At 44.4% G+C, this 57,671-nt stretch carries 50 protein-coding genes and 1 pseudogene (2 of these 51 running past the window's edge); 12 read left to right on the top strand and 39 right to left on the bottom strand.

Going from position 1 to position 57,671, the window contains the following annotated elements; all coding sequences use genetic code 11:
- From CW735_RS08635 to CW735_RS08585, 11 genes are all read right to left on the bottom strand, one after another.
- On the bottom strand, positions 1 to 1,015 hold the beginning of the coding sequence (locus CW735_RS08635; RefSeq protein WP_198520999.1) for a heavy metal translocating P-type ATPase. 1,334 nt of this gene lie to the left of the window's left edge; 1,015 of the gene's 2,349 nt are visible here — the first part of the coding sequence; it begins with the start codon at positions 1,013 to 1,015; the stop codon falls past the left edge of the window.
- A gap of 24 nt (positions 1,016 to 1,039) precedes the next feature.
- On the bottom strand, positions 1,040 to 1,450 hold the full coding sequence (locus CW735_RS08630; protein ID WP_100971716.1) for a MerR family transcriptional regulator: 411 nt from the start codon (positions 1,448 to 1,450) through the stop codon (positions 1,040 to 1,042).
- A 204-nt stretch (positions 1,451 to 1,654) separates the two neighbouring features.
- Positions 1,655 to 1,939, bottom strand: coding sequence for a Kae1-like domain-containing protein (locus CW735_RS08625; protein WP_044447453.1), 285 nt, complete (start codon positions 1,937 to 1,939; stop codon positions 1,655 to 1,657).
- Between the two features lie 16 nt (positions 1,940 to 1,955).
- Positions 1,956 to 3,179, bottom strand: a complete 1,224-nt coding sequence (locus CW735_RS08620) for a hypothetical protein (RefSeq protein WP_100971714.1) — start codon at positions 3,177 to 3,179, stop codon at positions 1,956 to 1,958.
- A gap of 12 nt (positions 3,180 to 3,191) precedes the next feature.
- Positions 3,192 to 3,986, bottom strand: coding sequence for a multiheme c-type cytochrome (locus tag CW735_RS08615; RefSeq protein ID WP_071978942.1), 795 nt, complete (start codon positions 3,984 to 3,986; stop codon positions 3,192 to 3,194).
- Positions 3,983 to 4,741, bottom strand: a complete 759-nt coding sequence (locus CW735_RS08610) for a hypothetical protein (protein ID WP_013755285.1) — start codon at positions 4,739 to 4,741, stop codon at positions 3,983 to 3,985. Before CW735_RS08610 ends, CW735_RS08615 begins: the two co-directional genes overlap by 4 nt.
- Complete coding sequence (locus CW735_RS08605) at positions 4,741 to 6,678, bottom strand: 2Fe-2S iron-sulfur cluster-binding protein (RefSeq protein WP_100971712.1); 1,938 nt, start codon at positions 6,676 to 6,678, stop codon at positions 4,741 to 4,743. Before CW735_RS08605 ends, CW735_RS08610 begins: the two co-directional genes overlap by 1 nt.
- Entirely contained in the window at positions 6,675 to 7,520 is an 846-nt protein-coding gene (locus CW735_RS08600; protein WP_071978940.1) for a hypothetical protein, read from the bottom strand. Before CW735_RS08600 ends, CW735_RS08605 begins: the two co-directional genes overlap by 4 nt.
- 29 nt (positions 7,521 to 7,549) lie before the next feature.
- Complete coding sequence (locus tag CW735_RS08595; protein WP_071978939.1) at positions 7,550 to 7,906, bottom strand: hypothetical protein; 357 nt, start codon at positions 7,904 to 7,906, stop codon at positions 7,550 to 7,552.
- Between the two features lie 64 nt (positions 7,907 to 7,970).
- Positions 7,971 to 8,426, bottom strand: coding sequence for a hypothetical protein (locus tag CW735_RS08590; RefSeq protein WP_071978938.1), 456 nt, complete (start codon positions 8,424 to 8,426; stop codon positions 7,971 to 7,973).
- A 93-nt stretch (positions 8,427 to 8,519) separates the two neighbouring features.
- The gene (locus tag CW735_RS08585) at positions 8,520 to 8,864 is read right to left on the bottom strand and encodes a c-type cytochrome (protein ID WP_232230577.1); all 345 of its coding nucleotides are present in this window, start codon (positions 8,862 to 8,864) and stop codon (positions 8,520 to 8,522) included.
- Between the two features lie 253 nt (positions 8,865 to 9,117).
- Between CW735_RS08585 and CW735_RS08580 the strand changes: the two genes are divergently transcribed.
- The 4 genes from CW735_RS08580 (at position 9,118) to CW735_RS19885 (ending at position 12,735) form a co-directional block, all read left to right on the top strand.
- Positions 9,118 to 11,238: an SDR family NAD(P)-dependent oxidoreductase gene (locus tag CW735_RS08580; protein ID WP_071978937.1), complete on the top strand. Its 2,121-nt coding sequence runs from the start codon at positions 9,118 to 9,120 to the stop codon at positions 11,236 to 11,238.
- Positions 11,239 to 11,313: 75 nt separating this feature from the next.
- The gene (locus CW735_RS19895) at positions 11,314 to 11,598 is read left to right on the top strand and encodes a hypothetical protein (RefSeq protein WP_232230576.1); all 285 of its coding nucleotides are present in this window, start codon (positions 11,314 to 11,316) and stop codon (positions 11,596 to 11,598) included.
- Complete coding sequence (locus CW735_RS19890) at positions 11,565 to 11,948, top strand: hypothetical protein (protein ID WP_232230575.1); 384 nt, start codon at positions 11,565 to 11,567, stop codon at positions 11,946 to 11,948. Before CW735_RS19895 ends, CW735_RS19890 begins: the two co-directional genes overlap by 34 nt.
- A gap of 115 nt (positions 11,949 to 12,063) precedes the next feature.
- A complete protein-coding gene (locus CW735_RS19885; protein WP_232368398.1) occupies positions 12,064 to 12,735 on the top strand; it encodes a hypothetical protein in 672 nt (223 codons plus the stop codon).
- Between the two features lie 187 nt (positions 12,736 to 12,922).
- Here the strand turns inward: CW735_RS19885 and CW735_RS08570 are convergent, their stop codons facing one another.
- From CW735_RS08570 to CW735_RS08515, 12 genes are all read right to left on the bottom strand, one after another.
- A complete protein-coding gene (locus CW735_RS08570; protein ID WP_044447438.1) occupies positions 12,923 to 13,627 on the bottom strand; it encodes a DUF1624 domain-containing protein in 705 nt (234 codons plus the stop codon).
- Positions 13,628 to 13,638: 11 nt separating this feature from the next.
- Complete coding sequence (locus CW735_RS08565; RefSeq protein WP_044447436.1) at positions 13,639 to 14,124, bottom strand: nuclear transport factor 2 family protein; 486 nt, start codon at positions 14,122 to 14,124, stop codon at positions 13,639 to 13,641.
- 26 nt (positions 14,125 to 14,150) lie between these two features.
- The gene (locus CW735_RS08560) at positions 14,151 to 14,630 is read right to left on the bottom strand and encodes a YybH family protein (protein ID WP_100971710.1); all 480 of its coding nucleotides are present in this window, start codon (positions 14,628 to 14,630) and stop codon (positions 14,151 to 14,153) included.
- Positions 14,631 to 14,642: 12 nt separating this feature from the next.
- On the bottom strand, positions 14,643 to 15,557 hold the full coding sequence (locus CW735_RS08555) for a copper resistance D family protein (protein ID WP_071978934.1): 915 nt from the start codon (positions 15,555 to 15,557) through the stop codon (positions 14,643 to 14,645).
- Positions 15,558 to 15,571: 14 nt separating this feature from the next.
- Positions 15,572 to 15,973 (bottom strand): copper resistance CopC family protein, encoded by a 402-nt coding sequence (locus CW735_RS08550; RefSeq protein WP_071978933.1) that lies wholly within the window; start codon positions 15,971 to 15,973, stop codon positions 15,572 to 15,574.
- A gap of 18 nt (positions 15,974 to 15,991) precedes the next feature.
- Positions 15,992 to 17,824 carry a 2Fe-2S iron-sulfur cluster-binding protein gene (locus CW735_RS08545; RefSeq protein WP_071978932.1) on the bottom strand — a complete coding sequence of 611 codons (1,833 nt, stop codon included), beginning with the start codon at positions 17,822 to 17,824 and terminating at the stop codon, positions 15,992 to 15,994.
- A gap of 1 nt (position 17,825) precedes the next feature.
- Positions 17,826 to 18,395 carry a peptidase gene (locus tag CW735_RS08540; protein ID WP_232230572.1) on the bottom strand — a complete coding sequence of 190 codons (570 nt, stop codon included), beginning with the start codon at positions 18,393 to 18,395 and terminating at the stop codon, positions 17,826 to 17,828.
- A 131-nt stretch (positions 18,396 to 18,526) separates the two neighbouring features.
- On the bottom strand, positions 18,527 to 21,661 hold the full coding sequence (locus tag CW735_RS08535) for an efflux RND transporter permease subunit (protein ID WP_071978930.1): 3,135 nt from the start codon (positions 21,659 to 21,661) through the stop codon (positions 18,527 to 18,529).
- Positions 21,658 to 23,658: an efflux RND transporter periplasmic adaptor subunit gene (locus CW735_RS08530; protein WP_071978929.1), complete on the bottom strand. Its 2,001-nt coding sequence runs from the start codon at positions 23,656 to 23,658 to the stop codon at positions 21,658 to 21,660. The genes CW735_RS08535 and CW735_RS08530 overlap by 4 nt, the downstream gene beginning before the upstream one ends.
- On the bottom strand, positions 23,658 to 25,019 hold the full coding sequence (locus tag CW735_RS08525) for a TolC family protein (RefSeq protein ID WP_071978928.1): 1,362 nt from the start codon (positions 25,017 to 25,019) through the stop codon (positions 23,658 to 23,660). Before CW735_RS08525 ends, CW735_RS08530 begins: the two co-directional genes overlap by 1 nt.
- Positions 25,019 to 25,534: a DUF411 domain-containing protein gene (locus CW735_RS08520; protein WP_071978927.1), complete on the bottom strand. Its 516-nt coding sequence runs from the start codon at positions 25,532 to 25,534 to the stop codon at positions 25,019 to 25,021. The genes CW735_RS08525 and CW735_RS08520 overlap by 1 nt, the downstream gene beginning before the upstream one ends.
- Before the next feature lie 99 nt (positions 25,535 to 25,633).
- Entirely contained in the window at positions 25,634 to 25,993 is a 360-nt protein-coding gene (locus tag CW735_RS08515; RefSeq protein WP_071978926.1) for a hypothetical protein, read from the bottom strand.
- Between the two features lie 334 nt (positions 25,994 to 26,327).
- Here CW735_RS08515 and CW735_RS08510 point away from each other — a divergent pair, with 334 nt between their 5' ends.
- Positions 26,328 to 27,005, top strand: coding sequence for a heavy metal response regulator transcription factor (locus CW735_RS08510; protein WP_071978925.1), 678 nt, complete (start codon positions 26,328 to 26,330; stop codon positions 27,003 to 27,005).
- Positions 26,995 to 28,407 (top strand): heavy metal sensor histidine kinase, encoded by a 1,413-nt coding sequence (locus CW735_RS08505; RefSeq protein ID WP_071978924.1) that lies wholly within the window; start codon positions 26,995 to 26,997, stop codon positions 28,405 to 28,407. The genes CW735_RS08510 and CW735_RS08505 overlap by 11 nt, the downstream gene beginning before the upstream one ends.
- Before the next feature lie 43 nt (positions 28,408 to 28,450).
- Here CW735_RS08505 and CW735_RS20115 read toward each other — a convergent pair.
- Positions 28,451 to 30,636 (bottom strand): annotated as a pseudogene (locus CW735_RS20115) (TonB-dependent receptor plug domain-containing protein).
- A 211-nt stretch (positions 30,637 to 30,847) separates the two neighbouring features.
- Between CW735_RS20115 and CW735_RS20010 the strand changes: the two are divergent.
- Positions 30,848 to 30,976: a hypothetical protein gene (locus CW735_RS20010; RefSeq protein ID WP_269748047.1), complete on the top strand. Its 129-nt coding sequence runs from the start codon at positions 30,848 to 30,850 to the stop codon at positions 30,974 to 30,976.
- A gap of 112 nt (positions 30,977 to 31,088) precedes the next feature.
- On the opposite strand, the gene CW735_RS08495 is transcribed toward CW735_RS20010, so the two are convergent.
- On the bottom strand, positions 31,089 to 32,045 hold the full coding sequence (locus tag CW735_RS08495; RefSeq protein WP_157812666.1) for a DNA-binding protein: 957 nt from the start codon (positions 32,043 to 32,045) through the stop codon (positions 31,089 to 31,091).
- A 258-nt stretch (positions 32,046 to 32,303) separates the two neighbouring features.
- On the opposite strand from CW735_RS08495, the gene CW735_RS08490 reads away from it, so the two are divergent.
- The gene (locus CW735_RS08490; protein ID WP_100971706.1) at positions 32,304 to 33,191 is read left to right on the top strand and encodes a hypothetical protein; all 888 of its coding nucleotides are present in this window, start codon (positions 32,304 to 32,306) and stop codon (positions 33,189 to 33,191) included.
- A complete protein-coding gene (locus CW735_RS20110) occupies positions 33,134 to 33,286 on the top strand; it encodes a tyrosine-type recombinase/integrase (protein ID WP_157812665.1) in 153 nt (50 codons plus the stop codon). The genes CW735_RS08490 and CW735_RS20110 overlap by 58 nt, the downstream gene beginning before the upstream one ends.
- 345 nt (positions 33,287 to 33,631) lie before the next feature.
- Here CW735_RS20110 and nhaC read toward each other — a convergent pair whose 3' ends face one another.
- The 5 genes from nhaC to CW735_RS08460 all read right to left on the bottom strand — a co-directional run bounded on the left by nhaC (position 33,632) and on the right by CW735_RS08460 (position 39,648).
- A complete protein-coding gene (gene nhaC / locus CW735_RS08480; protein WP_100971704.1) occupies positions 33,632 to 35,059 on the bottom strand; it encodes a Na+/H+ antiporter NhaC in 1,428 nt (475 codons plus the stop codon).
- 28 nt (positions 35,060 to 35,087) lie between these two features.
- A complete protein-coding gene (locus CW735_RS08475; protein WP_100971702.1) occupies positions 35,088 to 36,395 on the bottom strand; it encodes a DUF2254 domain-containing protein in 1,308 nt (435 codons plus the stop codon).
- Between the two features lie 162 nt (positions 36,396 to 36,557).
- Positions 36,558 to 36,695 carry a DUF2256 domain-containing protein gene (locus CW735_RS08470; protein WP_100971700.1) on the bottom strand — a complete coding sequence of 46 codons (138 nt, stop codon included), beginning with the start codon at positions 36,693 to 36,695 and terminating at the stop codon, positions 36,558 to 36,560.
- On the bottom strand, positions 36,682 to 38,220 hold the full coding sequence (locus CW735_RS08465; protein WP_100971698.1) for a cryptochrome/photolyase family protein: 1,539 nt from the start codon (positions 38,218 to 38,220) through the stop codon (positions 36,682 to 36,684). The genes CW735_RS08470 and CW735_RS08465 overlap by 14 nt, the downstream gene beginning before the upstream one ends.
- A gap of 3 nt (positions 38,221 to 38,223) precedes the next feature.
- Positions 38,224 to 39,648, bottom strand: a complete 1,425-nt coding sequence (locus tag CW735_RS08460) for a cryptochrome/photolyase family protein (protein WP_071978915.1) — start codon at positions 39,646 to 39,648, stop codon at positions 38,224 to 38,226.
- A gap of 113 nt (positions 39,649 to 39,761) precedes the next feature.
- Between CW735_RS08460 and CW735_RS08455 the strand changes: the two genes are divergently transcribed.
- Together CW735_RS08455 and CW735_RS08450 are read left to right on the top strand one after the other, a co-directional pair.
- Positions 39,762 to 41,072 carry a DASH family cryptochrome gene (locus CW735_RS08455; protein ID WP_100971695.1) on the top strand — a complete coding sequence of 437 codons (1,311 nt, stop codon included), beginning with the start codon at positions 39,762 to 39,764 and terminating at the stop codon, positions 41,070 to 41,072.
- 163 nt (positions 41,073 to 41,235) lie between these two features.
- Positions 41,236 to 42,786 (top strand): cryptochrome/deoxyribodipyrimidine photo-lyase family protein, encoded by a 1,551-nt coding sequence (locus CW735_RS08450; protein WP_198520998.1) that lies wholly within the window; start codon positions 41,236 to 41,238, stop codon positions 42,784 to 42,786.
- 45 nt (positions 42,787 to 42,831) lie between these two features.
- On the opposite strand, the gene CW735_RS08445 is transcribed toward CW735_RS08450, so the two are convergent.
- Positions 42,832 to 43,119 carry a hypothetical protein gene (locus CW735_RS08445; RefSeq protein ID WP_071978911.1) on the bottom strand — a complete coding sequence of 96 codons (288 nt, stop codon included), beginning with the start codon at positions 43,117 to 43,119 and terminating at the stop codon, positions 42,832 to 42,834.
- A 130-nt stretch (positions 43,120 to 43,249) separates the two neighbouring features.
- On the opposite strand from CW735_RS08445, the gene fabA reads away from it, so the two are divergent.
- Positions 43,250 to 43,768: a bifunctional 3-hydroxydecanoyl-ACP dehydratase/trans-2-decenoyl-ACP isomerase gene (gene fabA / locus CW735_RS08440; protein WP_100971691.1), complete on the top strand. Its 519-nt coding sequence runs from the start codon at positions 43,250 to 43,252 to the stop codon at positions 43,766 to 43,768.
- Between the two features lie 228 nt (positions 43,769 to 43,996).
- On the opposite strand, the gene CW735_RS08435 is transcribed toward fabA, so the two are convergent.
- The 8 genes from CW735_RS08435 to CW735_RS08400 all read right to left on the bottom strand — a co-directional run.
- Positions 43,997 to 45,031, bottom strand: a complete 1,035-nt coding sequence (locus CW735_RS08435; protein ID WP_100970746.1) for an IS110 family transposase — start codon at positions 45,029 to 45,031, stop codon at positions 43,997 to 43,999.
- Positions 45,032 to 45,154: 123 nt separating this feature from the next.
- Positions 45,155 to 45,331 carry a ribosome modulation factor gene (gene rmf, locus CW735_RS08430; protein WP_071978909.1) on the bottom strand — a complete coding sequence of 59 codons (177 nt, stop codon included), beginning with the start codon at positions 45,329 to 45,331 and terminating at the stop codon, positions 45,155 to 45,157.
- 325 nt (positions 45,332 to 45,656) lie between these two features.
- Positions 45,657 to 47,429, bottom strand: coding sequence for a DUF3466 family protein (locus CW735_RS08425; protein ID WP_071978908.1), 1,773 nt, complete (start codon positions 47,427 to 47,429; stop codon positions 45,657 to 45,659).
- Positions 47,430 to 47,441: 12 nt separating this feature from the next.
- Entirely contained in the window at positions 47,442 to 49,382 is a 1,941-nt protein-coding gene (uup, locus tag CW735_RS08420) for an ATP-binding cassette ATPase Uup (protein WP_071978907.1), read from the bottom strand.
- Positions 49,379 to 49,612, bottom strand: a complete 234-nt coding sequence (locus CW735_RS08415; protein WP_071978906.1) for a glutaredoxin family protein — start codon at positions 49,610 to 49,612, stop codon at positions 49,379 to 49,381. The genes uup and CW735_RS08415 overlap by 4 nt, the downstream gene beginning before the upstream one ends.
- Positions 49,609 to 51,705 carry a bifunctional 23S rRNA (guanine(2069)-N(7))-methyltransferase RlmK/23S rRNA (guanine(2445)-N(2))-methyltransferase RlmL gene (gene rlmKL, locus CW735_RS08410; protein ID WP_100971689.1) on the bottom strand — a complete coding sequence of 699 codons (2,097 nt, stop codon included), beginning with the start codon at positions 51,703 to 51,705 and terminating at the stop codon, positions 49,609 to 49,611. The genes CW735_RS08415 and rlmKL overlap by 4 nt, the downstream gene beginning before the upstream one ends.
- A gap of 60 nt (positions 51,706 to 51,765) precedes the next feature.
- Positions 51,766 to 52,773 carry a quinone-dependent dihydroorotate dehydrogenase gene (pyrD, locus tag CW735_RS08405; RefSeq protein ID WP_071978904.1) on the bottom strand — a complete coding sequence of 336 codons (1,008 nt, stop codon included), beginning with the start codon at positions 52,771 to 52,773 and terminating at the stop codon, positions 51,766 to 51,768.
- 71 nt (positions 52,774 to 52,844) lie between these two features.
- On the bottom strand, positions 52,845 to 57,671 hold the 3' portion of the coding sequence (locus CW735_RS08400; RefSeq protein WP_100971687.1) for an NAD-glutamate dehydrogenase. 12 nt of this gene lie beyond the right edge of the window; the window shows 4,827 of its 4,839 coding nt (coding positions 13-4,839); the start codon falls outside the window, past its right edge; it ends in the stop codon at positions 52,845 to 52,847.

The following is a 57,671-nucleotide window of genomic DNA, read 5'->3' as shown; positions in this document are numbered from 1 at the left end:
TGATGGTACCGGCCACAACCTCATCGTCTTTTCGCTTCTCAATTGGCATGGGCTCACCCGTTAGCATTGATTCATCAATACTGGTTTGGCCCTCGACGACTACACCATCCACAGAAATGCGTTCTCCGGGTCGAACCCGGATAAGATCATTGAGCAAAACATCTTCAATAGGAATATCAATATCATCGCCATCTCGGATGACACGTGCAGTCTTGGCTTGCAAGCCTATCAGCCTTTTAATGGCCTCTGAGGTTTTACCGCGTGCTTTGATCTCAAGGGCCAGGCCTAAATTAATTAGGCCGATGATCATAGCGGTTGCCTCAAAATAAACATGTCGTGCCATTTCAGGGACATAGCCCGGGAAGAACACAACTGTCATCGAGTACAACCAGGCGGTTCCTGTACCCAAGGCTATCAAAGTATCCATATTGGCCGAATGATTTTTAAACGAATTCCATGCACCCACATAAAAATGCCGACCAGAGAACACCATGACACCTAATGTCATGAGCCCAATAATCAACCATACAATTCGCTCCGTGGTCGTGTTGACGCTCATTTCCCCGGTTACCAAACCATAGATCATGAGCGGTACTCCAAGCGACAATGCGATGACCATATGTCGCATTAGCTTTTTATAATAAGCCCAATCCGCTTGCTCTTTTTCTTCAATGGCAGCCTCATCAGAATCGGCATTTGCCAGCGTTGCGTTATACCCAGCTTCTTCTACCGCACCAACCAGTTCGCTTGGTGAGGCATTACCATTGATAAGCACTGTACGCTGTGCAAAATTCATTTCTGCGCCGGTGACGCCTGCGACTTGTTTTAAGGCTGTTTCAATTTTAGTGACGCAACTGGCACAACTCGCCCCTTGAATATTAAGTTGTATCTCGCCTGCATCGGAAGACACCTGTCTGGTCTGCGTTTTAGTGTCAACCGCTTCGTTCGCAGTTGATGTTTTATCGCCGCCACTACAACACCCATGTGCTTTCGCACTGTCTGTTTTAGAATTCATAAACCACTCCCTATTTGAACCTTGTTATGACTTAAGCGCTGTGAAACCTTCAATTAAATGGCATATCGTATCGGCCGTTGGAGGTTGATCGGGTTTGTTTTGCCACTCTGAAGTGGCTAAGCGCATGCGCTCTCTAAGTTCATGCATGTCCTGATACCGCTGTTCAGTCTCTTTCAACCTCTTTTCAATAAGACCCCTTACCGTTGGACACGGCGCATTGGTTTGTGAAGATGTAACTAGGATCTCTTTAATATCATTGACCGAAAAACCTAGTGAGCGAGCACTTAAAATGAATCGTAGTCGCGTCACATCCGCCGGCCGATAATACTTGTATCCATTGTGGGATTTATTTGGGACCACAAGGCCAATGCGCGTATAATAGCGTACGGTATCAACGCTAATATCTAGTGCATCTGCTATTTGTTTTACCCGCATTTTAAACCCCCTTCTTTATCAACATAGTTGTGCTGCTACAACACGCCTTTAATCCTATGTTTTACTCTCACCTTCATACGATAAACCTGTGAGCCGCTCACAGGTCAACACCTAAACCTTCAACAGATCCGTGGAAGTGGCTCATCTTCAAGTTCACTCATGAAGCGTCTTCCTCCCATTGGCGTAATTTACGCTCTATGCCTTTCATGATGATCTCCTTGAGCAATATTCGTGAATTTGCCCGACACTTATTGCTGCATCGTTTAAAGGTAAACAGCTTGGGATAACAACAGGAATGTCTGATTGTGCAAAACGTTCAGCTAGGCCATCGCATAAAATGCGGTTTTGGAAGACGCCTCCGGCCAAACCAATATGTTTGAAATCATACTTTTTGCGACAACGCTGGGTTAACTCCCACGCAGTTTCAATGAGTGATGCGTGAAAATTTGTGACGCGAACTGCTGGCGAACATGTTTTTGCGGATTGCATTAGCCTCTGTCCTCTATTAACTGTGCTGTGCTGGTATCGACCAGCCAATCACAAAGGATAAGGAAACAACAATCGCGCAAAGACCAAGCAATTGAAGCGATTTGAAGCGTTGTTCTTTGGGGCGCAGTAGTACTAGCTTGAATGCGATGAGTGTTTGTATAAGGTAATACAGTGCAAATCCCTTTGACGCGAGATTAATGATTTCAAATACGTTGGATGACCAAACTAATATGCCTGCAATCGCGATGACAAGAACATAATAAAACTGAGGAGATATAGGTAAATGGAAGAGTTCTTTTAGCAAACCACCGCCACCGATAGTATCGGCTAATGCGGCACTTAACTGGCTTGCCGTCGCGGCCACAAGTAATAATATCGGCAATACCCAAATGGCTTGACCCAGGGTATAACTAATAGTTGTTTCATTCAGTTCGGTTATCGGAAAATCGAGAAAAATGGGACAGGTTAAACCAATAAAAACAACGTAAAGGAAAATGGCAATCCACTGGGCATATCGTCCCGCTTTAATACGCTGCTCTGCATTATAGCTATTGCCCATAAAACGCGTGGTTTCAAACCCTTGTGTCACCATAAGCATACCGGCAAGCATGCTAAGGGTTTCAAAATGGCTGAGGGATTGTATCGCCTCATGTTTAAACCACGCACTTTTTACTTGTATATCGTAAGTTGCTAGTGCTGTTAGTACACCAATAATAATCGCCAACTTAATTGTGACTGCGAATAACTCGATGGTTTCTAATCCTCTTGCACCGCGAAGCCAAGCGACCAACATAATGATGACAAGCAGCCCACTGGTAAACAATTTGATGAGCGTTGTATCGTCAATAGCAAAGCGGTCAAAGACAAACGCGGCAAACAAGCTAATGTAAAACGCCACAGAAATTGCGTATGCAGCACCGAGGGCCCATTGACTGGCTTTCTCAAGCGTTGCGATACTGCCGTGTGAATTGCGAGCAAGCTCAGGCTCTGCATGACGTATATTGAAGCGAATGACTGAACCCAACAAATATGCCAGAGTCGACAATAAAATAATGCCCAGTAGCGCCCATTTACCCATTACCGAATGCAGCAGTGGTGCAATGATCAAAAAGCCACTGCCAATAATTGAAGCCAGCGGTGTTACTGTCGCTCGCCATTGGACAGATTGTCGTAGGCGAGGCAGAAACAATACTATTGCTACCAACAGTAAGGTTGCCAGGGCAATGGAATTTGTGATCACAGTTTCTCCCCCTTAATGATGCTTGTACCAGCCGGCACGCTTAATATCGTTCCAGGAAGTCGATTGATGACAGGCATAACACGCCTCCACTTTGGCTTTTGGCTCGCCAGCGACTTTGGCGGAAATCATTTTAAAATGTTGCATGTAGTGACTGGGCGGCGCTTCATGACATTGATTGCAATCACGAGATTGACTCGAGGGGTGAATAAACGTCGGCAGTGACCACTTGTCTGTACTGTGGCATTGCACGCAATCCTCTCCGAACAACGTGAAGTGGCGATCATCGTTGCTGTGGCACTGTGAACAATTCAATAATGCTTCTTTATCACTGACGTCGGGATGCACAAATAGGGGATCAGCCGTTTGCTTATTCGCTAGAACATTTTCTAAAAAAGCCATCGTGGCTGCGCCTTCGTCAAATGGCACGTTTGGGTTGGGGAGCATATTGAACCCAATATCGACCAATGCAATATGGTTCATCAGTGAAATCTTAGCATCCTCACCTTGATGCTCAGTATGACAACTAGCACATTCTGTTATGTCGGCGTGAAACGCAGTAGGTTGACGCGCGACGATATGGGTATCATTTGCATGACAGGCGACACACTTGTCGCGCTCAACGCCTTCTACTGGCGTGTGACAACTCAAGCAGTCATCCGCCAAAAACGCATGCGCTTTGCTCAGTGAACCAGGCTCTACCATTTGTTCCCACGGAATTTTTGCAAGATCCTCTGGTGTGTGAAAAAAATGGCTAACACCAAAGCCCGCTGCAACTAAGCCCAGAATAACTATTATCCACTTGCTCATAACCAGCGTAGTCCAAAATAAACTTCACTAAAAATGTGAAAGAACAATACGCCATAGAGCGTTATCGAAATCACGATATGAAACTTCAACCAACGAGCAAACCAAGTTTTCGCAGTGTCGTGAATCAGAATGCTGTATTCAACATCAGAAATGGCATCGATAATGGATAGAACCTTACTCTCTTGTCGAAACAGCTTACTTTGCGCTGAAGTAGGTACACTTAAAGCAATGTATGGAATGTGTCTCGCTGATGTTTGGGCGAAAGTCGAATATCTTACGTCGCAGACCGCGTCTTTAAGCGATTGTTTGGCGCTTGAAAGTGCACCTTGGAGTTCTGTCACTTGACGCTTTTTCTCTTTTACATTTGAGGAAATAAGCCCTAGCACATACCGACCAACAAACCCACTGATCACAACGACCATCATAAAGATGATGATGGAGACTCCAGTAGCACTATCAAAACGATGAGCGCTATGGATGAGTGCAAGAATAGGTCCCAATACTCCAGCATAAATATGAATGCGCAGCAGCGTAGGCATGGCTATTTGCTTGGTCACGACTTTCTTTAGTGCTTTGTTGCGTTTAATGATCATGTAAAGCAACGGAATAAACATTAATACCAGCGCAGTCAAACCAACGACAAATCCAGCAAAGCTGCCAGGGAATGCTGGGTCACGGTGCCACACAAACCCTAGCCAAAGTAAGATCATTAAGACCACCAAGCTGCCTACAATGGTTCGCTCTTGACTATTCACTATGCTTCCACCTCCACATCAGTTTTAGGGATGGCTTGACAGGCTAAAATATAACCACTGACCCTATCTTCTGGCTCCAACCCATCATCAACCTCCATATCAACATCGCCGCGCAGTAATTTCACTTTGCAACTGCCGCAAGAGCCTGCCCGGCACGAATTCTCAATATCAACATCAAGTCCATCAGCAACGTCCAATACGGTTTCATCTGTGCCGGCTTGTGCCTGTGCATTTGATAAACTAAATCGCACTTGGCGCGTATTGTTTACAGGCGTGTTTGGGGCGACCTCCGTTTTAGTGGCCGTTTTCTTCGGACTCGCACCACCGAAAGCTTCTGTTTTAATATTCGCTTCAGGCATACCCAATTCAGATAAAATATCCTTGGTTGCATCCATCATTGCCGGCGGCCCACAAATGTGTGCTGTTTTTAATGCTATGTCCGGCACGAATTCATTTATCAATGCCGATGAAAAACGCCCCTGAGGTCCCATCCAAGATGTGCCATCCGCCTGTGTCATACTGACGAGTACTTTCAACCTTGGGTGACGTGCTTGTAGATATTTTAATTCCTGTTCAAAAATAAAATCGTTAGACGTTCGCGTACAAAACAGAAAATAAATGTCACCGTCCCAGCACGTCGTGGTTAAGTAACGTACCGCGCTCATCATGGGCGTGATCCCAACCCCCCCTGAAATCAATACAACGCTACTTGCATCTTGACCATTGAAGTAAAACTTGCCGCCAGGCGCTTTAATTGAAAGCGTATCTCCCACATTTACGACGTCATGCATATGACGAGAAACAACACCGAATTCCTCGCGTTTGATGGTGACTTCAAAGTAATACTGCTCAGTGGGTGATGATGCGATGGTGTAAGACCGCTTCACCGGTTTTTCAACACCATCAATCGTGAGCGTAAAAGTCACAAATTGTCCAGGTTCAAAACTAAATGGGATGACTTGACCATCGGCGCTGGCAAGTCGAAACGTTTTAACATCATGGGTCTCATGAAAAATACCGGTGACTTGCATACTGCCGCTATAGACACCTTTACGCGGTGACATAGTCGTAGAAGATAATGCCTGCGCTGTAGCGGGTATTAAAACAGCGTCAGTCCCTACAGGTGCGTTAGTAGGTATCTCGTTAGGTGATGTGTGCTTCGTGGGCGCAGAAGCGCTTGCGGTCTCAGTGGACCTAAGCTCTTCAAGCAATGCGGCAGCTCTGCGCATTTTAAATCCATAAACATACACCATGACGACAGTGAAGATCAGCAGAACAAGCATCACTGCAGTATGAAACGGCGTCATGCCAAACAGTGTTGAGGAATCATTCACTGGTGAACTGGGTAGCAAATTCATTTGCGATTTAAACCAGGTTAATGCCACTCTTCTGGGCTCTTGCCCATCTTGTATTGCCCGTTTTGCCGCCAGACCACTATCAAAATGCGCGATCCCTTCTTTAACGGTCTCAACAGCTACTTGCATTTGGGTATAGTCATCAACGGCTGCGGCACGGGCGAGCGATTCAAACCCGGTAGTCAGTTGTTCACTTCCTTGTTGCATACGCGCCGACGCTTTGCCTAAGATACTATCTCTTTGTTCCGTCGTGGTTGATTGCATCCGCATTAAAGTTGGATAGAGATCTTTAGGTTTAGGCGCTCCCATTTTCTCCATCATTTTATCCATTCCTTTTGCCATACCTGGCCCCATCATTGCGTTGGCATTGCCCGGCTGACCTTTAACTTGATTGGCCAAAGGTGGAGAATCTGTACTTACCGCAACACTCGGCCCATTCGCTGCCTCAGTATGATGGCTGGCATGCTCACTATCCTCAGTCTGTTGCTGTGCGTGCGCATTTATAATCACGAAAAAAAGAACGACGTTTAGAATGACACAATAGCGGTGAATCATTGATGCGCGTTTACTCCCCCTAGTCATGACGCATCCTTTTGTTCAGCCGCCCACAGCGCATTTATTTTCGCAATCTGCGGGGGTGTTAATACAGAGACGGCTTTCCCCACCGAAGCAATAAACTGTAGGCGTAGGGTGCTGTTTATGGCCTCTATTTTACTAATGGTGTCTTTAATATTGTCGTATTGAGGCAATCCTTGGGCTGTCAATTCCCACAATAATGCCTCTAATGCACTACGCTGCTGCGCAAGGCTTTTTTGGGAAGACTCCCACTCAGATTGAATCGATAACAACGTTTGATACTGCGTATCTGTTAGTTCTAATGTTGTTGTGTGGTTTAAGAAAAAGGCTTGTTCACCAAGGTGGTAAATATGAGGTGCACTACTCGCACCTGGCAAGCTTATCGTTGATGAAGGTTTGGATATCTCCGGTGTATTTTGTTCAGGAGGCATACCCATCATCGAACTATTTTTCATCATCATCTTACACATCATCCCCATGCAAGACTTTCCGTTCATTGTCATCTTCTTTTTCCCTTTTCCCATGCCCATCTTCATCTTGCTCGTCGCTTGGGGGGGCGTAGATGATTCATTGAGTTGAGGGCTGGTATCGCTCTGTTTAACGCCGGTATTGCTTTTTGATTGCGCTGCCAGTGAGTTGTCTAATGAGCGCAAAGCTGATTGGATCTTTGCAAAGTCAGCCGGCGCTAACTCGGGCGTAGTGTCTGAAGATTGTGTTTCTTTAGGTTTTTCTTTCGGACTAGTTTGTTGTGTTATCGCTGAACACGCGGTTGTGAATAAGACACTAGATAATACCAGACTCACAATAGCCGCTAAACGGTAGGTTTGGTGACACTCTCTAATCTTCACAACGGCATGCTCCTATTCAAAAATATCGACTAAAACCCACGATCAAACTCGACCATGTCATAACGTGCTAGTTCGCCATCAAGTACAATAGCCTCTGCAAAATGCTCATCCTTCGTTTTACCTAATCGTATTTTGCCAACAAATTTTCGTGAGTAGCCGTCATCAGCCTCTGAGGTCGAATAAGGATCGTACACGGTGCGATAGACATTGAAGACTTGATGTTCTTTGAGAGCATCGGTGTCAGAGACACACACCACTACTTGTTTATCATCGACGGTAACAACCTGCCCACTCATGATGTAGTCATGGTATATCTGGCTTGCACAGCCCCCTAGTAGCCCAACAGACAAGATTGCAATTGATAAAAGCTTGATTAATTTGTTCATGTAAAACTCCCGCGATTATTAAAAGAAAAGAGGCAGTCGCTTTTCCTGCCTCATAACGCATTGATTAGTTCTTTTTATGCTTGTGTATTGGCTTCGCTTTTTCAGCCGTATGTCCCATCATTTGCCCCATCATGTCTTCCATCATGGCCATACGCTGTTCCATCATTTTCATTTTGTCATCAGTCGACATATCACTGTGTTTATGCTTCATGCCCATGCCGCCTTTCATTCCTTTTCCATCTTTCATTCCCATCGAATCTTTGCCTTCCATCATGCCCATCATGTCTTGCATCTTTTGGGCATGCTCATGCAACATGGCTTCGCGCTTTTCAGGATCAGATTCACTTTTTACTGCATCTAAAACTGCTTGCATTTCTTCCATATGTGTTTGCATTTTCTTCATCATCTGACTGTCCATCATCGGCATGTCAGATTTATCAGTGTGTTGATGCGCGTAAGAAGTCGCAATTGGCGCAGCAACAAGGGCGCTGGCTAGTAATAATGACGTTAATGTTTTCATAATTTTTCCTTTAGTTGTGCTCACATGAGCGATTTAGGTTTGAAATAGACGACTTGTCACCTTAATCCTATGTCTTAGTCTCAGGTCAAGGTGCTATTTGGGCGATAAAAATTCGGCCAAAACCTCAAGCTCTTCATCTGTTATAGGCATTTGTGGCATTGCAGAAGAAGCGTTATTAAATTGAGGCTCTTTGACCTTTCGTAAAAAGAAGGCTTTGCCTCTATCGCTGATAACATTGTCTAACGATGGGCCAAGTGTTCCGCCCGCACCTTGCACCTGATGGCAGCCTTGGCAGCCATAGCGTGTGAGGACTTCTCGTGGATCCACCGCAATAACGTGCGTATGAATTCCGACATCTTCAAATGCATGCACACTGACTGATACAGAATTGATCAGTAATATGGCAATGCAGAATAGTGCTATCGTAATTTTTCGCACCCGATTTATCCTTTGCTTTTGATGAAATCCATCCTATAAATCACACGATAAATGTAATTGATTTAGATCAATCCTTCACGACAATCGGATTACAGAATCATTACATTTCCGTAATCAAATTATCGATTTATTTATCCTTGGTTCAAAATTATCTATGCTCAAGCTGCGTCAACAGGTCTCCTCATAGCTACTTTGCAGCGGCATATGCTGAATACCAGATGCAATTTTTAATTGGGTGAGCGGATAATAAGAAATGACGAAACACAAAATTGCGGTAATTACCGGTGCAGGATCAGGGATTGGATTAGCATTGACTAATGAATTCTTATCAAGGGATCCAAATATGCTTGTTGTTGCACTGTGTCGTGATAGCTCAGAACTAGGAGCGTTCAATGAAAAATTTGAACCCCGCCTCATCATAGAACACGTTGATTTTAATCACGAAGCGGCAACGATTGAAATTCAAGAAACGCTTAGCCAATACGAACAGATTGATTACTTAGTGCATTGTGCAGGTATTGTCACACCGCTTAAACCTATTCAATCAATAGGCTACAAAGAATGGCGCACGGCACAAAGAATCAACTGCGATATCCCCTTTTTGATAACACAACTGTGCCTGGATAAGTTTAAACATAGCCGCGTACTGTATTTGACAAGCGAGCAACCCGTTAGTGCAGTGAAAGGCGCATCAGCATACTGTGTGAGTAAAACGGCTTTAAATATGGTGTGTAGTTGTTTTAGACAAGAAGTTAATGAAGATGTAGCTGTTTTTGCCACCGCAGCTCCCGGAAATGTTGATACAGCGATGCAAAAAAAAATCCGGCAAGTGCCAAGCGATGTACTGCCGATGTCGGCCTTTTTAAGAGGCTTACATGAAGAGAACAAGCTACTACCGCCGCGCCTTGTTGCACAATACCTTTGGCAATTGTTAAATCGTATAGACCCAAAGACATTTAGCAGAACAAATTGGGATTTATTGCAAAGCATTGACGAAGCGCCGCTCAACCCAATTGATACCAATAAAACTATTTCAACGAAGCCAACTGAATCTGACTTACTGTCGTTGCGAAACAAGTTAAGCGGCAGTGTCTGGGACGTTGGAAGTACAGGCTATTCAGCGCGGCGTCATGTTTTTAATCGAGCCATTTCACATTTTCCATATGCGATAGTCGTGCCTGAGTCAGACGTCGATATCATTAATACAATTGACTATGCCAATCGCCTTAATTTACAAATATCAGTTAAAGGCGGCGGCCATGGGGTAACGGGTGCGGCCGTTATTGACGGTGGCATTGTCCTTGATATGTCTGCCTTTCAAAGTATAGAACTTTGCGCAGTTGGTCAGTCAGTAAGAGTGGGCGCGGGTGTGAAAAATCATAATTTGGATCTGTTCTTATCGAAATATAAGAAAGTGATCCCATTAGGCACCTGCCCGGATGTCGGTGTTGTAGGAGCAACGTTAGGCGGCGGGATCGGTTTTTTGTCACGCAAACATGGGTTAAGTTGCGACAATGTCTTGGCGTTTAATCTGATCACAGCAGATGGTCAGCAAAGAGTTATAAACACTTTGGAACACTCTGATCTTTTTTGGGCACTACGCGGCAGTGGCGGCTCTCAATTTGGCGTTATCACCCACATAACATTTAGGCTGCACCCGGCTCCAGCTTATGTTCAAGGAGGTATCATTGAATGGCCAATTCAAAAGGCAAAGCCTATTTTAAAGCAATACAGCGATGCTGTACTGCAGGGGCCGAGAACGCAATTCTTATATGCATACATCGCTCGTTCAGCGTTACAAAATGCAAAAATATCAATTATGGGGTTTAGTGAAGACCCTGACTCCAACCTAAATAACATAGCAAAATGGGAAACGGATGCCGATATCTCTGTTACGCATAAACAATACATAGAGTGCCAGTCAAATGAATATGAACAAGGGCACGCACTTTATTGGCGCAATGGGATCATTGAAGGTGAACTTACGGAACAGTTTATTGATGCGCTTTTGCAATGCTATCAGTCTTGCCCAGACAACGCAGCGGGCATTATGCTCGATCCGTTATGTGGCGCGATCCAGGATATCGAGACCCATGAAACCGCATTTATTCATCGCGATGCCTCATTTGTATGTAGCATCACGGGTGTGACTCTGCCCGATCAAGACAATACCAAGGTTATAGACTGGGTTAATCAAACCTATGAACGATTATCCCCATTTTTTAATGGCCATGCCTACCAAAATTATGACATGGGCAACGACTGTCCATTGACCAGTTATTTCGGTCACCATGTAGAGCGTTTGATTGCTTTAAAAAAGAAATACGACCCTCAACTTAGGTTTGCAGGCTCTTTGCAGCGGGATTTACAATAAACCGTTAAGCTGGTGTAATACTTACTCAAGCGCTATGGCGATCAACCGTCAGTTGCAGTAATTAGGATATATACAGTGTTTAAATGGATGTTAGTTTTTACTCTACTTCTTCCCACCATTTGCTTTGCCGATACCGATGACTATGTTCACGCAGACTTCTATCGCGGATTAGTTGGCCTTAAGAAACAGGTTGATGAGATTAATCGAGATTTACTGTTGTTGGAGAATGCTACGCTTTCCAATGCAGAAGTTAATCGTCGACTTGCGCGTATTGAACAAGATATTGATGCGGTGAAAACGTTATATAATGAAATGAAGCGATCAAAATGCAACCCTCAACGCTTAGCGCATCTGAGTTAGAGCAAATAAAATCATCTTTGGATATTCTTGATATGCAAGAGATTCGCTTACGATTGCAATCCGAGTTAACGCAACAGCATCAATCTGTTAAATCAGAGACATTGTTAGCTTCGCGCGACTTTACTAATGAAGCTACACGCAGTTTGGCCACCACAGTATTAACATTAACAGCCATCCTAGTTGCCGTTATTTCTGCAGTTATTGCTTGGATGAACCACATTCAAAGTACTCGAACTCAAGCAGTAAAAAACAAAGCAGAACAAGACTTGGAGGCGCTAAAAGAGGCAACAGATCAAGATCTACTAGCGTTAAGGGGGGTTAAAACAACGTCAAATTTCAGCGCTCACTGAGCGGCATGAGAAAGATATTAAGAGGCTCACAGACGGACACCAACAAAAAATTGAACTTTTGGAGCAGATAAATTTAGAAAAAGTTCAGTACGCGGCAAACGCTTTCGATAAGTTAATGAGTGAGACGGAGACGCAAAACGGTCTTGTTTTTAAAAATTTAGCGATATCGATTTATCTTCGCCGGTTTCTAATTGAAGACGGTTATGACCGTTTCTTTGATGATCTAAGCATGACGTCAGTTGAAGACAGCACTACCGCTCGTTGCGATCCGAGTGTTCTTAGAGAGGTCATCGCAATACAAGAACATGCTATTTCACGCTTCGAAATGGTCAAAGACAAATTAGATGACGCAAGAATGCTTTACTATGAAGCGCTACTCGATTTAGCATTTTACGAAGCAGAGATGACCCGCTTTGGTGTATTAAATGACAATGCCTTGCAGAGTATTAACAAACGGTTAAAAAGTTTTGAAGAGAATTTAAATTTTTGGTTGACCGAAGAGCGCAGTGAATACCAAGATCCTGAGCGGCTTCCGCGGTTCATTTTTCGGGTGATATGCATGGTCGATAGTCTAATTTTTATTAGAGTCTGTTTACGTGATAAAAGCCTTTTTACGAAACAAGCGGCGATGCATGAAATTTCTTGTCAGGTGAGACTATTATTGGCAGAAAAAGAAATGGCCACAGACGACGCTATCACTAAAGTACTCGCGGGAGCACAATGTAACAGTCTATGGCAAAAATATACTGGATTCCAGAAAGAGCGCCCAAGATTGTTTGAAAACTAGCGGTAATCTGGGTTTGTTGGCACTAAAAGCACAGCGGTCCCTACCTAAAAATGTTGTTGTACGCTAAGAATATCCACACTATTACTGATATACAAGTGCTAGAAACGCCGAGACTACTTGTAAAACAAACAACGCTCTACTTTTGTCAAAGGTCCCTTATTATCATTGTCTCATCTTCAACTTAGACTCACATAACCGAATGCGAAAGCCAATACACGCTGCCTAATGTTACAAAAAACAGAGGTTGATGTAACACATACACAGCAAGACTGTGACGTCCTAAAAACGTGATTTTAGTTGATAATTTCAGTGAAGCACAGGGATCTATACCCTTAATAAACATATGGCCAACGCCAATGCCCAGCAATACAACGCCAACCCAAGGAAATAGTGCAACATAATCGTTGGGTGATGACGGCAGCCCCAATTCCCATAAGTTAAACGGCCATTTACTTGTAACCACATTCGTTAAGAACAGTGTAATAATCCCTATCCCAATAAAACAAGCCATGACTGGATAACGTGCGAAGGGAAAGCATAGTACACTGGCCACGGCGATAAAGTGTAAAACACCAAAAAATATCCAATTACTATTGAAAAACCAATAAGTAAATAGTGATATAACGCATGCCCATACCACTATCCACATTATTCGCTTCGCAAAGGATTTCAAATCCACGCGTTGGTGATGAGCGAACACCAATGATGCACCCACACTTAAGAAAAAGAGTGATAAAATGACATACCGAAATTGTTTCCAGCCAGGACCATTTGGCACACTCCAATCTACCCAGCCAAAGAACCGCAAGTCATACGCGAAGTGAAAGATCACCATTAATACAATGGCGACCGTGCGCATGATGTCTAGGGTAACGTTGCGAGTGATGGGCATACTGACGTCGCTTAATGATGCTTGTGGGGCTTTTTATCGCGGGTAGACGAATGTGAATGTATTACTTTCCATCCATTACTCGTTCGTTTAAACAAGTACGTTTGGTAGCCCTTTTTGTCAAATGTTGAGCCAGTTTTTCTTACTTCACCAGACACATTTACGGTCGTAATCGCCCATGCCATATCGTCATCAATTGTAATATCCATATCCAATATATCGATGGTGAGGCGTTTGAGTACTTCTTTCTCTGGCTCCACATGATTTTCGACGAGATCACTTAATCCTGTGTTTTGGCCGCCTGATTCAATGTATCGAGCACCTTTATGGTCGAGATAGTGTTCATAAAAAGGCCGTCCTTGGCCCGACTCCCAACCGTTTTCAATAGCAATGATAATTTCTTCAATCGTCGCTTTGTCTTCATCTGCCTGTGATGCAAAGACGCCCAGTGTAGTTGTGCTTAACATCAGGACGAGTGAGATTCGCATAAGTAACGTCATTTAAAGTTTTCCTATAAATTAAAGTGTTAATGGGACCAATGGATATGACTTATTTTCCAATGACCATTGATAAGGTTAAGTACCAGTGTTTCATTTCCTTGCTTATCAATTTGTTTACCTTTGTATGTGCCAAGGGTATGGCTTCTGGCAATTGAGACCGCCGTATCCCCATAAACGCGAACATGATGTTCAATTGTTGTGGTTTTGACAGCCGCAGAAAACCGCATATCAGCGTGTAAATGATGTTGTCGATATTCTTCAGCACTGCGTTCTATTCGCGATCCCTCTAAAATAATGACTTCGGATGTCAATGCACTCATGACGTCATCCGCTTGTCCATTAGATAATGCTTCGTGATAAGCGAGCACACTGCGACCCGCTGCAGTATCCAAGCCACTGAAGTGAGTTGCAGAGCGCTCTATTGATTTGAGTGGCTCATGAGCAAACGTACTAAATGAAAGCAGCGCAATAGACAAAACAGTCGTTAAAACGTAATTAATTTTCATATAAATCCAAAGTTAAGATTGAGGACCAAGAACAGTAGTCAAAACAGCGGTGATCAGAAAAATGCATAGTCCAATGAGCATTTCAATTTGGATCGAACGGCGCATGTCTATCGCTGCGTTACTGTGCGTTAAAAGCTTGGGCGTTAATTTTAATTTATGCCATGCGGCAAGCAGCAGGATCGCATTGACAAAGCCCAGCTTTAACAGCAGGCTTTGTCCATAGATTTGATTGAATAAATTACCTACAGAACCAACTAGCTCCCATGCTAGCAGAGTGCCGGCAAGGAGCAGCAGGCTCACCAGTCCTATAGCAAGATGACCAAATTGCCGCATCAGACTGTATAGCGGTGTAGGCGATAGGTGTAGGCATGCTGCTGACAACGGCCAAAGAGCGCCCATCCAGCTTAGCGCGATGATAACATGCACAGCTAATGCATAACCATATGAACGTTCCAGTTGCACGGTATGCCCGGAAAGCATGAATACATATCCAATACTCCCCCACAGAATTATTGCACCAAGAAGAGTCACGATAAATTGAGGCGTTTTTTTGCGAGCGAGTTGCCAATAAAACGATCCACAAAAAGCAATGCCGACGATGAATATGCACAGCCGACTTATTGCAATAGTCCCTAAAGTAGATTGTGCAACCATACGTCGCATGACCGCATCAAACATGCCTGTGAAACCCGTTTGAGATAGCGACCCCACTTGGAAAAAGAAATCCAACGTAGTCGCGAAAACACCAACTAAACCAAACATAGCCATATACTTAATAATATGACCTTGCAGAAGCAGACGAACTTGAGATTGTTTTTCCAGACTAAATGGCACTAAAAGAAGGATAAGAAATCCGCCTAAAAGCGCCGACAGTCCTAGATAGACAGTAAGCTTGGTGGATAGGATCAATACTTCCCAAATTGCCATTTTAATCTTCCTCTTTAATGGTCTTTGTGTTGACTATGGGCTTTTTTGTCATCTTGCATGGACTTGCTTCCGTGAACCATGAAGTCAAATGAACCGTCCATTTTGTGCCCATCCTCACCAAGTAACATCCACTGTGCGGTATAGTTACCCGGCGATAACGTCGGTAAGTCGTAATTAAAGAAAGTGCTAGACTCCATCGATGGAGAAAAATTAAAGTCGACAGGCTCGCCGTTTTGAGAATTTAACGTCAATTTGGCCAAACGAACTGGCTCAGTAAAAACAACGGACAATTGTGGAGGCGATGACATTAACATCGCATTGTTTTTTGGCATGGATGTTTTCAACGATGTGTGAGCATAACTGCTTGTGCTCAAGAAAAGAGCGGTCAGTAAGAACGTTGACAATAGTGTTTTCATAAATAAACCTCGGTAGTTTTAAGTAGTAGTAAATGGTGAAAATGAATCGATTTGTATAGCATTTTCATTGACGGAGTAGCGTAATAGTAATTGGGTTACATCGTTCATCATTGCCGGAGGACCGCAGAGGAAAAACAAACACCGATGGAGGTCGCGGTGTGTATCTAAAAATACGGCCAAAGGTATTTGCACGCGCCCCACCGGTCCACACCAAATTGAAGAGGCGTTTGAAACAATCGGTTGATAGGTAAAATTAGAATGCTGTGTTTCAACCGCTTTTAACCAGCAATGATTTGCCAATTCAACAGGGTGTTTGGCGCCATAAAAGAGGGTTATAGGCAGTGTCGAATGCAAGCCAAATATTAGTTCATCGATTAGAGCTTTTAGAGGTGCTATACCCGAGCCCCCACCGACCAACACAATTTCTCGTACACCAAGGTCATCAAGTAAGTTAAATCCCCCTCGAGGCGCAACTATATCAACCACCGTGCCGATGCTTAAATTACCAAGGTGAAAAGAACCGATGCCAGGTCTTTGGTTGTTAGATTGTGCCGGTTGCATTTTTATATTGAATGTAAGCACGCCACTACCATCATTTCGGTTTGCAACTGAATAATGCCTGACAGTGTTTGGATGGGAAAATGTAGCTGATTCAAAACGCGGCCAATAAGGCTGATAGCGTCTCGGTAAGTCTTTCGGAAACGCTAAAGATTGACCTTCTTTAATCGTGAATTGAACAAAACTGCCAGGCTTAAAATCCAGTGGAACACTGCCTTGATATTTAAATCTTAATTCTTTGATAAAGGGTGTAATGAATGTGTTTGAGAGCAACTCGCATGATACTGTTTTGGGGTTTGGAGACTCTACAAGCTGAACGTTGCCTTTCAAATCAGTGTTTTGCTGACAAGCTAAACGATACCCGGACAACAACCTGTCTTGAGATAAGCGGTATCGTTCTGCAACTGAAATGGCAGCCGATGGATCAAGGCGCACAATACATTGGCCGCATGTTCCCCCTCCCCCACATACTGACCCAATAGAAAGGGCGTTGTGCTGTAGACAATCCAGAAGTGATTCATTGTCCTTAGCAACGACGTTTTGGAGGTAACCTTGCTGATCTCGTACCACTAAGTCTTGCTTTCTATACGACCACCCAATGAATACTTGCTTATTTTTAACGAGGCTAACCAGCCACGTAATTCCTGAAATACTCAACAGCACAGTCAGTAACGCGAGAGCCTTGATCCACCAGTGATTAAATGAGCCGGTGTTCTGATAATCCATAAAGTGCAATAGCATCAACAAGTTTGTCCATTCCCTGTTGCTATCGACGACGCCGGCTAATTCCCCTGTCGATGCTCGGACATAAATGTGTGTCGTTTCTCTGTCTGATAAACGTACATGCCAAACCGATTGTTGCTCTTTGGGTAGATGCTCTATCGGCGGATCAACACGGCGCAAATCTTGAATAGGCGAAGTTAGCCGGAACTGATTGTTGACCAGATCACGGATATCGTTCGCTGTTAGTTCTATTTTATTTCCCTTTATCGCGTCTATTAACTCATACTCTCTTTCATTGGCATGTCTAGCATAGTGCGTCATAACCTTATAGGTCGGGTTTCCCAACAAGCTAAGCAGCTCAATAGAGAGTGCATTGGGTGAGCGTATAAGGACGTTCTCGACGGATATTAGGTTTGGCGTTAATACACTTCCTGCAATAGCGTCACTTGCGATTCTGGAGAGCGGTTTACTGTGCTCAGCCTGTCCAAGTAAAAAACCCGTAGCGAGCCAAACCATTAATTGTGAAAACACAATTAATGCAAGGTATTTGTGAATGATCCGCCAGAACATTTCAGTCAGCTGCCTTTCGCGATGACGAAAAGGAATAAGGCAGCAATAGCAAGCCTGCTAATGCGGCCAACAGCCCTATGATAGTCATGCTCACTAATAGTGTATTACTAACGTCTTCACCTTCTTGGTAATCCATAATATGGAGGCGCCATAACCAATCAAATACTTGCCAAGGGGCATGTCGAATATATTCAACCGTACCTGTGTCTTGACTGACGTAAAATGTTGGCGCAAGTGCGCCTTTAAATTCAACTCGCCATAATGGACGTCCTCGTTGCCCAACCGCACTATCCTCTTCGTTTTCACGCAGCAAGGTCACATTGTCGACCTCATACGACCGACTTGACCTGGACATTGCGATGGCGGCGGCTTGTTTGTCTGACAACGGTTGGATGACGTCTCCTGATAAGCCGCTGATCAGGTGCGTCTTACTGGCGAGGGTTAATCGGTAAACCGGCATCTCCCCCACACTGCCCAAAACGATTGACTTAGCATCAGGGTAGCGAGCGACTATCTCATCAAAGCCAACGTTTACCGTTGACAATGATGAAAGCGCGGGCGAACTTTTCATGAAATGATCGCCATGAATATAGTGGATATCAAACCAGACCATGTAGAGTCCACTCACTGACCAGAGGAGCATCTGCACACCGACAATCAACAGTAGGTATCGGTGTAACCGACGAGCAAGGCGACGCATAACTACCAATTACTCATCGTTTTGAGCTGCTGTTTTCGCCATATTAAATAAATGGCTGGTAAAATAAGTAGCGTCAATAAAATCGCACTGACCATCCCGCCCACCATGGGCGCAGCGATACGACTCATCACTTCAGACCCCGTACCTGAGCCATAAAGTACCGGTAATAGTCCGAATATAATGGTTGCGGTCGTCATCATGACTGGCCGGACACGCAAACCCGCGCCATGCAATACGGCTTCGGTTAGCATTCCTACGGTGGGTTTGATACCGTCCATTTTGCATTTGTCGATTAACGCCTGGTACTCATGATTCAAGTACACCAGCATAATGACGCCAATCTCGACAGCGACCCCGGCCAATGCAATGAAGCCAACGCCCACTGCCACTGAAAAGTTAAACCCCTCTAAGTACATAAGCCAAATACTACCGACCATCGATAAAGGCAACGTTCCCATGATGATCGCTACTTCAATAAAATTGCGGAAGTTGAGGTATAACAAGATCACGATAATAGCTAAAGTCAATGGCACTACATAGGTTAATTTTTCTTTTGCCCGCATCATATATTCATATTGTCCCGACCACGTTATGGAGTATCCTGCAGGCAATACCAGCTCCTCACTGACGACCTGCTGCGCCGCGACGACATAAGAGCCAATGTCTACGCCATCAATATCCACATACACCCAGCCATTAAGGCGTGCATTTTCACTTTTAATGCCTGGGGGACCATCTTCAATATACACATCCGCGACATCAGCCAACGCAATGCGTTTGCCTTGTGGTGTGACAATAGGCAACAATGACAATGATTCAGGTGATGAGCGATATGATTGTGGATATCGAATATTCACTGGGTAGCGCTCTAATCGTTCGACGCTCTGTGTAACATTCATTCCTCCAATGGCACTAGAAACAACTTGTTGAACGTCTGCTATGTTTAGACCATAGCGAGCGGCCCGTTCACGTTGGATATCGACTTTGACATAACGCCCGCCGGCAACGCGCTCTGAATAAACGGATGCCGTGCCCTCAACATCTGAAAGTATCGTTTCAATTTGTTGACCAATCTTTTGAATTTCCATAAGATCTGGACCTCCAATCTTGATGCCAACGGGGGTCTTAATACCGGTAGCCAACATATCAATCCGCGTTTTAATTGGCATAACCCATGCGTTCGTTAACCCCGGCAAATTAACCACAGCATCAAATTCTTTGATCAGATCCTGTGTCGTCATGCCTTCGCGCCATTGATCTTGAGGTTTTAATTGTATAAACGTTTCTATCATTGTTAATGGCGCAGGATCGGTTGCCGTATCGGCTCGGCCGACCTTGCCAAACACCGTTTCGACCTCAGGAACGGTCTTGATCAGTTTATTGGTTTGTTGCAATAACTCGCGTGCTTTACCTATCGAAATACCGGCATAAGTCGTCGGCATATACATTAAGTCACCTTCATCAAGCGGCGGGATAAATTCGCTACCGATCTTATCAATTGGCCAAAGCCCAATTCCCAGTACTATAACGGCGACCAGCATGGTCAACTTGGGAAAACGTAATACCGTTTTCAGTGTTGGCATGTATAAAAACGTCAAGAACCGATTTACAGGATTCTTATGCTCCGCAAGTACTTTACCGCGCACAAAGTACCCCATCAAAACTGGCACCAAGGTGATAGCAAGAGCTGCGGAAGCGGCCATCGCATATGTTTTGGTGAATGCAAGCGGCGAGAACATCCTGCCCTCTTGCGCTTCTAGTGTAAACACTGGTACGAAACTAACGGTGATGATCAACAAACTGAAAAACAGCGCAGGTCCGACTTCAGACGCTGAATCCATGACGACCTGCCATCGATTTTCTTTCGTCAGGGGGGTTCGCTCCATATGCTTATGCATATTTTCGATCATGACAATGGCCCCATCGCTCATTGCACCAATAGCAATAGCGATCCCCCCCAAGGACATGATGTTCGCATTGATACCTTGCATATACATCACGATGATTGCCGTGATGATTCCGACAGGAATACTTATAATTGCGACCAACGAAGAGCGTACATGAAATAAGAACGCGATACACACTAGGGCAACGACGATAAACTCTTCTACCAGTTTAGAGGCCAAGTTATCTACCGCCCGTTCAATCAAAGCTGAGCGATCGTAAACCGTGACGATTTCGACGCCATCCGGCAATCCTTTTTTAAGATCGTCGAGTTTAGCTTTGACTCCGTTAATGGTTGTTTGAGCATTTTCTCCAAATCGCATAACAACGATGCCGCCTACGGTTTCTCCTTCGCCATTCAGCTCAGCGATACCCCTGCGCATTTGGGGACCTAATTGCACATCCGCGATATCCCTAACCAACAGCGGCGTACCATTTTCATTCACGCCGAGAGGGATCGTTTCGATATCTTGTTTGCTTGAAATATAGCCTGTCGCCCTGACCATATATTCAGCCTCAGCCATTTCAATAACAGATGCGCCAACTTCTTTGTTGCCTCTTTTGATGGCCGTTTGAATATGCGATAGCGGGATCCCATAAGCCCGCAGTTTTTCAGGATCAACTTTAACTTGATATTGCTTTACCATACCGCCTAACGCAGAAACCTCAGAGACACCGGGAACGGTTTGCAGTTCGTACTTGAGAAACCAATCCTGCAGACTACGTAGTTGTGATATGTCGTTTTTGCCTGTGCGGTCAACCAATGCATACAAGTAAACCCAACCCACACCCGTTGCATCTGGGCCTAATTGTGGCCGAGCATTTTCAGGCAAATTGGGAGCAACTTGAGACAGGTATTCTAATACGCGGCTTCGGGCCCAATATAGATCCGTGCTGTCATCAAAAATGATGTAGACATATGAGTCGCCAAAGAAAGAATAACCCCTGACTGTTTTAGCGCCTGGTACCGACAACATCGCTGTTGTAAGCGGATAAGTCACCTGATCTTCAACCACCTGAGGTGCTTGTCCAGGGTAACTCGTCTTAATGATGACCTGGACATCAGATAGGTCGGGCAATGCATCAATTGGTGTATTCTTTATCGTGAATAAACCACCGCCGATAATAATTAAGGTCGTCAGTAATACGAAGAAGCGGTTGGAAACTGACCATCGAATAATAGCAGCGATCATTCGTGTGCTCCTCCATGGTTGCTATGATCCATCGAAGCATCTTGGCTTTCAGACTGAATGCTCAGGATCCTAAAGTTGCCGTCAGTGATCTCAAACGTAAATGTAATGTCAGCACCGACCGTAAATTGGCTGATATCGATATCGTCGCTCACGGTAAAGTCAAGAGTTGCCGCAGGCCTATCCCACTTTGGGATCGCTTCACGTGAAATATTGACTACACGAGACTGCGTATTGATGGCATTAATGGTGCCTGTCACCATTGCGCTTTGCGCTGAACTTGGTTCTGCTGATTTTACATGGATGGTTGTTACCAGATAGTCGCTATCACCGGTTTTGGTGATTTCAATATGCAAATCCATACCAGCTTTCAACTGTGATAAATCGATAGTGTCAGCAACAAAGAAATCCATTGTCATCGCGGGCCAATCCCACGCTTCAATTGCTCCGTGGTCAAGATTTAGCATTTTGTGTGAGGGCATAACCGAATTAATCGTTGCTTCAGTCCATATAGTGCGTCCATTTATCGTCTGTGTATCAGCATTGTCGTCAATGATATGCACCGTCGTTACCACATACTGACCATCGTTTTCTTTACTAATTTCAATATGCGCCCCCATACCTTGCCGCAAACTCGTTAGGTCTACGTGGTTAGCGACAGTAAAATCCATTGTCATTTCTGGCCAATCCCATTCACTGATGGCGCCATGGTTCACTGTTATCATGTTATGTGAGGGCATAACATCGGTGATGGTGGCTTCGGTAAAAACCGACGACGGGAGTGCACCAGGTGCTTCCATCCGTTTAAAATCTGAACTGATACTGCTTTCTGAATCGAGTAAAAAGTGTGCCGAGGTGACAATCTGATCCCCGTCGATGAGACCTGTAGTAATCTCAGTGTAGTCCTCTACCACTCGACCTACATCTACGGCAATGGACTTGAATTGCCCGTCACCCAACGCCAAGACAACACGATCTTGCGTGCCGGTTCTGATAACCGCTTCTGATGGCACAAGAACGTTGTCTGAGTCAAAGTCTGAATGTATTGTGATCTGGGCAAACATGTTCGGCTTAAGCGCGTAATCGGCATTTTTAAAGCGTAACCGAACCCGTAGCGTTCGAGTGCTCTGTTCAAGTGTGGGGTAGACGTAATCAACCTCACCCTCCCATGTTTTGCCGGGTAAAAAATCTAACGTCATTGTGACGGGAAGTCCAACAGTGACTTGCGCGGATTGCCGTTCAAAGATTTCAGCATCAACCCACACCTCATCCAACGCACCAATGGATAGGAGGGTATTGCCTGGCTTGATAAAGAATCCTTCGCGGATATTTAAATTGTCAACAAACCCGGTTTGCGGTGCCGAAAAAGTGATCGTTTGACGAACTTTTTTGCTCGATATTAAGGACTGAATCGCTTCATTTGGCATTTGCAACGCATCTAACCGCGACCGAGCAGCATTGATCAAATCGTCGCTCCCGCGGCGCATCGCGATCAGCAGCTCTTCTTGCGCATTGACCAATTCTGGGGAATAGAGCGAATACAATGGTTCGCCTTTTTTGACATACTCTCCCGAGGCTTTCACATGCAGTGTATCTACCCAACCTTCAACGCGTGGGTGGATATGTATCAAGGTGTCTTCATTGTATTGCAAATAGCCAACCGTACGAATAGGGACATGCAGCGAGCGGCGTTGAACCGATGCTGTTCTTACCCCTAAATTATTAACTACATTGGGTGATATGCTAATGGTTCCCGGACCTTCATTACCTCCGGTGCTCTCCTCATAAACGGGGACGAGATCCATTCCCATCGGAGATTTACCCGGTTCATCACGACGGTAATTGGGATCCATCGGTGCCACCCAATAGAGTGGCTGGGGTTCTGTGCTTTGCCCTGCTGCGTTAGATGGTGCATCAGAAGGAAGTAGGGATGTATATGCTAACGCAGTCATTGCACCGCCGATAACACATCCTAAAATAATGGCTTTCGTGTTATTCATTATTGTTCTCCGAATTGAGTCTTGGAAATACCTGCGGTGGTATTGAAATAATAATTAAGTCGAATGTTTGTTCTGACGAGATCCACATCGATATCCAATGCATCAATACGCGCATTCAAATCCGCGATACGCGCGCGAGCAACTTCGGCGAAATCGCCGTCATCATTGGTGTAGGCATTCAAGGACGCATCTGCTTGTTCTTGCATTTGTGCTAATAACTCGTCGTTGTATAACGATTGCCTGTCAGTTAAACGTTCTCGCTCAGCGTATAACGACTGGATGGCAGACATCATTTCGCGCAGTGCGAGTAACTTGTCAGTCTTTATGGCTTCTGATTGATTTACGGCTGCAGAGACTTCTTTGTCTTGACGGTTTTCAGTAAAAATAGGTAAATCAAAACTAACACCGACTGACAAAAAATCAGCTCGACTTGCACCTGCCGGGGTATCATCGCGAAAAGCGTAACTGGCATTTACGCCCCATTGGGGTTTGTATTTTTCTTTAGCTAACTCAACCCCGGTTTGACTCGCTCTGATACGTTGATTAATGGATAAAATATAAGGATGATCTGCGAGTAATTCCGCGAGCTGTTGTTGGTTTTTTCTTTCTACCATTAACAACGTGTTGTCAGTGATTTTTGCAATGGCAGGTAATGTATTAGGCAACTGCAACGCGCTAAATGCATCAAAGCCAAGTTGGCGTGCAGACTGCTGGTTTTTTAGGATCCATTCCAATAACTTACCTGTTGCGCGTTCTTCCAGTGCTTGTAGTTTTGTTAATCTGTCATCTAACCGCGTCAATTCTAACTTTGCCCTAATGATGTCTTGCTGTTGCACGCGTCCAAGGGCGGTCGCATAATTCGCTTTGGCAATGTCACTGAGTTGCTCAAACAATGCCCAATCTTGATGGATTAGCTTAATACTCTGCTGCGCGCGATAAATTTCAAGCCAAATATCAGAGACCTGCACACGTGTGCGGGCGATGCGATCAGCACGCATTAATGGGTGCTCGGCGGCTTGTTCTCTTAATTGACGAGAACGAATATCTAACGAATCCCCTCTGGGGAACATCTGTGAAACCCCTGCCTTAAGTTGCGTCATGGGTTCTTGATCGAATGCTAATCCATCTGTTGGTAAGTTCGCTAAACCAATATTAACTACCGGGTCCGGCAAACTAGCGGCTGCCACGCTACTTGAAACAATGGCTTGCTCGCGATACTCACTGCCTACAAGCCAAGGATCGTTGTTAATCGCGATTTCAACAGCCTGCTCCAATGTCAATACCGACTTGGTTTGACTTTGGGCGAGCCCAGTATTCAAAAGCGTCATTAGTACAATGACATGAAATGAAAAGCGTCTCATTAGAATTGCTCCTCATAGGTATTAACTTCGGCATAAGTGGTTGCGCTGCCATCGTCATTGAGTTGCAGAACAAGATAAGGGTGAAATTGATCACCGACTTCCATACCAGGTGAGCCAATTGGCATAGCCGGCACACTGAGTCCGATGGCGCCTTCAGGTATATTGTCTAAAAATTGCTGAATGAATTTTGCTGGAATGTGACCTTCAAAAACAAAACCGTCTGGGGACAATGCCGTATGGCACGAACGGTAATTAGGCGCAACACCATATTTGTCTTTAATTCGAGACATTAACGTAACATTGGATACGTCTGCGTCGAACCCGTGCTCTTCAATATGGTTCACCCACTTTTGGCAACACTTACAAGAACGGCTTTTGTAAACTGTTAAGGACGTTATCGGGGATTCAGTCACTGCCTCTGAATCGTTATTTGTCTGTGTTGCGTCGGTACATGCTGATAAAAACAGTGCAAACACCAAGGCTATCCACATCGAGCGATGCGTAATAATTGACATAATTACTTTCTCATTTCTATTGTTTAAATAAATGGCTTGCTACGAACATTCGACTAACAAGCGATATCATTGCCCGAATTCTAGACGGACTTATCCTGCTTAAATGAGAGAGTGTTTCGGAGGGCGCTGCAATCCACCTAAAAAGATTTGGTTTAGGTTTGGGTTAAGAGACTGAATACTCAGCGACACGCCTTCGGGTGACGAATGAGCATGACTAGAGAGAAGACCAATATGAAACATCGCCATTGGACAACAGCAATCTTGCTGACAACAATCATTCATATCATCGCTTTGCGAGTGTTTCATCATGTCATGAGCGCTGTGCATATCGTGAGATCCGACCTCCATCTCCGCTGCCATTTCGTCACTGCATGGCATTTGCGCGAATGCAAATGACTCGCTCATTTGCACACTGAGCAATGCAATCACAATAATTAAGTGAATGAAGGCGCTTTTCACGGTCTCGTCGTTCCTTGGTGTTTGGCAGACAGTAGTCAATGACTGTTTATTAATGGCTGGTGATGTTAGCACCCTCGCCTGACAACCAGATTACCCCTACATTACAATTCGGTAATAAATGCAATTAGACGGATTATCATAGATCAAAGGCAAGGATTTCATTGCATAATCAGCGACCTAAGGGCTAACATCTTGATAGCGCTCAGCATTAAGATTACGGGACATTAGCGAAATTACAAAGCGACCTACATAGTAGGTGTTTCGTTTCACGGTTTCGTTACGTACATTAATATTGTAAGCGGGCTTATCATAAGTAAAACGGGCGGAACATCGCATGAAAATATTAGTCGTTGAAGACGAAACAAAAACTGGAGACTACATCAAACAAGGCCTTGCCGAATCGGGCTTTGTTGTTGAGTTAGTTCGGACCGGCCTCGATGGCCATCACAAAGCCATGCTCGGTGAATATGAGTTGATCATCTTAGACGTCATGCTGCCTGATATCGATGGTTGGAAAATATTGTCATCGTTACGAGAGTCTAACAATCATACACCGGTTCTTTTTCTTACTGCTCGTGATCATGTGAATGACCGTGTTAAAGGTTTAGAGCTCGGCGCAGATGATTACTTAGTGAAGCCGTTTGCATTTGCTGAGCTGCTAGCGCGTGTGCGCACGTTGATCCGCCGCGGCACGTCCGTGCCCAATAATATTTTACACATAGCCGATTTGGAGCTCGACATTCCTTCGCGTATTGCCACGCGAAGTGGGCGCACAATAAACCTGACAACTAAAGAGTTCACCTTATTAGAATTAATGGTGAGACGCCAAGGCGAGGTATTGCCGCGTTCTCTTATTGCTTCGCAAGTATGGGATATGAATTTTGATAGCGATACCAATGTGATTGATGTCGCCATTCGCCGTCTTCGAGCAAAAATCGATGATGACTTTTCACCAAAGCTCATTCAGACTGTGCGAGGGATGGGATATAAAATGTGCAGTAATGAATCTTAAGGATCTATCAAAGCGACCAAGCTCTCTCGCCTTTCGGGTCACTATACTTGTTGGGCTCACTATCTTTGTGTGCCTAACGTTTATAAGTCTTATTGTGCAGCAATCGATTGCTCAGCATTTTGAAGAGCAGGATGCAGATGAGCTGAATGAGGTGTTTCTAGCCGTGAAACGCAAGCTTAATACAGCGTATAGTGAAGGGGTTGCACCGTCTAGCATATTATTCCAAGCTGTCTCTGGGCATCACGGTGTCTATTATTTAGTTAAAAATAAAGACAACGAAGTTATTTTTAGCAGTGAGAGTGCGGTGCTAGAAAAATACCCTGGGGATACGTATGAAATAGAACAAATAACGCCATCCATGTTAAGCCTCTTTTTCGACGGCGAACATATGTTACGGGCAACGGAAATAACCGTGCGTATTGAAGACGGCAACATCCAAACACATTATCAAGTCATCGTTGCCTCGAACATGGAATTTCATATGAACTATATGGAAGACTTCGAGACAACATTGTGGGGGATCATTGTATTGTCTGGGGCTATTACGATCTTAGCCGCGCGGTTTGCTGTTTATCGTGGTCACTCCCCCTTACGACGTCTCAGTCGCAAAATCGGTTCCATCACCGCGGATAAATTGGATATCAGGTTGGAACCCACCGAAGTCCCAGTGGAGCTTGCTAATCTGGTGGAGTCCTTTAATGCGATGATTGAGAGACTTGAAAGCGGGTTTGAGCAGCTGTCCCATTTTTCCGCTGACATAGCTCATGAACTAAGAACGCCTATCACCAACCTGACTACACAGACCCAAGTCATACTCAATCAACCACGCTCGACGAATGAATACACTGACATCTTATATTCTAACTTAGAAGAGTACGAGCGAATGTCGAAAATGGTCAGTGACATGTTGTTACTAGCACAAACGGAGCATGGCTTGATCAAACCCAACGCTGAGCGGATAGACTGTCAGAAAGAAATCGGTGGATTAATCGAATACTTTGAGCTCTTGGCCGAAGAGAAGCACATCAGCATTCAACTTATTGGTCACAAAATAACGTTAATGTGCGACAAATCGATGTTTCTACAAGCACTGAGCAACTTGTTATCTAATGCCATTCGGTACACTCCCGATAATGCAGAAGTAACCGTATCTACTCAAATACAGGATAACGAAGCATTGATATCGATTTCAAACCCAGGTAATAAGATCCCTGACATTCAACTTTCTCGCCTTTTCGATCGTTTCTACCGCGCGGATCCATCTCGAAAACGTGACGGGCAAGGCGCTGGATTAGGATTAACCATTGCGAGATCTGTTCTTGAAGTTAACGGTGCACATATACAAGTGGGATCAGATGAGCAGGCAACCACGTTCACGGTCATCTTTCCATTGCGTAGCTGACGCCTCGAACACACGCAAGTGTTAGTTCGAGACGCCCGTTGGACTAAAAGGTATACACGCCTTTTAAATAATAGAAACCGCCGTTAATGCCAATGGGTGACGTCGTTGGGTACTTTGAACCCGCCACTTCGGTATCATAAAGCACATTTTCATCAGGGAGGTTATCAAACGCATTTCGAGCGCCTAGTGTCATAATAAATGATTCATTAATATGATAACCAACTTCAAAATCGACCGTGTATTCCGCACCCACTTCCTCTATGGGTAAACCGGCATCGATGTGATCTTCAAAAATGTCACTAAAATAATTAAGGCGCGTTAATACCCGCCAATCGCCATTCGTATGATTGCCAGTCAGGCTGAAGCGGTATTCAGGCAAATTATCCTCAATCATTCGAATGCGAGTGGGTGAAATGTTTTGGACTTGCTCACCATTCACATCGAACGTTTTAACATCATCAACTTCTGTACCGGTCCAGTTCCCCGCAAACGAGAAAACCGTATCTCCTCCCAACATTTCCATTGAATAATTAGCGACGACATCAATACCTTGTGTTGACGTTGCAAAGTCATTTGTGAAGAAACTCACTTCACTAAAGTCCTCGTACCGAATAGCTGCCCCACCATAAAATCGTCGCTAAAGAAATACTCCGAATCAATATACAGCGCTGCGCTATTACGACTATTCTTGCCTTGGAACCGAGCGGCTAGCCCAGGAAAGCCGTTTGAACCGATACCAAATCTCTGTGCGGCTAAAGGGCCTACTTCGTAGGACTTTGGATCCCCAGCGATGGCTTCAAACGCTTCATATCGATAATCAATGCCCCCGGCTAAGAACAACGGCTCATTCCCGCCAATATCAATATACTTATTGATGTCGATATTGAAGCTCGCTTCTGTTTGAATGTAGCGCCCGGGATTAAACGATGTTGGTGTCTCCGGTCCTAATGACGGATTTATGGTGTTGCTAATGGCATAATCGATTTCATTAGTACCATAAGCACCACTGACATCGTAATTTAGCTCGTTATCCAATTCTCCACGAGTACCAACAACCAATAAAGCATCAGTAACGATCCCCCCAAATTTGGGGGTAAATCCACCAGGAAAGAGTTCGTTGAATGCAAAACAATCAGGATTGTTTGCAACTTGGTTGATATAAACATGGTTGTCTAGCACGTTTGAGCCGACGGCTATATCGGTCGGACAGTTGCCCGATAGATCTGGCGTCAAGTCGGCTACCAGTAATAATTGCTCACCACTGTCATTGGTTCCGCCATCATTGACACCACCGCGGTTGTGTGGGTTTCGAAAGTAAAACCCGCCCTCCACTTCTCGTCTCGCATAGTTACCAAATAAATACGCTTCACTGTTTTAATCAAGCTCCAAACCTGCATTGGCAAAAAACTTGAGATCCCCTTTTATTTCAGGACTCCCCCAGACTTGCGCCGGATCTTCAACGAACGTGTTGCCATTGTTAATCAGCGCCGCCGCATCATCGCGTTGTACGCTTCGTGACGTGGGATCGGCCGTTCGATATTCTAGAGAGAGATTGACAAACCCTTGATCAGTCAATGGCAACCCAACATTGCCCGCGACCATCGTCGTTGCGCCATCCCCTTCATAATATTGACCTTTATTAAATTCCACTAGGCCTCCTTCAGCGTCATCTTTAAGCGCAAAGTTGATCACGCCGGCAATTGCGTCAGAGCCATATTGCGCTGCCGCACCGTCCCGTAATACTTCAACTTGTTTAAGTGCAACAGACGGTATGACGGATATATCAGGCCCTTGCGCACCGTCGGATATTTGACCACCTAAAAACGTAATAACCGCTGAGCGATGACGCCGTTTTCCATTCACCAGTATCAAGGTGTGGTCCGGCGCGAGCCCTCTTAAATTCGCGGGACGTACTAGGGTTGAAGCATCATTAATTGGTTGGTCGTTAACATTAAAGGATGGCACGGCGGCTTGCATCATTGTCGTGATGTCGGTGGACCCGGTACTTTTAAATTCTTCTGCGCTGATAATGTCAACAGGTACCGCTGAATCCCCTATCGAGCGTGGCGCTGAACGCGTACCGACGACTGCGATTTTTTCTACATCCGCTTCAGTGGTGCCGGCCTGCTCTTGTGCAACCAGCGTGGGTGAAATAGCCACTTCGATGGAAGCAGAAAAAAGAGTCTTTGCAAACCCCAACCTTGTCGCCTTTGATTTAGTGTTAGTCATGTGTTTCCCTGATTTTATGTCTATGTCGTGTTGTTTGAAAAATCTCTTGAGAACCCAAACCGGTTGTTACAGATGTAGGAGGGCTAAGAGACTACCGTGCTGCGCAAAATACGCGCAGAGACTGGCCAGTACTGACAAAATCCGCCATGACCTACATGGCGGTGGGATTACATGATAATTACAATTTTGAAAGGTACTAAGAGTGTAAGAAATGCCTGATCTTCAGCCGGCAAATCATGACGATGCCATGGGACGCATAAGCTATGCTGCGCAGCGCCCCAGCACCGATAGCGTCATGAACAACGGTAGGGATTGGATCTTGAGCACAGCAATGTCATAAGAAAAGCAGACGGTCGATGTGCTCACCTGGTGAGACATTGTTCATTTGATAAGGTGGTATGTTTATCGTTCGCTACATAACATCTTGTGTTGTTTACGCATCAACAGCATTATCATTGCGGCGTATCATCGTTTACGCTTAACTTCTTCGTTTTTTTCACCGTTTTGTTTGTTTGGTGCATGTATTCTGCGATCAGATGCGCTTGTGTGTTTACCGTCGCGTCAGCTGCCACTAATTGTTTGCGAGTTTCATTAAGTGCAATCGTTTGTGTATTCAGAGCGTCAGTCGAAGAGGACAGATCACAGCGAAGCAGATCGGATGCGTGCTCTAACCTCTCGACGGTTTGTTCAAGACGCTGATTGTTACTGCGGGATTGCGCGAGTGCCTCTTCCAAAAAGCGATTCTGCTCTGCCAATGCTTTGTGATCGTTAAGCGCCTGAGACAATGTAACCTCCAATCGCGCCAGTGTAAGTTTTTGCTCTTGGTTGGTGCCGGTTAAGCCGGCCAGCTCTTGCGTCAACGCGTGTTGTTGATGATTGAGTTGTGTGATCGTACTTTCAAAATGATGGGTTTCGCGCTCACGCTGAGACGCGACAGACGCACGATAATGCTCAAGCGCCGCACGCGCATCCACGTGCTTGTCCTCTAATGATTGATTATGCGTTGTCAGTAACTGGATTTCCTGTGTCATTGATGCGAGCCGTTGTTCGTAACGATCACACTCGCGAAGTGCTGTATCGCGCGCCGCTGTGATGTCAGTCACATATTGAGTCAATTCAGCGATGTCATTGTTAGCTCGCGCAATCTGAGCCTGCAACGTATCGTTTTGCTCCGATAGTGCGACTGCGCAAGCCGCCTGCTCGTCAAGTGACTTTTTAAACCTACTTTCACGTTCAACCAACGTGGCATGCGTCTCCTTTTTTAATCGCGCCGCAACGTGGCTTACAAGCTGCTGTAATTCTTCAGACAGTAAGACTTCTACCGGCGCATTTGCGCCCCCTTCGGTTAAGCGTTTCAAATGCTTATGAATAGTGCTCTTTGAGCCCGTATTCCCGAGCTCTGCGCGCACAGCGTCGATCTACACACTGTTACCGCGCGCAATGATGGCCTCTGTGGCTTGTTTAACGTTTGTCAGCGTCACGCCGGTTCGCGCCATTATAATGTACTTTATTACGTAATATGTATATACAGTATAATGTTTGAAGCATTCGAAATCAAAATAGGGAAATATAAACAAGCGATAATCATGGTTTATGCTATCTTGACTGACTAATATGCCCTATTCTTGCTAACCAGTACTGTACTGACCGGATGGTGTCATCTCTTCGTGGCGAAATCACTCTCTCAACACAATGAAGCGCATGAGCAGGAACTCGCCGAGCGAATTTCACGGTATATCAATGCGGCTACCCGGGATAACACGCGAGAAACGTATCGTTCAGCAGTCGAGCATTTTGAGGTGCATTGGGGTGGCAAGTTACCGACGACGCCTGAGAATATCGGACGTTATCTGGTGTCGTATGCTGATAGCTTGGCCCCCAGTACGCTGAGGACACGACTAGCTGCACTCAGTCAATGGCATAAAACGCAAGGGTTTGCTGACCCCTGCTCTTCTGTACACGTCCGTAAAATCATGCGAGGGATCCAGGCAGTTCACAGTAAAAAGCCAAAGCAGGCGCATCCATTACAAATAGAACATTTGCAACAGATCACTGCATCGTTGGACGCGCAAATTAGCGCTTCTGTAAACAATGCCAGCGTAATACGCGGCTACCGTGATAAAGTTCTGGTGTTATTGGGATTTTGGCGAAGGTTTCGAATTGACGAGTTATCCCGGTTAATGCTTGAGGATTTGGAGATCATCGATAATGTCTGTCTTCGTGGTTATGTAAGGCAATCCAAAACCGACCGGCATAACCAAGGGATGTACTTTGAAGTACCTGCACTTAAAACATTATGCCCAGTCAACGCTATTTCAGAGTTTGCAGCGCAGATGGAGCTGGATGATGGACCGGTATTTCGTAAGATTGATAGATGGGAGAAAATCAATACAAACGCTATCAGTGCCGGCAGTATCCCGGCAGTATCCCGGCAATACTCCGGCGAGTTTAATTCCAATCAAACATACCAAATTCCAAGGCATTTAGTAGCCACTCATTGCGGCGCGGATTTGCTCATTGGGCAAACCATCAAGGATGGTCATTACATGAATTGATGCAGTATGTGGGCTGGAAAGACATCCAATCTGCAATGCGATATCTCAATCATAGCGAGGCTTTTCCAAATCGAATAACTGCGAACGAGCCTTAAAATCGCTATTTTCAACATCGAAATTAGCTGGATTAGATTAGTTAGTGCTTAATTGTACTAGCACTTTACTATGCTGACTTATACCTTTAGTATGACCGCTAATTAATAAAGAAAAACGGTTTAGTATTTAGCTTAGTTTTTCCTTTTACTTTTTCTTTCAATTGTACTTATCGTTTGTCCTTGGCTCTGGCTTTGTATTGGTTGTTATTGCCTAAGGTTTAAAAATTTACGTATATCTTTCAAGCGACCCAAGCCAAGCGCCCTACTTTTTACTTGCCGCTTTTCGACTCGCTTTTAAAACCAATTAGCTCAATGGTTATGTAAGTGTTGTGGCAGTTTAAAGAGTTACTTTTTCAATAGACCTATGCCAACGGCGGCCATTATCACTGCGACTATCGCATTTAAATAATTAAAGAACGCGTAAGGTAAATAAGATAGAACATCCACTCCCAAAGTGGCTGCGTAAAAAGCGCCTGCCGTAGTCCAAGGAATTAATGCTGTTGTCATTGTTGAACCTTCTTCCACAGAACGTGAGAGTATGGCGCCTTCTAATTTTTGGTCGTCATACTTTTCCTTAAACAATTGGCAGTTGAGTATTATTGATATGTAAGCTTCACCCATCGCAATATTTCCGACAAACCCCGATACTATAGTTGTGGCGATAAGGCTTGCCGTCCGTTTTACTCTTGCAATACTGCCTTTTAGTAAAGCGCTTAAAAAGCCTGCACCATGCAGAATGCCGCCAAGCGCGATGGCCATGAGCGCTAACAGTAAAGTCCAACTCATGCTGGTGATACCACCGCGACCTAAAAGTGCGTCCAGGTTAGCTATACCTGTCGATGCTGGCGTATTTTCCCACAGTGCGTTTAATACAATTACCGTGCTTTCTATATTACTTTCACCCTGATAAAAAATGGCAATCAGTACGGCAAGTACAATGCTGCACGACATACTGACTTCTGCCGCTACTTTTTTAATGCTGAGCGTGGCAAGTAGTAAAAGAGGAAGAAGCGTTATTAAAGGCATCAGCTTATATTCTTTATTTAGCGCTGTTTGAATTTGGGTAATAGAACTAAAGGTAAGATTTTGATCGGCATTCCCAAAACTGTGGCTAAACCCGATTATTAAAAAGATTATCAAAGTGAGAATAAACGTAGGCACAGTGGTAAACAGCATGGCATAGATGTGCCTGAATAAAGTGGTTCCAGCGCTCATGGCAGCAAGATTAGTGGTATCTGAAATGGGAGACATTTTGTCGCCAAATGTTGCACCACACACAATCATGCCTGCTACTAACGGAAGTGGAATGCTCATAGCACTTCCGATACCGATGAGTACCACGCCCAAGGTTCCCACAGTTCCCCATGAAGTACCGGTAGCGACAGACATAATGGCACAAAGTACTAATCCAACGGCTAAAAACAAACTTGGGCTAAGCCAGCTAAGACCGTAGTACATCAAGGTAGCTATTGTACCGCTATGCATAAAACTGGAGATCACCATGCCGATAAGTATAAATATGTAGATAGCAGGCATGGCTTTCGATAGCGACGAGGTCATTAATTTACGGATTTGTAGATAGTTAAACCCGATAAAAGCCGCGTTTACACCAGTCCATAAAAGGCAAACAAACATCAGCGCATGTAAACTTATCCCAAGACCAAAAAGACCGCCCGCTATGGTAATAACGACAGCGGCGAAGCACACAAGCGAGTGTTGAAATGATGGCTGTTGTGAAGCAGCAATTGAAGACGTAGACGTTTGATTGGACATTTTAACTCTCAAGAGGGCCAGAATTAATTTACTGCTCTATAAAAGAATCAGAAAAAACATTCTCTAAACGCTCGATATCCGGTTCGAAATTTAACTGCTGCTTACTGCGCTCGAAGCTAAGCTTTGCAAAGTGTTTAGCATTTGTTTTGAAATCTTCAGCCACATGACTATCGTTGTTTTCGAAGCACTTTGCTAGTGTTTGAAGAGATTTTTGGATGCGAATTGCTACTTCAATATTGTCGGCGCCATCTCTTGATATACTGGTATATGCATCGTCAAATATGTCTTTAACAGATATTTCTGGTACCGAAATGCAGCTGTATTTTACTTCGTAATCGGGCTGCTGCTCTTTATTCTCATTGCTTGCCACGTTAACTTTAGACCATAAAAGCAGCAAACGGGTAATGCTGCTTATAGTGCCTATGGCAGTACCATGATCGTTTACCGATGGCGATAGTGCCCTAGATGCTATCTCCGCCAATACGATAAAACCAAACCTGGGGTCGGCTTCAAATGAGCGTGATGTACTTATGCTAAATGCACTTTTTATTACTTCGGCATCAACGTCTTTATTTACAAACGCAATATTTTTATCCGGTGTGACAAACTCACCGGGAAGCATGGCAATATTCACAAAAACATTATTATCTGACGCCCATTCCTGTATTTTAGCGATATCAATCAATTGAATATACCCAACCTCATTTGATTGAACGGCATAACTCCCCTGCTCGCTTATTTCGCTTGCGGGAACAGCGCCCAAACACGGTGTTTCAATGCGTTGCTTAATTGCCCGCTCAGTTGCGCTTTCCACCTTTAACATGGTTGACTCTACTCGCCCCAAGCGGGCAACGCTGTCTACCCAACGAATAAAAGTAAGAATAACGATAGCAAACGCTAGGCAGGTGATACAGAAGAGGAAAAATACACCAGCTTCTTCATAAAACTTCTGGCTCATTGCCGTCAATGCCACAGCACTGTATATAAATGCGCCCACAAACGTTGAAAGTGCGTTTTGCGACACATCATCTGAAATAGTAAGCCCGAGAGAACGAGGCGTAGAAGACTGACTTGCAGACGCATAGGCGTTTACCATGGTGCCTGCAGAAAAGGTAGCGATGACCATCATGCTTGATGCCATGATAGAGAGCAAGGTAGTCACTGAATCGGGCTCAATCTTTGGGATATGCTCGGCTAATGATGTTCCATCAACTATCTTTGCCGCAAATACAGCAAGCAAGGAAAGCACACAAAAACCTAGAGGCTTTATCCAAAGTTTCTCTTTAAAACTAAATAATAAAAACCGTACTTTGTCTACCGACAGCGGTGTGTCCATACCCTAACTCCAAAACCTTTATGATACCTAGTGTGGCGAGTACGCCAGTTTGGCTGAACTCTCTGTAATATTCCTTTTTTGTATCAGCTACATTACCTCTGCGCCTTAGCTAGCACCACTGTTTAATTTGTATTTATAACGGGTTTGCGCGGACGAGTGTTGCTATGTCTTATTCTTATTACCTGCGCAGCGTTTTGAGCAATATCGCACGTTTTCCCAATCCCGTTCCCACTTTTTACGCCAAGTAAAAGGACGGTTACACACGGGGCACATTTTTGTGGGTAAATCAGACTTCTTCATTTTTCGTGATCTTCGTCAAAAATACAGCGGCGTCTTCTTTCATTGCATTAATATTATCTTCTTTCATTCTTCCGTAGGTTTTTAAAATCATCGCCATACGGTGGTTGTTGCTTAATTTATCTTTGTTCTTGTCTATAAAGTGCCAATACAAATAATTAAATGGGCACGCTTTTGGCCCTGTCTTTTTGGATACTTGATAGCCACAGTTTTTGCAGTAATTCGACATCTTGTTGATGTAACTGCCGCTAGCCACATAGGGCTTACTAGCAAGGTTTCCACCATCGCTGTACAAAATCATGCCTGCCACATTTGGCAGTTCTACCCATTCATATGCATCGGCGTAAACAGAAAGGTACCATGCTTGCACTTGCTCTGGGCTAAGTTCAGTCAGCAGACTAAAATTACCTATAACCATTAGCCTCTGAATATGGTGGGCATACGCATTCTGTTTTGTTTCTTTAATACACTGACGCATACAGTTCATATTAGTCTGTGCATCCCAATAGAAATTGGGTAAGTCACGCTGGTTGTTAAAGTAATTGTCAGTTTTGAGGCCGGGCATAAAATACCAATAAAAACCGCGAATATATTCTCGCCAGCCTAATATTTGCCTAATGAAACCTTCCGCAGAATTTAGTGGTACTTGACCGCTATGGTACGCCTGTTCGGCAGATTCAATCGCTTCTTTTGGCGTTAACAGTCCACAATTCAGATAAAACCCGATATGTGAGTGGTACATCCATGGTTTGCCTTCCACCATTGCGTCTTGATACTGACCAAAGTTGGGCAATCGTTCTTCTATAAATGTATTCAACACTTCCAGTGCGTCTTTTCGCGTAACGGCGAAAAAGAAGTTGTCTAGGTCGCCAAAGTGATCAGGGAATTGTGATTCTACAAGCGCCAAAACGTCTTTTGTGATCTCATCTATGGCAAAGGTGCTGTGCTTTGGCACTTTATGATCCTCAGGCATGGACTCACGATTTTGTGCATCGTAATTCCATTTTCCGCCTACAGGATTATTACCGTCCATTAGCACATCGTGCTTTCTGCGCATTTCGCGATAAAAAAACTCCATGCGTAATTGTTTTTTGCCTTCAGCCCAGTCGCTAAACTCTTGTGGCGTCGCTAGAAACCTGTTGTCCTCGCATATATGAACTGGAACACCTAGCGTACTTTCCCATTGTTGAAAACTATTCAACAAACGATGTTCACCGGGCGATGTAACAACCACGCTTTCAAACTCACCGTTATCTAAACTGTATTTGACTTGTTCCAGTAAGCTACCTTGATTGTGCTTGTCATCATATTTTACATAGTCAACATTGTAGTTCTGAGTTTCAAGCTCACGAGCAAAGTGGCGCATGGCACTAAACAAAAACGCAATCTTCTTTTTGTGATGCTTTACATAGGTGGCCTCTTCTCTCACCTCTGCCATTAATATGGTATCTACGGTTTTTTTAGCTTCGGCAATAGCAGGAAGTGTTTCAGTTAGCTGGTCGCCCAATACAAGAATAAGTGAAGCCATGAGCTATCCTTTAATTTCTTGAAAAGCATCAAGTGCGCGCTGTCTCGAGGCTTTTAAATCAACAATGGGTTTTGGGTAGTTTTTACCTAGCTCAAAATTAGCATCTTTCGCAATCACACCCGGAATTTCCCATGGTTTATGTATGTATTTATCTGGAATATCTTTCAATTCTGGGCAGTACTTACGTACGTACTTACCTTTCTTGTCAAATTTTTCGCCCTGAAGTACCGGGTTAAAAATTCTAAAATAAGGGGCTGCGTCTGCGCCAGAGCCCGCTACCCATTGCCATCCAGCGCTGTTACTCGCTAAATCTGCGTCTAGTAATGTATCCCAAAACCAGCGCTCGCCTTCGTGCCAGCTCAGCAGCAGGTTTTTTACTAAGAACGAACCTACAATCATTCTTACACGGTTATGCATATACCCGGTTTGCCATAATTCGCGCATACCCGCATCTACAATAGGAATACCGGTGTTACCGGTTTGCCATGCTCTTAAGCTTTCAGCGTCTTTTCGCCAAGGAAAGTTATCGAACTTGTCGTTGAAGTTTTTGTTTGGCAGCGTTGGAAAATGATAAAGCAAGTAATAGCTAAACTCGCGCCAGCCAAGTTCACTTAAATAGGTGTCTATACTTTTATCTTCTGTGGAGCCGAACTTATCTTTTATGGCGTACCACACTTGATTTGGCGACATCTCACCAAAATGTAAGTGTGGTGACAATCGTGAAGTCCCCTTCATCGACGGTATATCTCTCCCGTCACGATAGTGTCTGGCGGCATGCTCTATAAAATCAGACAAGTTATCGGCAGCGCCATCTTCACCGGGCTTCCACATTTTTTCGATTGTGCCGTACCACTCAATTTCTGGCATCAGGTTCAAGGCATCTAGCCCATCATCTTCGCATTGGGTGTCTGCGTAGGTAATTCTCGCTGGTGGGGCCTTTGGATAACGCGGCTGCTCAACGTTTAAGCAGCCGTTTCGATAATATGGAGTGAAAACGCGGTATGGTGTGTCATCTTTTTTGAGAACCTTCATGGGTTCCCACAATAAACTACCGTTACTGCTATGTGCCTCAAGACCGTTGTCGATAACTTGTTTTTTTATCTCTTTATCGCGGTTGATTTGCCACGGCTCATAGCAGCGGTTCCAAAATATTGCTTTTGCATCAACCTCTTTCATAATTTGAGGAATGAGCTTTTTAGGATCGCCTTTGTAAAACTTCAAATGACCGTTTAGCCGTTTATTCAAAGAGGTAAGAGAGTGATGCAACCACCACTTACTCGCGCCGCCTGGAACTCTACCATCGGGGGTAGTATCGTCGAATATGTAAATAGGAAGAATTTTCCCCATGTCGCAGGCAGCGTTTAATGCTGGGTTATCATTCACTCTAAGGTCTTGTCTAAACCACATAATACTTACAGGAACGGTCACATTTTTTCCTTTTGATGTTGCTCTAATTTTTAATTACTTACGTAATTGAACTTGTACGCATTTCTACGGATTCAGGATCCGTTCGTGTTATAAAAATAAAATAGAGAATTATCATGCCAAATCATACTCTTAGCGATAATAATACGACAAAAAAGCAGCGAGGGCTGTTTTGGTTTAGACACGATTTACGCCTTCACGATCAACCTGCGCTCATTGAGTTGTGTGAAAAGGTTGATGAAGTCTCATTTATTTATATTCTGGATGAAACGCATTTTTCCCCGACTAAATACGGATTGCAACGTATGGGTGACAATCGTTATCAATTTTTGATGGCGACATTAGCAGACTTAAAACGCTCTCTTGAAAATCAAGGACACAGCTTGACTGTGCTTAAAGGGAATACTTCAGAATGTTTAGCTAATGTATTGAAGCAGGGACACTTTTCCTACCTTGGGCTGAACAAGCATGGTGGCTTTTATGAACGAAAGCACGTGGATGAATTAGCTTATAATTATCCGAATCTTTCAATTATTGAAGGCGAAGCCCTTACCTTATTCAATGAAAACGATCTGCCTTTTTCAGTTGCAGAAATGCCAGACGTATTTAGCCCCTTCAGGCGCAAAGTTGAGAAGAAACTAACACCTAGAGAAGCTATCGGCACTTTAGAAATCCTTCCTTCTGCGTTTGTGCCTGAGTTTTCTGAACAAGATAAGCTAGATGTAAATGCAGAGCTTGATAATGGGTTTAGCAACGAATTCAACGGCGGTGAGACCGCAGCGCTTGAGCATTTAAACACGTACCTTTTCGAGTGGCATGCAGCAGCGACCTATAAAGAAACAAGAAATGCGCTGGACAGTTGGAAAGACAGTACTAAGCTGTCACCTTGGCTTGCAGTAGGCGCGCTTTCACCGAGAGAAGTGGTTCGTCAGGTAGCCAAGTTTGAACAACAAGTAGAAAAAAATGAGTCAACGTACTGGATTTATTTTGAATTACTGTGGCGAGAGTTTTTTCACTGGTTACAAACAAAATACGAAGAGAGATGGTTTAAATTTGGCGGTATTCAGCAGGCATCTCCCAATACAAAGCATAACCCAAAAGTGTTTGTTGATTGGTGTAACGGCGACACTGGCTACCCAATTATTGATGCCTGTATGAAACAGCTAAAAGCAACGGGCTATATGTCCAATCGAGGAAGGCAGCTTGTCGCTAGCTGCTTTGTTCACGAGTTGCAGCAAGACTGGCGATATGGTGCAGCGTGGTTTGAAAACCAGCTGCTCGATTTTGATGTGGGTAGCAACTGGGGCAATTGGCTTTACCTTGCCGGTGTGGGAAGTGACCCGAGAGGACACAGACAATTTAACTTAGATAAGCAAACAGCAACTTACGATCCAGACGGTGCGTTTAGGCAGAAATGGCTGGGCTAATTGTTATTACTCAGTTTCAAAGCGCCATGTCTCAAAGCGCTGGCGTACTAAGAGCCAGCGCTGAAGAAACCAGTAGTGTTAAGGCTCATTACGTTAGCGCCCCCTTGATGCGAGCTCCCCTGCTGATAGCCCCCTTGCTGAAATACCATGGCTAAGTAATATAATGAGTGCCTCGAACGTAAAGACTGCCACAGTAATTTGGTTAAAGCGCGACCTCAGGCTTCGCGATCACCAGCCTCTATTCGACGCTGTTCATCAGGGCGAAAATATTATATTACTTTACTGCTGGGAGCCATCGCTTTTAGCAGACCCACACATGGACGAACGCCATTGGCGATTTGTCGAACAAAGCATTAACGATATTAACGAGCAACTTCCTGGTGAAGCGAAGGTACTTGAGCTTAATTTGGAAGTAGAAAGTGCGCTTACCTTAATCAATGAACAAGTCAGAATTGCAAGCCTGAGAAGCTATCAAGAAGTTGGTTTACTGGTTACGTATAACCGGGACAGAAGAGTAGCAAGATATTGTAATGAAAATAAAATTTCTTTTTGTGAGTGTAATTCAGGGGCTGTAATTAGAGGCTTGCCCAATCGGAAACATTGGCAAGAAAACTGGGAGGCTCACTTTAATTCTCCCACGTATGATTTCGATATTAAGGCCGCAAAGTGGCTTCCATGGTGGAATAATAACAAGCTATCAGAAATGGCCACTACCTACTCTGCCTTTACCAAAACCTCTTTGATTAATGAACATATGCAGCAAGGCGGTGAGCGACGTGCTTGGCACGTAATGAAACACTTTTTCAAAGAACGCGGGAAAAAGTATCACAAGAATATTTCTCGTCCCCACGATGCCAGGCGTTCATGTTCTCGTCTTAGCCCCTACTTAGCGTGGGGAAACGTATCGATAAGGCAGGTCTATCATTTCGTTGAAACTGAAAAGAAGCACAAGAAAACACTTTCGGCGCCAGACAAAGCTTTGTGGGCAAGAGCTCTTTCGGCGCTAACCTCTCGTCTTCATTGGCATTGTCACTTTATTCAGAAATTTGAGAGCGAACATGCTATCGAATGGCGGCCCATGAATTCAGCCTACGAAAACTTTCCGTTTATTGACGGACCAGAGGCGGAGCGGCGTTTTCTTCATTGGAAAAGAGGCACCACAGGTTATCCTCTTGTCGATGCCTGTATGCGCGCACTGTCAAAAACCGGATATATCAACTTCAGGATGCGCGCGATGGTTACCAGCTTTTTGTGCCATCATTTAAACGTTCACTGGATAAAAGCCGCTCATTATCTCGCTACACAATTTTTAGATTTTGAACCTGGTATTCATTATCCACAAATCCAGATGCAGGCCAGTGTGACAGGCATTCACACCGTGCGCTTGTATAATCCTCATACTCAGTCTATGAAATTAGATCCAGAGGGTGAATTTATAAAGAAGTGGGTTCCTGAACTGGCTGCCCTACCCGGTGATGCAGTGCATGCTCCCTATGCCATTCCGCCTTTAGAAGCGATGATGATAGACTTCGATATTGAAAGGGACTATGTATTACCTGTGGTTGATATTGTGAGTACCACTAGGCAGACTAGCGAGCGGTTGTGGAGCTACAGAGAACGAAAAGATGTGTTGCAGGAGGCAAAACGGATAGTGCAGCGCCATACCATGCAAAATAGTCCAAGTAGACAATGGTTAAAGAAAAAAGTGAAATAAACCACCTTAACAACTTAGATGCTGCTCACTTTTATACACTAACCGCTACCGTTCGTTTTTTCTTAACCATTCGGTAAGAAGCTTAATTTGGCCGCATTTATAGGCCGCATACATAAGCCGCATGGCGTTTGACATGGCTTCACTGTCAGTCCAGCCAGTTTTTTCTCTTATTTCGTCATAGCAGACTTTTGCCTCGGGTGTTACGTAGCCCCGGACGAGTTTTTTACCTGCTTCCTTCTGACGTTCTCTAAAGCGTCGCTGTTTCTCTGCATTCGCTTTTGCTCTATCGCTAATATTTCTGTTTCGCGCTGTTTTTAGTGGTTTTTCTGTCATAATCGTTACACTTATTATTGAGAATTTAGTGTACCACGCGTTTTTCTTTATAAAAATGACTGTTCGGAGTTGTTTAGCGAACAACTGTTCGCTAAATTAGCACTGAAATTTAAAACAATACGAGTTGGGAATGTCAGAGAAAAAAAATAGCTTTACTAGAGACGACTTATTAGCGTGCAGTCGAGGCGAGATGTTTGGTCCAGGTAATAGCCAACTTCCTGCACCGAACATGTTAATGATGGACCGCGTGGTTTCCATCACCGAAGATGGCGGTGAGCACGGAAAAGGCGAAATTATTGCAGAATTAGATATCAAGCCAGATTTATGGTTTTTTGACTGCCACTTTCCAGGCGACCCAGTAATGCCGGGGTGTTTAGGCTTAGACGCTATGTGGCAGTTAGTTGGTTTTTTCCTAGGATGGAGCGACGGACCTGGTAAAGGCAGAGCACTGGGCGTGGGCGAAGTAAAATTCACCGGTCAAATTTTACCAACGGCAAAAAAAGTGACGTATAAACTTACTATGAAACGTGTTATCAAGCGTAAGCTCTTTATGGGCATGGCTGATGGTAGTGTAGAAGTTGACGGCAGAGAGATATATGTCGCAAAAGATCTCAAAGTTGGCTTATTCCAAGATACATCTAATTTCTAAAGAATTTTAGAGATAAAAATGTATGGTCCGCCTCGTTATTGCAATGATTAATTTCGATAACGGGGTTGGTTATGCGCTAATGTATTCGGAGTCTGTTTAGGCGCTTTCGCAACCCGCTCCACGATGAGATCCGCGCTGGATTATCCTCAAAAAACCGAAAGCTTCTGAGAGCTGTTTTTTATGTCAGGTTTTAATCCAGTGGTTCTACCGTTTTCGTCATCATATTTATCATTGCAAACCCGGTGCTAACGCTTTGCTGTTGAATGCTTTTTTTGTTTTCATCACTGCCCATGCTATTCGGGCCAGTTTGTTGGCCAGGGCAACGGTTACAACATTGAATGGCTTGGTGGCGCGTAAATTTATCAACCACTCGCCATAAATCTTTCCGGTCTTATCCGGCCTGGACATAACCGCCCTGGCGGCATGGATAAACAAGGTTCGGAGTTCTTTGTTACCCCGCTTGCTTATCCCCAGTAATTTGGGTTTACCGCCAGTTGAGTACTGCGCTGGAACTAACCCTAACCATGCAGCCATGTTTCTTCCGTTTTTAAAATCCGTAGCGCTACTGATGTTGGCAATACAAAGGCTGGCGGTCATATCGCCAATACCTGGGATGGTTTTAAGAAGCTGCCCTATCGGGTTTGTATCAACCAGTTGCTTTAGCTTTTTATCTTGTCTCTCAATGTTCCTGTTAAGGAGCAGGTAATATTCGTGCAGCTCCATGAGCTCTTCCATAAGTAACCCTGGCAAGACCTGCCGCTGCTGTGAAAGCCAGTTAAACAGTTGCTTCATTACGCTATGGCCTGTTGGAAGTGCAATGCCAAACTCCAGCAGTAAGGAGCCTATACGGGACATGCAGGCTGTTCTGTCTTTGACATAACCATGCCTTGCTTTATGAATAGCTGAAATGACCTGGGCTTCTTCTGATTTGACGCTGACAAACCGCATTTTCGGTCTTATTGATGCTTCGCATATGGCCTCTGCATCAATAAAATCATTCTTATTGCTTTTAACGAAAGGTTTTACGTATTGTGGCGGGATTAGTTTGACCGTATGCCCCATCAACTCACACTGCCTGCCAAGCCAGTGCGCACCGCCACAAGCTTCGAAGGCAATTGTGCATGGCGTTAATTGATGAAGATAGTGAATGAGTGCCGAGCGGGAAAATTTTTTGCGAATGATTTGATTATCTGAATAGTCGCGGCCTATCACGTGAAAAGATGATTTGCCTAAATCGATTCCAAGAACTTTAATAGTAGACATGATGGTTCGCCTCTTTGATTGCCTAACTCTAAGATTAGCTTAGAGGTGAGGCGGACCATCTAATTAAAGCCCCTTTATTAAAGGGGCTTTTCCTTTTGCATAATCAGTATAAAAGAGAAAATGTTATTTTACACTTAGTCCTAAGTGCCTATCTTCTACCGCCTCGCGCCATCCACCTAACCACTGTGAACGAGCATCGTTTTGCTGAAATGGACAATTTTCTTTTGCACGGCCACTGATGCCAGCTTGATAGCCTTTAGAATGTGCACGTGTCATTTTATCTCTTTTTTGTCTTTTCATTGACTAGCCTCTTTTGTCTGTTGGAAGTACAACAACGTCAGTTCGCGGGCGCTCTACATCTTTAGTTATCGAAAGTGCCGGAAAATATTTTGTGTACACTACTTAGATAGTGCACTTAGCCAATTGGTTCAAGGGCATTTTGAAATTAAAGTTCTTGACATTTAATAAATTGATGAACTTTATATGAAATTTTTTTGACAATTTTTAAAATTTTCTATTACACATTAGTCATGGTTTTAAAATGAAAAAAGGCTACTCAACAGAGCAGCCTTTCGATTTTTATCACAAATTATGTGAGATCAAATATTCAAGTATAGCGGCTTTATTATTTACTAAGCGCTTTACTTTTTACCCTGCGACGGAATACTCCCGCACATAAAATACCGAACATAGCTAACCACCCCATAGATGCAGCTTGCCTTTCGTAAGGCTGTTCATCTTCTGGTACCTCACAATCGTCTATCTCACCGTTTGCTATGGGTGAGAGCTTGACCGCCACTATTGCATCAATATCAGTAGTTTCACCGGCGCTGTCTAAAATCTCGACACCAGTAACTTCCTTGGCAGTGGTTCTTATCCGCGCATTAACCAAAATTTCATTGTTGTCGTTAATATCTACCGCTTCAATTAGCTCATAAGTATTATCACACGCTACTAAATCGTTAAGATTAACCAGCTCTTCAGTATCAATGTTATACATGAATGCTGCCTGCTCGCGCTGAGTTTCATTGGTTGCCGCTACGTCTGCACTGCCCACAACGATATTATTGTTGTTTATAGCATTAGGCGTTACCCCCGCACTGGTGAAGAAACCGTCAGGATAGAATTTTTCTTGCGAGTCTAGGTTGTAAACAAATAGCTTAGAGCGAGATGCCGTGTCTGATGGCGGCAATACTGCGCCAGTTACCCAATTGTTATCATTAATTGCAATTGCTTGGCTGATAATGTTTTCGTCACGTGGCAACAGTTCAACAGTTTCACCGTCTCTGAATACCGTTGCGACACGCTCACTTTCCGCTCTTCGCGACTGATTCGGACGAGTAATGGCAACGAATTCACCCGTTAGGCTCTCACCTACTGCAATACCTTGGTTGTTGATATCAAAAGCGTAAGTGTAAAGATAAAAGGTATTGTCTTCAGCCGGTTCTTCAAGCAGTGGGTATGTCTGTGTGCTTATTACGTCACCGTTAACATCAAGCTGCCAAATAGTGGCATTAACTTCTGACAAATTGACAAAGGCTGGCGCGGTTGCAACTTGCGTATTAATAAAGGGCGACGTAATACGGGGCGCGGTGAAATCGCCGGTATATAAATTAAATAAACAGCGACCGATGGAAATATCGCCGCGCTCTTCATCGTCATCACAGCGTTCTCTCGCCTCGTCTACTGATGTTTGGAAACTTACAGTACTGAAACCCGCAACTTGTAGATTGTTGTTAATCGCCCGTGCTGAAGCGAAGCCACCTAAGGTATCGTCTACTGGTGGTAATACTTTGGTTTCCCCTGAGACTTGAACAAAAGCTTGCTGCGAAGACTCTGGATACGTGTATTTAATGATATCGCCGTCTTCATTTTCGTATTCATCAAGAATAACTAAGCCACCCGAATCACCCACAATGTAATCACCACTCAGACTGTCTCGTCCAAATGCTTCAACAGACTGTGTGTAATCATCGAATTTATCGGTAATCTTATCTAACCCTGGTACTAATTCAGCATCTACTGTATCGGTAACATAGGTTCTAAATTGGGCTAACTTTTGAATTTGAGGAAGCGTTGGGTTAGAAATTAAATAACTGACTATTGACGAGTAATCTGAGTCAGTAAATACACCTTGGCGAGCTGACTCTTCGTCTTCAAGCGCGGGACCAAATTGTTCAAAAAACGTGGTCCCCTCGATGAGTTGGTCTACGTCAATAGGCGGGCTGTATTCAAGCTGCGCTATAGTAAGCATTTGTCCGGCCTCATCTATAGAGCGACCAAAGTTACTGCGTGCAGTATCCTGTAATGGAAGAGGTGTCACTGAATAAGTGGCGGCAAACGCCGAAACACTTCCTGTTGCCAACAGAACGGCGGCGGCAAGCTGAGTTCGTTTCATCTAAAATCCTATTTACTGCTGATTATCTTCCAGCATACTTTCTAATTCGTCCCAGCGCGCATATTTCTGGGACAGCAATAATTCTTTATCCGCTAAAAGTGCAAGCGTTTTTGCGGTAGCGTCACTGTCTTGTTTGAAAAAGTCAGGATCATTAACCTGCTCCTGCATTTCTTCTAACTCTGCTTCAAGGTTTTCTAACTCGGCAGGAAGCGATTCCAGTTCACGCTGATCTTTATATGATAACTTTTTCGTCTTACGGGGAGAAGACTTAGCACTAGGACTGTCTGAAGCGGAATTAGTTTCATTCCTCGTCTTGGCTTTCTCTTCTCTTTCAATTTGAAGACGCTTTTCCTGCTGCCCTTTATACCAGCTTTCAACGTCTGAGAAACCCCCAATAAATTCCCTTAACTGCCCTTGGCCCTCAAATACCAGACTGCTGTTGGCCACATTATCAACAAACTCTCTATCATGGCTTACTAATAACACTGTACCCGTGTACTCGTTTAGCAGTGTTTCTAGCATTTCCAATGTTTCTACATCAAGATCGTTTGTCGGTTCATCGAGAACAAGTAAATTGCTTGGCTTTAGCATCAACTTTGCCAGCATAAGACGATTCTTTTCACCACCCGATAAGGATTTTACCGGTGCATTTACCCGCTCTGGTGTAAAAAGGTAGTCTTGTAAGTAGCTGATCACATGTCTAGGGTGGCCGTTAACCATGAGGTCACGCTTCCCATCGCCAACCGCATCGATAACGGTTTGCTCAAGGTCCAGGCCGTGCCTATGTTGGTCAAAATAGGCCACTTCTAAATTTGTGCCGCGCTTGCAGCTCCCTGCGTCTGGCTGCAACTCCCCTAGCAGCAATTTGATAAGCGTACTTTTGCCGCTTCCGTTAGGGCCAATAAGCGCAAGTTTGTCGCCACGCAAAACGTTGAGACTGAGTGATTTGACAATGCAAAGGTCGCCAATGTTGTACGACAAGTTTTCCACTTCAAAAACCATTTTGCCAGAGCGAGCAGCCTGGTGCTGACTTACCACCGCGCTGCCTTGTACTGCACGCCTAGCTTTGCGTTCATCTCGAAGTTTTTTGAGGGCTCTCACACGACCTTCGTTTCTCGTACGACGAGCTTTAATTCCCTGCCGAATCCACACTTCTTCTTGCGCTAGTTTTTTGTCAAACTCCGCATTTTGTGAAGACTCTACCTCTAAATCGTGCTGTTTTTTCTCTAGGTAGGTTTCGTAATTACCCGGATAACTGGTTACGGAACCTCTGTCTAAGTCAATGATCCGCGTTGCCATAGACCGAATAAAGGCCCGGTCATGACTGACAAAGACAATCGCGCCATTATAATTACTTAAGCTCGACTCCAGCCAACGAATCATTTCAATGTCTAAGTGGTTGGTAGGTTCATCAAGTAACAATAGGTCTGGTGAGCGCACCAAGGCTCTTGCAAGTGCCGCTTTGCGACGCCAGCCACCGGATAGTGTAGACAACGAGGTGTCTGGCTCTAGTTTCAGCATGGTTAAGGTTTGTTCTATTTGTTGCTCGAACTGCCATGCATCTCGCGCCTCTAATGCTTCTTGAAGGCGCTGTAACTTATTGAGGTTAGCCTCGCTTGGGTCATCACCTACAAGTCGGGTTTGGTGAAAATAGGCTTTTAGCGTCTCGCCGATATCAGACAGTCCCTCAGCAACATAGTCGAAAAGAGTAACATCGGTGGTTTGTGGAGGGTCTTGTTCTAGGCGCGCAATAACAATATTGTTCTCTATGATCCGCTGGCCTTCATCGGCAATAACATCCCCAGAAATAACTTTCATTAGGGTTGACTTACCACTGCCGTTTCGACCAACCAAGCACACTCTCTCTTTCGGTTGAACGATAAGCTCTACACCATCTAATAACGGCGGATTACCGTAAATAACAGTAATATTTTTTAACTGCAAAATACTCACTGCAGAAATGCCTCCACGTCAGCTGTAGTAAATGGCCAACCTAATTCTTTGCCATTATCCTCCCGTTTTAAAACGGGAATGCGGGCACCATATAAATGGTACAAATCGGTGCTGTCTCTAATGTTAAGTTTTTCTACGTTTAATTCTGAAAAGCTGCTGGCGTTTTGCAATTCCACATCTGCCAAATCGCATAGGCTGCATTGAGGACCGGTGTAAAAAAATATCTTCATAGTTTTAGCGTCCAACACTGGTGTATTTTGCCCTTTCTTGCGAAGTCTTCTGGAATAGTTTGTTGGGTTATATTTTCGATTGTAAAACCGAGAGCCTCGAGAGCCGAATTATCGAGCTTAAATCCGCGCTTGTTATTAGAGAAAATCACTGTACCGTTTTCATTCAAGCATGCATGAGCGCGGGTAAGCATATCTACATGGTCTCGTTGCACATCCCATGTATTACTCATTCTTTTAGAGTTTGAAAATGATGGCGGGTCAATAAAAATTAGGTCGTATTTGCCTTTGTGGTCGGCTAACCATGTAGTGCAATCGGCCTGCACGAACGCATGAGGACCCTCGAGCTTATTTAACGCTACGTTTTTCTTTGCCCAATCTAGATAGGTGTTCGACATATCTACCGTGGTAACTGATTTAGCGCCACCTTTTGCAGCAAATACCGACACGCTGCCTGTGTAAGAGAAAAGGTTAAGTACGTCTTTCCCTTTCGCCATTTTCATCACAATTTGGCGCGTATCGCGGTGATCTAGAAACAGCCCGGTGTCTAAGTAATCGGTAAGGTTCACCAAAAAGCGAGCACCGTTTTCATACACTTCCATCATGTCGCCAGACTGATTAATCTTTTCGTACTGCTTGGTTCCTTTTTGCTGACTGCGTACTTTCAGCACAATATTTTTAGGCGCTATCCCTGTTACCGCAGGTAAATGTAGCAAAACCTCTTGCAGGCGTTTACGTGCTTTATCTTCAGACACCGTTTTCGGTGGAGCGTACTCCTGCACTACCAACCAGTCGTCATACTTATCGATAGCCACATTGTAATCTGGTAGGTCAGCATCATAAATGCGATAGCAGTTGGTGTCGGCATTTTTTAACCAAGGTTTCAGCTTTTTTAGGTTTTTCTTGAGTCGGTTTGCGAACTCATGATTACCCGCATCTTCACTAAATTGGACGGTATTCTCTTCGTTTAACACATAATTAGCTAAGCGACATTCTAGTTTTCCGTTGTTCATTGCGTAATCTTTCGAGGCGCGTAATTTAAGCACGCGCAACAGATCGCGATTACTGCTTAACAGCGATACATGCCAACCTTTCCACGCTTCTTTAAAGCGCTTTCCCCATTCACTGAATAGAGGAATGAGGGATGTAAGTTCGCCAAGTCGCTCGCCGTAAGGTGGATTAGAAACTATATATCCCGGCGTTGATACCGGAGGCGATGATTTTGTGGCGTCTTGCTGACTAAACGCAATATCGTTATACACACCAGCATAATCGGCATTAGCTTTAGCAATGGATACCATCTTTCTGCTGAAATCTGCAGCATAAATTCCGCTCGCCGAAGGTTTCTGATTAGCCAACGCGTCATCTACTAGGGTATCCCATAGTTTTTCTTCGTGGCCCAACCATTTGGTAAAGCCCCAGTAAGAGCGCTTAATTCCTGGTGCTATATTTCTCGCAATATAGGCCGCTTCAATAGCAATAGTTCCTGAACCACACATTAAATCAACCAGAGGTACTTCGGTATTTTCGGTCCAGCCGCTACGCATGAGCATGGCACATGCAATATGTTCTTTAAGAGGAGCATCACCGGTTTCTTGTCGATAAGCGCGCTGGTGCAAACTGGCGCCGGACAAGTCGATACCCATAATCACGTTGTCACGTTGTAGCTTCGCGTAAACTGAAATGTCAGGATGCCTGCGCTCCACAGACGGTCTTGCCAACCCTTGTTCTACGAAGGTATCAACGATAGCGTCTTTGATACGAACCGCGCCAAACTGAGTGTTTTTAATCGCGAAATTTGTTCCTACAAATTGTACTGACAGTGTGTGACGAGAGTCCATTTGCATCTGCCAATCTACGCTCATCGCCGTATTGTAAAGACTCTCTGCGTTGTTAGCTTTACCAGAGGCTAAGACCCATATAACCCGGTTAGCCAGCCGAGACCATAAACAAAGTTTATAGGCATCTTCTTTAGTGCCCTCGAACTGCAGCATGCCCGGCGCCTGCTTTATTTGTGCCTGTGGACATAAATTAAGTATTTCTTGTTTGAGCAGTTCGTCGAGACCGCGGCTGGTAGTCACCAGAATTGTATTCATTCATTTACCTGTAGTGGCAAGGGGCAGCAATACCCCGTGCTTTATGTGAAATCGAGCGTATTATAACGCGTTTACGATACGTTTAACGAGTGATGGCCCCTGATAAATAAAGGCAGAATAAAGTTGAACAAGCGATGCGCCTGCATCTAAGCGTGCTTGAGCCGCCTCAGGAGAATCAATACCACCTACCCCAATAATTGGCATTGATTTATCGAGGGCTTTATCGAGCTTACGAGTAACCTCTAGGCTCATGTCCGTCATCACTGAGCCACTTAGCCCACCCATTTCATCGGCATGAGGAAGACCTTGAACGGCATCCCGAGACAACGTGGTATTGGTGGCAATGACGCCGTCCATCTTGCTGTTCATTAACGACACTGCAATGCTGCTAATTTCTTCATCAGTTAAATCAGGTGCAATTTTGATAAACAGCGGAACATATTTACTGTGGGTTTGCGTCAAGGTTTCTTGCGCAGCTTTAAGACCCGCTAAAAGTGAATCTAATGCCTCACCGTACTGAAGGTTTCTAAGCCCTGGGGTATTCGGAGATGAAATATTTATGGTGATGTAGCTCGCGTAAGGGTAAACCTTGTTCAAGCATATAAGATAGTCGTCCAAGGCTTTCGCATCTTCAGTATCTTTATTCTTACCGATATTTATTCCAATGGGCCCTTTAAAGCGCGCATTTTTTACTTGCTCAATAAGGTGATCTACGCCCTTATTATTAAAGCCCATTCTGTTGATAATGGCTTGCTTTTCAGGCAGTCGGAACAAACGAGGTTTTGGATTACCAGGCTGCGGACGAGGTGTTACTGTACCAATCTCAACAAAGCCAAAGCCCATGCTAGAGAAGGCATCTATACAATCGCCATTTTTATCCAACCCTGCGGCAAGACCAACAGGATTATCAAACGTTATCCCTGCAACTGTTACAGGACGAGCAATTGGCGTGGTGCTGTACATCCATTTCAGCGGTGTATGTTGCGTTTTATTCAGCCAATTTATGGTGAGATCGTGACTTTTTTCAGGTTCGCACTGAAGCAGCAGCTTTTGCACAAGAGATTGCATGGGTAGTAAAACACTCGCTAATATAAAAAAGCCCTGATGAACAGGGCTTAAATCATTAAGGTGCGTGTATTCTAATGGTTAGACTTCACGCTTAAAAGCATCAATTCACGTAAAGCGACAGAAAACTTCGCAAATTCGTGTGTAGAGCTGGTTTTAAACTCTGACATCATATGATACCAGCGCTTTAACAGCACCTGATTGCTGTCTATCCACTCATCGAGAATTTGATCTGCATCTGCGGTATCACTGCGAGATTGCAGTAGATTTGCAGCGATAGAACGCTGTTGCCAATCTAACTCTTCACGATAAGACGCACGAGCAAGAGCTTGCCAGTGGTTGCTTACAGCCTGATTATTAATTTGATCGAGGAACCAATGTAACTCCAATCGCGACCCTAATTGATAGTAAAGCTTCGCTACCACATCGGTTTCGTGTTTATCAGCATCAACAATTTGTGCCAAATCAAAACTTGAGAACATGTTAGAGAAGCTGGCTACTTGATACGCAATATCTGCAGGTACATCCTGTTCAATATATCTTTGCGTTGCGGCTTCAAGCTGAGCGTATTCACTTTCTACTAAGTAGTGCTGCAAGTTCTCAGACAGCTTTTTGAATGTTCCACGATAGCTTTCGATGGCATCCTCAATAGACTGCGTTTTGCTACCGTGCCTTATATACCAGCGTGCACCACGACGCATAATGCGTCTCGCTTCATCTAGCATAGTAAGCTGAAGTTTTGCGCAAATAACATTGTCTAGTTCTTCAATGCGGGCCCATAGGTTTTCCATATTGAAAATCCCGTGAACAATGGCATAGGCATCGGCAATTTCACTCACGCTTGCCCCGGTCTCTTCCTGCAGACGGAACACAAAATTGAGCCCCATATCATTCACCATTTTATTGGTTAATTTGGTGGCAATAATTTCGCTGCGTAGCGGATGCTGTTGCATATGCTCGTTAAATCTACTGCGCAGTACTTCTGGGAAAGCGTGCAGCAGCAATCTAGCGTGATAAGGATTTTCGGTTATTTCAGGAATGTTCAATGCATCCTTCATAACCATTTTTCCATAGGCAATAAGAACACTTAGCTCTGGACGTGTAAGCCCTTGATCTGTTGCCACCCTATCTGATATTTCATCATCGCTGGGGATAAACTCCAGCTCTCTGTTTAACTGCCCTTCTCTTTCTAAGCCGTGAATAAAGCGAAGCTGCTCTTTTAGCTGTTTTACGTCGGCTAGTTCGGTAATAGAAATAGACTGAGTTTGGCGATAGCAGTCTTTCAATACAATGGCAGAAACATCATCTGTCATATCGTAAAGTAGCTTATTACGCTGTTTTACCGTGAGTTCGCCATCGTTCACCAAGCTATTGAGCAAAATTTTGATGTTAACTTCGTTATCTGAGCAATCTACCCCGCCCACGTTGTCAATGAAATCGGTGTTAATGCGACCACCATTAGCGGCGTATTCAATACGCCCAAGCTGTGTTACTCCTAAATTGCCGCCTTCTCCGACAATTTTAGCCTGTACTTCTTTACCGTTTACTCGCAAATCATCGTTAGCGCGATCGCCTACAGAAGGATGAGACTCTTTCGAGCTCTTAATGTAAGTACCAATGCCGCCATTCCACATAAGGTCTACTGGCATTTTCAATACATTGTGGATGAGCTCATTCGGCGTCATTGTCTGCTGTCGTGTACCCAACCATTTCTTCATTTCCGGAGAAAGTTTTATGGATTTTGCCGAGCGGCTAAATACACCCCCACCTTTTGAGATGAGCTTGCTATCGTAGTCTTCCCACGACAGACTGGGGTTTTCGAACAGACGCTGACGTTCTTTATAACTGGCTGCAGCATCAGGGTTAGGATCGAAAAATATGTGCAGGTGGTTAAACGCACAAATCAGCTTTGTATGCTCTGAAAGTAACATGCCGTTACCAAATACATCACCGGCCATGTCACCCACACCGATACAAGTGAAGTCGGTGGTTTGACAATTAACCCCCATTTCACGGAAGTGACGTTTAACAGACTCCCAACCACCGCGAGCAGTAATGCCCATTTTCTTATGGTCGTAGCCAATGCTGCCACCGGATGCAAATGCATCGCCTAGCCAGAAGTTAAACTCATCGGCTATACCGTTAGCAATATCAGAGAAAGTTGCTGTTCCCTTATCGGCGGCAACAACCAAATAAGGGTCATCATCATCCAAGCGAACCACATCTTTTGGTGGCACGATTTCGCCATTTACAATATTGTCTGTTATGTCTAGTAAGCTGGTAATGAACGTACGGTAACAGGCTTGTCCTTCTGCTTGAATAGCCTCACGCCCTTGGCCAATAGGCGCTTTTTTACAGACAAAACCACCTTTCGCACCTACAGGTACAATAACCGTATTTTTAACTTGCTGTGCTTTTACCAGGCCTAACACTTCAGTACGGAAGTCTTCTTGACGGTCAGACCAACGCAGACCGCCGCGCGCTACTTTACCGCCTCGCAGGTGAACACCTTCAACACGAGGACTGTAGACAAAAATTTCATACTTAGGTAATGGCAGAGGCATATCGGGAATAAGCTCTGGAAGCATCTTAAACGACACGTAAGACTTTTCGTTACCTGCTTCGTCTAGTTGATAGAAGTTGGTACGTAATGTGGCTGACATCATGTCTAGATAACGACGGATAATTCTGTCGTCATCGAGATTGCTCACGCCATCGAGCTGCGATTTTATGTCAGCTAAAATTCCGTCTTCTTTTTTCTTGTTACGCTTTTTCTTAGGGTTAAAGCGCTGGTCGAAAAATTCAACTAATAAGCGGGCTATATCAGTGTAGTTGGCTAATGTATTGGCAATGTAATCGTGGCTAAACGAGCTTCCTGTTTGACGCATATATTTTGCATAAGCGCGCAAGATAGTCACCTTACGACCGGTGAGATTAGCGCCAAGTATGAGACGGTTGAACGCATCGTCTTCAAGCGTGTTGTACCAGACCTTCGCAAATGCGTCTTGAAACAGAACTTGAGCGTTTTCCATATCAAAATGCTGACCGCTTTTGTGCAGCATTTTGAAGTCCATTATCCAGTTGTGCTCTCCGCCTGAACACGTGATTTTATAAGGGCTTTCATCAATTACGCGTAACCCGAAATTCTCCAGCATAGGCAGTACATCTGATAGATGAATAGGCTCTGCTCTATGGAAAAGCTTCAGCTTAACGATTTGGCTTTCAGAGTCTTCTTCTTGAGGACGATAAAACAGCATATCTAACGTATGCTCGTCATCTAACATCTCAAGTTTACCGATGTCGACAAGTGCTGCTGAAGGAAGGTTATGCTCCATATAGCTACGAGAAAACGCATTGCTGTATTTCCGCTCTAGCGACTTGCCAGACGCTTCGCCGTGGGAAGCCGATATTGCAGAAGCAAGTCTGTCGTTCCAAGTCTTGGTTAACTCGATGATATTTTGTTCTATTTCCTTCACGTCAAATTCCGCATTGTTATCGTTCACTCGCGCGATATAGTGTGTTCTCGCATACACTGATTCAGAAAAGAAGGTGGTAAATTCAACTTCTTCAGAAGCATTAAGTGATGCCTTTAAAAGCTCCTGCGTTTCTTTTCGCAGTTGTGTGTTATAGCGCTCACGAGGAACGAATACCATGCATGAGAAAAAGCGACCAAAGGTGTCTTTACGAATAAATAAGCGAGAAATGCCCCGCTCTTGCATTTGAAATATTCCCATCACAATTTGCGCTAGCTCTTGAGCAGGCGTTTGCAGTAATTCATCTCTGGGATATGTTTCAACGATATTGACAAACGCTTTGTATGCGTGAGTTCCAGGCTCAAAGCCCGACAACGCGCAAATTTTCTCAATCTTTTCTTTCAGAATGGGCAGTTCAACAACACTCTGGTTGTAGAACGAAGCAGAGTAAAGACCTAAAAAGCGGTGCTCACCAACTACTTGACCGTTTTCGTTAAACACTTTTACACCCACATAGTCCATGTAGGCAGGACGGTGAACTCGCGCTCTTGAATTGGTTTTGGTTAAAATTAGCGGGTTCTCACTTAAGGCTTCGGTGCGTGCCGATGCCGGCAGCTTTGATAACAACCGTTCTCGGTTGTTAATAGAATTCTTTAATAAACCTAAGCTACTGTCGTTATTTGGGATCCAGCGGTGATCGCCCTCAATGGCTTTCACGTCGTAATAACGGTAGCCCATCATGGTAAAGTTGTGGTCGCTTAACCAGTTAAGGAAACGATTAACTTGTTCTTTTTCATCACTCGAGATTGGCCAGTTGAAACTTTCACTGGTTTTAATCACGTTCTGTAAAGTATTAGTCATATCTTGCCAATCAGCAACGGCAAGGGAAACCTCATCTACCACTGAGCGCAATTCTTTGGTAAGCAGTTCTATGTCTTTCTTAGACGTTTGGCGGTCTACCTCAATGAAAATCACCGTTTCTTTTTTAGCACCGTTTAATGTCTTACCCTGCTCTGAAAAACTTTCTACCTTGTTGCTCTCGTCACGCTTAATGCCAATAGGACTATGAAGAAACAAGTGCGCAGTGATATTTAATCGGTTCAAAGACATGCGAACCGAATCGACTAAGAACGGCATATCAGACACAATCACTTCAACAATAGTGTGACTTGAGTGCCAGCCATGTTTGGCAATTTCCGGGTTAAAAACTCTTATGTGGGGTGCAGAGTGGTCGAATCGTGAAAGTGCGTTCCATAAACTGAGGGTGGCACCGTAAAGGTCGCTGTCGTTGCGATTTTCTAAATCATCGCTTGATATATTTTTATACAACAGACGTCCGAATTGCTGCACAAGAGACTTCTGCTTCGCATCTACTTTTTTGTCGATAAGTTCGAATACGTTATCTAGCAGTACTGAGTGTCGCTGTGA

The organism is Alteromonas sp. MB-3u-76 (genome assembly GCF_002831605.1).
Lineage (GTDB): Bacteria > Pseudomonadota > Gammaproteobacteria > Enterobacterales > Alteromonadaceae > Alteromonas > Alteromonas hispanica.
Note: the sequence above shows the minus strand (reverse complement) of the source record. Positions and strands in the feature narration are given on the sequence as shown.

Coding starts and splice junctions, on each gene's coding strand:
- CW735_RS19890 (WP_232230575.1), top strand. CDS start 11,565: ATGCAACCCTCAACGCTTAGCGCATCTGAGTTAGAGCAAATAAAATCA.
- CW735_RS08455 (WP_100971695.1), top strand. CDS start 39,762: ATGCCAAATCATACTCTTAGCGATAATAATACGACAAAAAAGCAGCGA.
- CW735_RS08505 (WP_071978924.1), top strand. CDS start 26,995: ATGAATCTTAAGGATCTATCAAAGCGACCAAGCTCTCTCGCCTTTCGG.
- CW735_RS08465 (WP_100971698.1), bottom strand. CDS start 38,220: ATGGCTTCACTTATTCTTGTATTGGGCGACCAGCTAACTGAAACACTT.
- CW735_RS08630 (WP_100971716.1), bottom strand. CDS start 1,450: ATGCGGGTAAAACAAATAGCAGATGCACTAGATATTAGCGTTGATACC.
- CW735_RS08450 (WP_198520998.1), top strand. CDS start 41,236: ATGAGTGCCTCGAACGTAAAGACTGCCACAGTAATTTGGTTAAAGCGC.
- rlmKL (WP_100971689.1), bottom strand. CDS start 51,705: ATGAATACAATTCTGGTGACTACCAGCCGCGGTCTCGACGAACTGCTC.
- fabA (WP_100971691.1), top strand. CDS start 43,250: ATGTCAGAGAAAAAAAATAGCTTTACTAGAGACGACTTATTAGCGTGC.
- CW735_RS08580 (WP_071978937.1), top strand. CDS start 9,118: ATGACGAAACACAAAATTGCGGTAATTACCGGTGCAGGATCAGGGATT.
- CW735_RS08530 (WP_071978929.1), bottom strand. CDS start 23,658: ATGAATAACACGAAAGCCATTATTTTAGGATGTGTTATCGGCGGTGCA.
- CW735_RS08540 (WP_232230572.1), bottom strand. CDS start 18,395: ATGAAAAGTTCGCCCGCGCTTTCATCATTGTCAACGGTAAACGTTGGC.
- CW735_RS08570 (WP_044447438.1), bottom strand. CDS start 13,627: ATGCCCATCACTCGCAACGTTACCCTAGACATCATGCGCACGGTCGCC.
- CW735_RS08595 (WP_071978939.1), bottom strand. CDS start 7,906: ATGAACAAATTAATCAAGCTTTTATCAATTGCAATCTTGTCTGTTGGG.
- CW735_RS20010 (WP_269748047.1), top strand. CDS start 30,848: ATGCCTGATCTTCAGCCGGCAAATCATGACGATGCCATGGGACGCATA.
- CW735_RS08535 (WP_071978930.1), bottom strand. CDS start 21,661: ATGATCGCTGCTATTATTCGATGGTCAGTTTCCAACCGCTTCTTCGTA.
- pyrD (WP_071978904.1), bottom strand. CDS start 52,773: ATGCAATCTCTTGTGCAAAAGCTGCTGCTTCAGTGCGAACCTGAAAAA.
- CW735_RS08520 (WP_071978927.1), bottom strand. CDS start 25,534: ATGTCAATTATTACGCATCGCTCGATGTGGATAGCCTTGGTGTTTGCA.
- CW735_RS08590 (WP_071978938.1), bottom strand. CDS start 8,426: ATGAAAACATTAACGTCATTATTACTAGCCAGCGCCCTTGTTGCTGCG.
- CW735_RS08625 (WP_044447453.1), bottom strand. CDS start 1,939: ATGCAATCCGCAAAAACATGTTCGCCAGCAGTTCGCGTCACAAATTTT.
- CW735_RS08435 (WP_100970746.1), bottom strand. CDS start 45,031: ATGTCTACTATTAAAGTTCTTGGAATCGATTTAGGCAAATCATCTTTT.
- CW735_RS08550 (WP_071978933.1), bottom strand. CDS start 15,973: ATGAAAACACTATTGTCAACGTTCTTACTGACCGCTCTTTTCTTGAGC.
- CW735_RS08555 (WP_071978934.1), bottom strand. CDS start 15,557: ATGGCAATTTGGGAAGTATTGATCCTATCCACCAAGCTTACTGTCTAT.
- nhaC (WP_100971704.1), bottom strand. CDS start 35,059: ATGTCCAATCAAACGTCTACGTCTTCAATTGCTGCTTCACAACAGCCA.
- CW735_RS08415 (WP_071978906.1), bottom strand. CDS start 49,612: ATGAAGATATTTTTTTACACCGGTCCTCAATGCAGCCTATGCGATTTG.
- CW735_RS08605 (WP_100971712.1), bottom strand. CDS start 6,678: ATGACTAGGGGGAGTAAACGCGCATCAATGATTCACCGCTATTGTGTC.
- CW735_RS08525 (WP_071978928.1), bottom strand. CDS start 25,019: ATGAGACGCTTTTCATTTCATGTCATTGTACTAATGACGCTTTTGAAT.
- CW735_RS08545 (WP_071978932.1), bottom strand. CDS start 17,824: ATGTTCTGGCGGATCATTCACAAATACCTTGCATTAATTGTGTTTTCA.
- CW735_RS08510 (WP_071978925.1), top strand. CDS start 26,328: ATGAAAATATTAGTCGTTGAAGACGAAACAAAAACTGGAGACTACATC.
- CW735_RS19885 (WP_232368398.1), top strand. CDS start 12,064: ATGAGTGAGACGGAGACGCAAAACGGTCTTGTTTTTAAAAATTTAGCG.
- CW735_RS08475 (WP_100971702.1), bottom strand. CDS start 36,395: ATGGACACACCGCTGTCGGTAGACAAAGTACGGTTTTTATTATTTAGT.
- CW735_RS08445 (WP_071978911.1), bottom strand. CDS start 43,119: ATGACAGAAAAACCACTAAAAACAGCGCGAAACAGAAATATTAGCGAT.
- CW735_RS08560 (WP_100971710.1), bottom strand. CDS start 14,630: ATGAAAATTAATTACGTTTTAACGACTGTTTTGTCTATTGCGCTGCTT.
- CW735_RS08565 (WP_044447436.1), bottom strand. CDS start 14,124: ATGACGTTACTTATGCGAATCTCACTCGTCCTGATGTTAAGCACAACT.
- rmf (WP_071978909.1), bottom strand. CDS start 45,331: ATGAAAAGACAAAAAAGAGATAAAATGACACGTGCACATTCTAAAGGC.
- CW735_RS08425 (WP_071978908.1), bottom strand. CDS start 47,429: ATGAAACGAACTCAGCTTGCCGCCGCCGTTCTGTTGGCAACAGGAAGT.
- CW735_RS08615 (WP_071978942.1), bottom strand. CDS start 3,986: ATGAGCAAGTGGATAATAGTTATTCTGGGCTTAGTTGCAGCGGGCTTT.
- CW735_RS08470 (WP_100971700.1), bottom strand. CDS start 36,695: ATGAAGAAGTCTGATTTACCCACAAAAATGTGCCCCGTGTGTAACCGT.